This window comes from Algoriphagus marincola DSM 16067 (assembly GCF_000429405.1).
In the GTDB taxonomy this organism is placed as follows: domain Bacteria; phylum Bacteroidota; class Bacteroidia; order Cytophagales; family Cyclobacteriaceae; genus Algoriphagus; species Algoriphagus marincola.
In genome coordinates this window covers 368,334-426,004 of the sequence record NZ_AUBU01000001.1, presented here as the reverse complement: position 1 = coordinate 426,004, position 57,671 = coordinate 368,334, and the positions used below count along the sequence as shown (strand labels likewise).

The following is a 57,671-nucleotide window of genomic DNA, read 5'->3' as shown; positions in this document are numbered from 1 at the left end:
ATTACCCGAGAAGCCGCTGTGAAGAGGTTTGACAAAATGCTTTCTTTTTTAGAAAAAGCGGACCGATTTCATGGGATTTGGCCCCATTGGTTGGATGGAAAAACGGGTAAAACCAAACCTTTTAGCCCAAAGGATGACGGAGCGGATTTGGTCGAATCGGCCTTTCTGATGCAAGGGCTTCTTGCTGTCCGGGAATACTTCAAAGGTGGAAATGAAGCAGAGCAGAAGATAAGTAAGCGCATTCAGACCCTTTGGGAGGAGATGGACTGGAATTGGCATACCCAAAACGGGCAAAATGTACTCTATTGGCACTGGTCACCCAATTTTGGCTGGGACATGAATTTCGCCTTGGAAGGCTACAATGAAACTTTGGTAACCTACATTTTGGCAGCTGCTTCCCCTACCCATCCCATCAATCCTGAGGCTTACCATCAAGGCTGGGCTAGGTCAGGAGACATTCGTTCACCAAAAGAGACGCCTTATGGTTTTCCCCTGCAGCTAAAGCATAATGGCGCGGAGGAATTAGGAGGCCCGCTTTTTTGGGCCCACTATTCCTATCTCAGCATCAATCCCAAAGGACTCAAAGATCGGTATGCAGACTATTGGGAAGAAAACAGAAACCAAACCCTGATCAATCGGGCTTGGTGCATTGCCAATCCGGGAAAATTTAGAGGCTATGGGGAAGACTTGTGGGGCCTGACCGCCTCCTACTCGGTCAATTTTTACCATGCCCATCGCCCCGGAGATGATGTTGGCGTGATTTCCCCGACTGCAGCTCTTTCCTCCATTGTCTACACTCCGGAGAAATCCATGAAAGTGATAAGGAATCTGTATGAAAAATATGGAGAAAAGGTTTTTGGACCTTATGGATTCTACGACGCGATTAGTCCACATCATGACTTTTTCCCTAAGCGCTACTTGGCCATCGATCAGGGACCGATCGTCACGATGATAGAAAATTACCGGTCAGGCTTGGGTTGGAAATTGGTGATGAATGCTCCTGAAATACAGCAGGGATTGAAAAAACTAGGTTTTACTTATGAAATCCCAAATTAGGATAGCATCAATTTAATCGAAGCAAAAAGCAGGACGAAAGCCAAAAGGTATTTCAAAGACTTAACAGAAAAGCGTTTAGCTCCCAAATAAGCTCCTAAAATACCACCGGCCACGGTCAAAGGAACCAAAATCCAAAGTTCTTCTTTCATCGGGATTTCATAAATACTTGCCCCAAAAAAGCCAGCTACCGAATTCAAAAAGATAAACAAGGCGCTCAGCGCTGCCGTCTCCTTAACTCCTGCCCAACCCAACATCAAGACAATCGGAGTAAGAATGATTCCCCCACCGATTCCGATCATTCCGGAAAGAAAGCCGATCAAAATCCCCAAAAGCGGACCCATCCACCAAGCCCGTTCTATTTTCACTTCCTTGGCTATGGGGAAAACTCCGGCAAACTTCAAGGCCGGAAAAAGCAAAAGTGCTCCCAGAACTTTTTTGTAAATGGAGGCATCTAGCAGGATAGTTCCTCCCAAATAAGCCGCAGGTATTGAAAACAGAATAAGTGACCAAAACAGACTGGTCGGAAACTCTCCCGCCTTACGGTAATTAAGGAAGGAAGCCATGGACACCATCATATTCAGAATCAGGGCTGTGGGCCTTATCTCCTCAGGAGCAAATCCCAACAAAGCCAAAATCATCAGGTAAGAACTCGCTCCTCCATGCCCGACCGAAGCATACAAAAACGCAGCAAAAGGCATCAAAAAAAACAGGCCGTAATAAATCAGGTCTTCCATCACCAAGGATAAAATTTAACCAAAGTACCCGATTCGACAAGGGATGACTCCTCCGGTATCTCCACAAATCCATCCGCCAAACCAAAAGCAATCAAGTTGAAGGATTCCTGACCCTGAAGCACCTCTACTTTTCCATTTTGGATTCTTGCTTTCAGAAATTGGGTGAGCGGAATTTTCTTATCAAAATCCTGAGCCAATGGAAGATTTTGAAAATGATTCCATGCTTCCGGATCTCTTTTCCAGGATTGAATGACAGGCTTTACGTACTGCATAAAGCAGGAAAGTACCGAACCCGGGTTTCCAGGCAGGGCAAAAACGATCTTACCCTCTTTTTCTCCAGCATAAAGGGGTTTGCCGGGTCTCTGCTTGAGTTTGTAGAAAAGCTGTTTCATCCCGTTTTCCTCTACAGCGATTTTGACAAAGTCATAGTCTCCCACAGAGATCCCTCCGGTAAAGATCACCAAATCATACTCCTCCAGCGCTTGGGAAAGGGCCTCTACCACAGCTTCTTTTTGATCCGGAACCTTGATTTGATTTATTTCTGAGATTCCCAAGTTTCTTAACCAAGACTCCAAGGCAGGGCCATTGGCATTGTAGATTTGACCGGAATCGAGAGGCTTTCCCAAGTCCTGGATTTCATTGCCAGTAATGATGATGGCGACTTTTGGAGCTAGGGATACCTGCACCTCATTTACACCCACCGAGGCTAAGAGACTGACCAAGCCCGGAGTAATCTTTGCACCGACTTCGGCCACGACCTCACCCCGTCTACATTGCGTTCCCCGATAGCGAACATGATTTCCCTGAGTGACATCCTCAGGTTTAAATTGGATGAAATCACCCGCCCGCGCCACTTTTTCCTGCATGATCACCGAATCTGCCCCTGCAGGCAGTGGTGCTCCGGTAAAGATTCGGACTGCTTGTCCTTTTTCGATTTTGGGTAAGTCAGAAGAGCCCGCAGCAGCCTCTCCCATTACTTCCAAGCGATCAATTCCTTCCTCCCAAGCAAAGGCATAGCCATCCATGGCAGAGTTGTCAAAGGAAGGCACATCGATTTTAGATTGGACAGATTGGGCTAAAAAATGGCCTATGGCCGAAGAAATGGGTAAGCTGATAGTTCGATTCGGAAGATCAAGCTTTTGAAGGATGGATTTTGCTTCTGAAACGGATATCATTTAGCCTCCGATTTTGATCATACTTCTGTTTTCGATGGCATCGGGATTAGCCTTCAGGTAGTCTGGGTCAAATTGTCCCCCCAAGGCTTTATGCTTTCTGGAAATGGAAAGCCGGATGATTTCTTCCACATTTTCTTCCTTTCGAAAGGCTCCCAACAAATCCAATTCTTCCTTTCCAAAAAGACAGTTTTTGATTTTTCCATCTGCTGTCAGACGGATTCGGTTGCAGCCCGCACAGAAGTTCTCACTCATGGTAGTGATAAAGGCAAAAGTACCGGCAAAACCGGGTACTTTGTATTTCTTGGCTGTATCGTGCTTTTTGTCTTCCAGCTTGACGATTTCATACTTTTCCTTCACCAAATCCAGCATTTGAGCCGCTGTGACCACTTTCTTGCTTTGCCAATGATTCCCTGCGAAGGGCATAAACTCGATGAATCGCATGTGGATGGGAAGCTCCTCCGTCATCGCCACAAAATCGCAGATTTCGTCCTCAATCAAGCCATGAAGCGCCACCGCATTAACTTTGACACGAAAGCCTTCTCGCGAGAGCAAGAGAATGTTTTCCCAAACCAAATCAAATTGATCTCTGCGGGTTAGTTTGAGGAATTTTTCACGGTTGAGTGTATCCAAACTGACATTGACCGAGCGAACACCGGCTTTCTTCAATACGTCAATATGTTTGTGAATCAAAACACCATTTGTGGTCAGGGTCAATTCAACAGGATAGGTAGAAAGATACTCCAAAATCTCGGGAAACTCTTTCCTTACCAAAGGCTCTCCTCCGGTCAATCTAATCTTTTTGACCCCAAGATTAATGAAGGTTTTTGCCAGATTGATCACTTCATCCTTACTCATCAGCTTGGACTGAGGCATCCACTCCATCTCTTCCTGCGGCATACAATAAGTGCAGCGGAAATTACAGTGATCTGTAAGTGAGATCCTGAGGTAATCGTGAATACGTCCGAAACTATCGACAAGCATTAAGCTAGATTAAGAGTTTTTCTTTTTGTAATAAAGCCAAAATTGGCTGAATGGTTTCATTTGTCTATTTAGTCTTTTCTAAACTGAGTTGGAGATAAATTTACATGCTTTTTGAAGAAATTATTGAAGTGAGTCACTTCATTGAATCCCAAGCCATAAGCGATTTCGGATACATTCCAGTTGCTTTGTTTCAGTAGGATTTTGGATTCCTGCAATACTCGATCGGCGATCAACTGAGAGGTCGTCTTTCCGGTCATTTCTTTGACGGCCCGGTTGAGGTGATTGACATGGACATTAAGCTGATCTGCAAAGTCTGAGGGGCTTCTGATTCCAATGGTCTGATGGGTTTCATCGATGGGAAATTGCCTTTCCAGCAATTCCAAAAAAATGGAAGCAATCCGAAGGGAGGCGTTTCCGTGTTGGGTTTGTTGAATCTCAGCAGGCTGCAGCTTCATCCCAAAATGAATCAGCTCCAAAATCAAAGCCCGGATCGCATCATATTTGTATTTGTATTCGGAATTGAACTCTGCTTCCATTTTTTCAAAAATCAGTTCAACCGCCTCCACCTCTTTGTCTGTCAGCTCAAAAATGTGATTTCCACTGGGCTGAAATACCTCATATTGCTGGATCTGCCCGAAATTCATAAAGAAATGTGGGTTGAAAATACAGTAAATCCCTTGCGTATCGGGCGCCAAATTATCCCATTTGTAAGGTACAAGCGGATTGGAAAAGGAAAGCGCCTGTTTCTTAACTTCATTGATTCGGTCAGCATAGTGAACCGTACCCGGGCCTTTGACCAGCATGATTTTATAAAAATCTCTCCTTCGGTAGGGCACGGTCTTCATTTTGCCCTCCAGGTATGGTTCCAGTCGGAAAATATTGAAATGACCGATTTCCGCGGCTAAGTTTTCTGGAATCCAGTTGAATTTTCTCTCATAAAACTCTCGTAGGCTTTCGGCATTATCCATGATTTATTTTTTTTCAAATGAGGAATTAAACTTATACAGCAGACTCAAGTTCCAAACCAAATCATCTCCTGGGATAGTGGAATCGAGCTTTTTATTGGCAAAAGCCTGAAATTGAACTGGAAACTCTCCATTTTTCAAGGTAATTCCCGAATTGATATAAAACCCGGAATTTTCATCAACCTTTAGGAAAAAGAGCTGGGGATTGATCGCCATACGGTATTCACCAGCTAATTGAATATCCGAAAATTCAGGACTTAAAGCTAGAAAATCAGAATTTTTGGGCCCAAGCACCTGAATACCCATGCCTTTGAGGTAGTACAATCTCAGGGTAAACCTATCCGTCAATCGATAGCTGGAATTGATTTCACCTGCCACATAGCGATTGGCTACCATTCTCATTTCAGGTTGTCCCTCCACCATTACCTGTGCCTCTTGAAACAAAAAAGCAGGATGACCACCTACAGACAAAGAAAAGCGTCGGTCTTTGATCAATTTATATCTTCCCCAAAGTACGAATGACCAAGGCTTTCCATCCATTCCAAAACGAAGCATGGGATCAAAGGAAAAGCGTTCTCCTCCCATAGTCAAGTCAAAAAAGACCGCTGGGCGACCAAGCGAAAAGGAAGGGATAATGGATATCCCATTATTGGTAGCAGTGATGGTTCCTCCAATGTGCTTTTGCCCTGACTCTTGAGCAAAAGCTTTCTCATTGCTTAAGCATAAGCATGCTAGGATTATCAAAAGAAAGGATACTCCTTGAAAGATATAGGTTTTAGAAAATTGACGATGGAATTGATTACAAAATTTCATAAGGGTGATTGAAATGTCTTACAAAATTCGTGGTGAATTCCTATTTCTAGCGACACTTTTCAAACCAAAACTTACAAAAATCAAATAACCAGCCCCGAAACTTTCGACCGCTAAAGGTCTAGATTGATAAACTCTAAAAACCCTCGATTTGATTGAGTTTTTTAGCCTCAATATTCATTAATGAAAGGCCATCTTAAACTTTAATCGACTAGGGTGGTTAATAAACAGAAATCAAACCCCTTTAAGAAAAATGAAAATCAACAAAATCACGGCATTCGCCGCCACCTTCCTAGCACTTGGCTTATGGACAGCTTGCAGTGCTCCCAAACAAGAATCCTCTGAAGAGGAAACAATGGTAGAAGAAGTTGTAGAAGAAACCCCAGTTGAGTCGAATACTGTGGTCGATATCGCAATAGGTTCTCCTGACCATACCACATTAGTTGCAGCAGTACAGGCTGCTGGATTAGTAGAGACTTTAAGTGGAGATGGACCATTCACCGTTTTTGCACCTACCAATGCAGCTTTCGAAGCACTTCCTGCTGGAACTGTTGAGGGATTATTGGAGCCAGAGAGCAAAGAAGCCCTAACTGGCATCCTTACCTACCATGTAGTATCAGGTAATGTAATGTCTGGTGATCTAAGTGATGGACAAGAAGTAACAACACTTAACGGTCAAACGCTAACTGTCTCTATCCAAGATGGAAAAGTAATGATCGGAGGCGCCACCGTTGTAGCTGCTGATTTGGCAGGTTCCAATGGAGTAATTCACGTGATTGACACGGTACTTCTACCAGAATAAGGTATAAGAATCCAAAATGACATAAAAGCCGACTTTACCTAGTCGGCTTTTTTTTTGTTGCTGTTTGAATTTTGTAAGTATTGGTTTGATAGGAATAATTGAAACAGTATAAAAATCAGGAATATTGTTGTTAAAAATCTCAAAAAATGAAAAGACACTTATTTCTAATTGCCCTGTTGCTATTTAGCGCGAGTACAGTATTTTCACAATCCGCCACCGAAAAAGAGGTTTATGAACTTTCCATGAATAAATGGAAATGGATGGCTGATAAAGATATTGCCAAACTCACTCCCCTATTCCATCCTGAAGCCAAGTTTGTCCATATGAGCGGAACCTGGACGACTGAACGAGAACTGGAAATCATCGAAACAGGTAGCATTTGGTACAAAAATGCGGCTGTTCATGATACTGCTATCGAATTGTTTGGGAATACGGCAGTTGTTTGGAACCGAATCACCTTGACAGCCCATGTCAGAGGAAATGATGTGGAGAATGAATTTACAGTGACTGAAGTCTACCAAAAAGAAGGTTCCGAATGGAAAATGCTTGCCTTGACCTTCAGTAGTGTACGAGATACACACGAGATTGAGAAGTAGGCGAATAGCTTATTTGAATTCAGTAAGGGCTAGCCTACTATAAATCATTAACTTAGATATCAAATTTTAGAATTATGGCTCAATTCAACCTCAATATCAACGGCAAATCCCAACAGGTCGATGTCGATCCCAATACCCCACTACTTTGGGTTTTGAGAGATCACCTGGATTTGGTGGGTACTAAGTTCGGTTGCGGTATCGCTCAATGCGGTGCCTGTACCATTCACTTGGACGGGAATGCAGTGCGTTCCTGTCAGTTACCGATTTCGGCAGCAGAAGGTGCACAAGTAACTACCATTGAAGGGCTTTCCGAAAATGGAGATCATCCGGTTCAAAAAGCCTGGCTGGAGCATGATGTTCCTCAATGTGGCTATTGCCAAGCAGGTCAGATTATGAGTGCGGCAGCCCTTTTGGCACAAAACCCTAGCCCATCCGATACCGACATCGACAATGCAATGAATGGAAACATCTGTCGCTGTGGAACTTATCTCAGAATAAAGGCAGCCATTAAAACCGCTTCACAAAACCTCTAAGCTCTGAAAACCATGACAACTGTAAATACCAAAATGAACAGAAGATCCTTCCTGAAAGCCTCGGCTTTGGCAGGAGGTGGAATGATGCTCAGCTTTGCCTGGCTCGCTGGTTGTAAGCCCACCGAAGAGGAAATGATGGGCCTTCCCAAGGAATGGTTTGAATTAAATAGCTACATCAAAATAGGAGAAAATGGGGCCGTGACCCTTTACTCTCCCAATCCGGAATTCGGCTCCAATGTCAAGACTTCCATGCCTATGATTTTAGCGGAGGAGTTGGACACAGATTGGAAGCATGTATTTGTGGAGCAAGCAGATTTTTATCCGGAGCGTTTTGATCGCCAATTTACCGGTGGAAGCCAAGGAATCCGTCAAGGTTGGACTCCTTTGAGAACGGCCGGTGCCACAGCAAGAGCCATGCTCGTCAGTGCTGCCGCACAATCATGGAATGTCCCCGCTTCAGAAATCACCACAAATGCAGGGCAAATTGAACACAAAGCCTCCGGCAATAAAGCGCATTATGGAGAAATGGCTTCTTTGGCGGCCACACTAGAAGTACCAGAGGAAGTGACCTTAAAGGAAATCAAGAATTTCAATATCATTGGAACATCCAAGAAGAATGTGGATGGTCAAAAAATCATCACCGGAAAGCCCCTCTTCGCTATTGACCATAAGGTCGAAGGAATGAAGTATGCCGCGTTGGTCATGCCTCCTGCTTTTGGGATGCAACTTAAGTCATTTGACAAAAGCTCAGTAATGGGCATGTCCGGAATTATAGACGCTTTCCCGATCTCCCTATTCAAAGAAGACTACGCTAGAAATTTCTTTGATACCACCACTTTTCCTGAGGTAGTAGCGATAGTAGGCAATTCGACTTGGGAAGTCATGCAAGCCAAGAAGAACCTAACAGCCGAATGGGAAAAAGCGCCGGAAACAACCTTCCCAATGGCAGGACGAGGAGGCGGAACCAGCACAGCCGTTGTACCGGCAGGACTGGAAAATACAAATCGCCACAAAGCGCGAATGGCGGAATATATCCAAAAGCCAGGCAATGTAGTTCGAAGAGATGGAGATCCTGAGGGAATGTTTAATAAAGCAGCCAAGGTTTTGGAACGAACCTATACTGCGCCTTTCCTCGCTCATAATACCATGGAACCGATGAACTGCTTCGCGAATGTGAAGGGGGACAAAGCGATTATCTATGGTCCAACTCAGGCACCGGAGTTCATATCAGGAACCATTGCCCAGGCACTTGGTATTCCAAAAGAAAATATCCAAATCAACCTCGCTCGAATGGGTGGTGGATTTGGACGAAGAGCTTATAGTCACCATATGACCGAAGCGGCTTTGATTTCTCAAAAAATCCAAGCTCCTGTGAAGATGGTTTACACCCGCGAGGATGACATGTCTGCAGGAGTCTATCGACCCACCTATTCAGCAACTTACCGAGCAGCTTTGGATGAAAACAATAATTTGTTGGCATTTCATGTAAAAGCCGGAGGAATCCCAGAGACTCCCCTTCATGCCAATCGATTTCCAGCTGGAGCGATCGATCACTATCTGGCGGAAGCTTGGGATATCCCTTCCAATATCACGATTGGAGCTTTCCGTGCTCCGCGGTCAAACTTTATCGCAGGTGCCGAACAAAGCTTCTTGGATGAATTGGCAGAAGAAATGGGCAAGGATCCTATTGAGTTCCGATTGGAATTGCTAAAAAGAGCAGAGACCAATCCTGTAGGCGAAAGGAATGATTACGAACCCAAACGCTATGCCGGTGTCTTGGAACTGGTAAGAGACAAATCCAATTGGACTAGCCAGCAATCAAATGTCAGCCGTGGTGTATCTGCTTATTTCTGTCATAATTCTTATGTGGCTGAAGTCGTAGACACAGTCATCAAAGACAATCAACCTGTAGTGGAGTCAGTCTACGCAGCGGTAGATTGTGGCATAGTGGTGAATCCGGATGCCGCTAGAAACATGGGAGAAGGTGCGATTGTCGATGGTATCGGAAATGCCTTTTTCGGAGAACTGACTTTCGAAAATGGAGCTCCCACCAAACGAAATTTTGACAAGTACCGCATGATACGGCATAAAGAAGCGCCGAAGAAAATCGAAGTTCACTTTGTGGAAAATAACGAAGATCCAACCGGATTGGGCGAACCACTTTTCCCACCGGTATTTGCGGCCTTGGCCAATTCCTTATACAAAGCAACAGGTAAACGCTACTATGAGCAGCCATTTGCACCACAGTTGGAAATGGAGAATTTGAAAATGTAGCTTTTGATTAGAAAAAGCGATTTTGTTCAAACACCCAAAACTTGATACTTATCAAGTTTTGGGTGTTTTATTTTTCTGAATATCCGCAATCATACCAGTTACCTTATTTTCTTTGCTTGACTGGTTGGAAGACCGAAGACCCAGCCACGGCTGGCAGGCGAAGCTTCCGAATCCTGATCCTTTCAGCAGACAATAAGCCGACTTTTTGTCAATACCGGCAACAAAGCGGATATCCATATTCTTTATACCTGGATTCAGTAGAAGACCAAAACCTCCATTAGAAAAACCCGATTTTTGATTTTTTATTGTAGATTAAATCTTGCAAAAACATTCTAACCCGATGCGAAACGCCTTCTATTTAATTTTTCTTCTCAACTTCCTAGTCTCTTGCAGTCAAAAACAAAACGAGTCGATTAAGAAATCAGAGGATTCATTTGAATCATCTTTCACCACCCAACTGGGAAAAACTTATCAGCTATCCGAGCCCTCCGAAAAGCTACTAAGCCAATATGAAGAAGCAAAGGCCAATTTTGAGGCTAATCCAGACGATGTAGAGGCTCTTATCTGGTATGGAAGACGCACCGCCTATTTAGGTCAATATGGGAAGGCTATCGATATTTATTCCGAAGGAATAGAAAAATTCCCCCAAGAACCCAGACTTTACAGACATCGAGGGCATCGCTACATTTCCTTCCGAGAGTTTGATCAGGCAATTTCCGATCTTGAAAAGGCTGCCGAGTTGATCCAGGGAACTCCAAATGAAATCGAGCCAGATGGAATGCCTAATGCTTTGAACATTCCTGTGAGTTCACTTCACGGAAATATTTATTATCATTTAGGATTGGCTTATTACCTGGTTGGAGATTATGAAAAGGCCTATGATGCTTATGTGAAATGCAGGGAAAGTGGTTCCCATTATGACAATATTGTTTCCAGTACCCATTGGCTTTACATGATTCAGCAGCGATTGGGAGATCCTGCTAAAGCTGATTCACTTTTGGCACCGATCCACGCAGATTCTACTGTGATAGAAAATCAAAGCTATGCTGACCTTTGCAATCTATACAAAGGTTGGGTACCAGTAGATTCACTTATACAGCAAGGACCTGGCGGCAATCCATCCAATGATGCTGTTCGGTATGGAGTGGCAAATTGGTATCTCTACAATGGAGACACTTCACGGGCCAAAAACATGATGGAAGGTCTCTTGGAGACGAATTCCTTCGCTTCCTTTGGCTACATTGCAGCTGAACAGGATTGGATCCGTATGTTTAACCAAAACTAAAAACCAATGAATTCCGACGAAAGAATAGCTAAAATGACTTTTGGTTCGGTCTATCCTCACTATGTAAATAAGGTTGAAAAGAAGGGACGCACACAAGATGAATTGGATCAAGTAATATCCTGGTTAACTGGCTTTTCTTCTTCAAAAATTCAGGAATTAATTGAGCAAAAGGTCTCTTTTTCCGAGTTTTTCGAAGAAGCGCAGCTCCATCCTAATACCAATCAAATCAAAGGGGTAATTTGTGGATACAGAGTCGAAGAAATAGAAAACCCTTTGACCCAAAAAGTCAGATATCTGGACAAATTGGTAGATGAATTAGCCAAAGGGAAAAAAATGGAAAAGATTCTAAGAAGCAGTTGAAAAGTCCCACATCTACATCCTCAAAACCTTCCGAAATAAAATCAGCAACGGTTATAGGATCCGGAATTATCGGATTGACTTCGGCCATTGCATTGCAGGAGACTGGATTTCGAGTAAAGCTTTACGCCAAGGAGAAATTTGGACACACACTTTCCCATAAAGTGGGGGCTGTTTGGTTTCCATACACCATCGAACCAAAAAAGAAAACTGATCGATGGGCAGCTGTGAGCTATGCGCGCTATCAAGAAGAATCAGCCTACGCTGAAGGGGTTTCGATGATTCCATTTTTGAACTCTTATAAAGATCTGAGCGAGGAAGAATGGGTAAAGCATTTACCGCCCGGAACTGTACGGGAAGCCAGTTTCTCGGAGCTTCCAACTGGCATGGAAAAAGGTCTGATCGCTAATGTTCCTTTAGCCGAACCTCCCCGCTACCTTCCGTATTTATTCAGAAAGTTTTTAGAAAATGGAGGTGAATTTGAAATGAAAAAATTCAAAACCCTCAACGACCTAGCTTCACTGGATGAATGGGTGATCAATTGCACTGGCCTTGGAGCCAGGGAACTCTGTGGAGACCTAGATCTGCATCCTATGCGCGGACAAATTTTACGTGCCGAGAAAATGAATATTCCTTCCTTTGCTGACCCTATCCGAAAAGGAGCTTTAACATACATCATCAATAGAAGTCAGGACTCCATCATTGGAGGAACTGATTATGAAGACGACTGGAACGAAGAGGAAGATCCAAATGACACTCAATTAATTTTGGGACGATTGAAAAATTTTGGCATCCAATCAAGTCCCCAAGTAATCGAAACACTAGTCGGACTAAGACCGAAAAGAAAAGCAGTGCGTTTTGAGTTTGATGAAGAATTCCCTCGGATTTTTCACAATTATGGTCATGGAGGTGCTGGATTTACTGTAGCATGGGGTTGTGCTTTAGAATTAGGCGAAATCCTCCATCGCAAAATATCAGGGGAATAATGGATCCAAGGCTAGGTTTGAATGAACTGAATCTTGAAATATTTGCTTCTCTATTCGAACGAACATCAAAATTTTTATCTAGTAATTCGCATGAATTCTAATTCTTCCAGTTCACAAGAAAAAAGAATCCTCCCCATTATCCTAGCTACAGCTATTTTCATGCTAATGCTGGATTCTACCATTTTGAATACCTCATTGCCAGCCATCGCTGAGGATCTCCATGAGTCTCCACTGAATATGCAAAGTGCCATTATCAGCTACGTGTTGACTGTGGCTTTGCTGATGCCGATTAGTGGTTTTATGGCAGATCGATTTGGGACCAAAAAGGTATTTATCGGCGCATTGGCTGTTTTTGCTTTGGGATCACTTTTTTGCTCCCTTTCACAAAACCTCAACCAATTAGTCATTTCAAGAGTCATCCAAGGTGTGGGAGGCAGCATGATGACTCCCGTGGGGAGACTGACATTGATAAAAACCTTCCCACGAAATGAGGTAGTGAGAGCCATGAATTTTGCCATTGTACCTGCTTTAATTGGTCCCATTTTAGGTCCTTTGGTAGGTGGATATATGGTTGATTATTTTTCTTGGCAATGGATTTTTCTGATCAATCTCCCCATTGCCTTTATAGGATTAATTCTCAGTTTGATTTATTTACCGGATTATCATTCCGAAAATTCAGGTTTTGACTTGAAGGGATTCTTGATTTTTGCAGGAGCCACTTTTACCTTATCTGTGTCTCTCGAACTGATGGGAAATGCAGTACTGACCACTCCGCTTCTTTTGGGGTTAGTATTGGGATTCCTACTACTTTATTTCTACTACAGACATGCACGGAAACGGATAGAACCCATTTTTCCACTGGACTTATTTCAGGTAAGGACTTTTCGCGTTGGAATCGTAGGAAATCTAATTACTAGGTTAGGAATCAGCTCAATCCCACTTTTACTTCCTTTGATGATCCAAATTGGATATGGGAAATCTGCAGTCATATCAGGCTGGATGGTGGCTCCTATGGCTGTCACTGCCATGTTGGGAAAGTCTGTCGTGATGGGAATTCTCAATAGACTTGGCTATCGGCAAACCCTGATGATCAATACGCTGATTATTGGAGCATTGATATGCAGCTTAGCTATTCCTGATGGGAAGCATTCTCTGTATTGGCATATACCCATTATCGCAGTATTGGGGTTTTTCAATTCTATCCAATTTACTGCAATGAATTCAATTGCCATTGCGGATTTGCGCCCATATCATACGAGTAGTGGTAATTCTCTCCTTTCTGTCAACCAACAATTGGCGATTGGATTTGGAGTAGCTTTTGGCTTAGTGATTTTAAAGCTTTTCGAAGGAGATACAAGCCTGATTCAGAACGAAATCCACAATTCATTCCGATATACCTTTTTGGTAATTGGAGGAATGACAATGGTTTCGGCCTTTGTATTTGGAAGACTACATGTAAGGGATGGTGACAACCTAAAACCGGCTCAATAAAAAGCCCACTTATTCAATCAAAGTGAAAACCATCTGTCTAAACTTCCAATTCGTATCATCTCCATTACCTGCACCACTTGTTTGCTTGAAAATGAGACCGATTATTTGCTCCTCTGGGTCAGCAAAATATTGGGTGTTAAAGTAACCACCCCAATCAAAGGTTCCTTTACTCCCCAATCCCCCTCGAGCAACTCCAGCCTCAGTGACCACTCCAAAGGCTAGTCCATAGTATTTATCCCCCGACCACAAGTCCCCCACTTGATTTTTCATGATAGTTTCGATGGTCTTTGAACTCAGAATCCGATTACCATTCAATTCCCCCTGATTTAAATACATCTGAAGAAACTTTGCATAATCAGCCGTGGTGCTCGATAGACCCGCTCCGCCTGAGAAAAATCGTTTTGCTCCTTTCCTAGGGTAATCAGGATCGTAAAAGGTAATCGGATAAGGCTGCCATTTTCCATCTTGATAAGTATGAACGGTAACTAAACGCTCTCCCTGAGCATCATTCAGATAAAACCGGGTATCATCCATTCCCAAAGGATCAAAAATCCGCTCTTTAAGAAAAACATCAAAAGGCTGACCGCTGATAATCTCCACAAAATAGCCAAGCACATCCAAGCCTTCGCTATAGGTATATTTAGTCCCAGGATCATGATGTAGTGGAAGTTTGGCTAGGCGCTTGACACTCTCTTCGATACTAATATTTTCAGTAGTAAACAGGTCAGTTACCCCTGCTTTATGATAGATCATTTTCATCCTTTCATCTCCGTCAATCACTCCATAACCCAAACCTGAAGTGTGGGTGAGTAGATGTCTGATCGTGATCTCCTTGTCCGCAGGTCTTGTAGAGAAAGTAGTATCGCTATATCTAAAGCCAGTCAAAACCTGTGAACTCTTGAATTCAGGGATATAGTTGGAAACAGGATCATCTAGCCTAAACTTACCTTCTTCCCATAAAATCATCACTGCTGTGGCGGTAATCGCTTTGGTTTGAGAGGCTATACGGAAAATATGGTCCTTTTCCATCATAGTTTTGGAAGCCACGTCTGCGTATCCTTTTGCCTCATGATAGACAAGCTCCCCATCCTTTAAAACCATAGCTACCAACCCAGGAACTTTCTGATTAGCAATCGCATCATCCAGCATGGCATCCAGTTTTATCAGCCGTTCGCCACTGATTCCAGTATTTGACTGTGAAATGGCCGTTGAACTGAACCCAACAAACAAGAAAAGAATTAAGATTTTTTTCATACAATTTTGTTTTTCTACAATTTCTTTAAAAAACATCAATTTAAAAATCAAAGAAATACTGCTTGGTGCGGATAATTCCTTCTCTCTATATCGAATAAATTCAAAAAGTTCAGAAATCAGAAACATTCAGTAATTAACTCTACGTATTAATCCTAAGTAATTCTAGACCTAATTTATTTTCCTTATGAAAAAAATATCGCAAATTATACTCATTGCCATTCTATCAACCTCATGTGCTGTGATAAGGCAAGGTGAAGTAGGTGTAAAAAGTAAGTTTGGTAGACTAAACCCCGATATTCTGGAAGCGGGAATGACTGGATTTAATCCATTTACAACACGAATTATCAAAGTACCAATTCGTACGGTAAACCAAGAAATGGATTTAAGCCTTCCCAGCAAAGAGGGCTTGACTATAGAATCGGAGATATCTATTCTTTATAGCATTGAAAAAAACAAGGTTCCCTTTATTCTCGAAGACGTAGGCCAGAACTATGAGCGTGTTTTAATTATGAATGTGTTTCGCTCAGCAGCAGCAGATATCACTTCCCAGTATATGGCAAAGGATATGCATTCCGGAATGCGCACAGAGATAGAAAATCAGATACAAGAAAGAATGCATGAATCATTGAGAGATAGAGGGTTTATTGTAGAAAGAGTTTTGATGAAAAGCATTCAACTACCGGAGGAATTAAGTCGTGCCATAGAGCGTAAGTTACAGGCTGAGCAAGAGGCTCAGCAGATGGAGTTTATTCTAGAACGAGAACGAAAAGAAGCCGAGAGAAGAAGGATTGAAGCAGAGGGTACCCGGGCGGCTCAAATCATTCTTGCCGAGGGCTTGGTGCGTGAAATCATCGAACTCAGAAGTATTGAAGCTTTTCGAGAACTGGCCAATTCTCCAAACACAAAAATCATCATTACCGATGGAAAAGCTCCTTTCTTGATCAATACCCCTCAGGAAAAATAAGATTACCCAAAATTCCTATTCAAATATAAATTGCTAGTACCTTGGAGGATACTTAATCAAGATGCGGAAAATTCAAGATAGAAAGCGTTTCACCTCATATCTTTGATCTTAACCAAAAAAACAGAATAAAAATGTAGCTCGAGCTTCAGTTGAGAGAGTTCAAAATATGCCTTGCTACGGTCTCCGATGCTGATTGATCCCCAAGTCTCTCAAAAATCTCATCGTATCCCTGTAGCATCTGCCCTTTATAAACAGGGTTAGAAAGAATCCTCTGAAGCTCGGCTTGGATATTTTCAGCCGAAAATTCGCCCTGAATCAATTCTTTCGCTACCTCTCGTTCGGCAATCAAATTGACCAAAGAAATAAAGGGAACACGAATCAATTTCTTGCCGATCGCATAGGATAAAGGAGAAGTACGATAGACGACCACTTGAGGAACGCGGAATAGCGCTGTTTCCAGTGTAGCAGTACCAGAGGTTACTACTGCTGCGGTCGCATGGGATAGCAAATCATAGGTTTGGTTGAAAATCACCTTGATTCCGGCCTTTCTAGCAGGTTCGTATAACTTAGAGTCCAAGCTATCAACACCTGCCACCACCCATTGAGCATTTGGAAATTTGCTAACCAGATTTACCATTTCTTGAAGCATGGCATTTATTTCCTGTTTCCTACTTCCTGGAAGAAGCGCAATAATCGGTGCATAGCTCAATTCATTTTTTTGAAAAAAGAACTCATGCGGAGTAAACTTCTTTATTTCATCAAAAAGGGGATTCCCTACGTATTCCACATCCATTTCGAAACGCTTAAAAAAGCCAGGTTCAAAAGGCAGAATGCTGTAAATCTGATCGGTGATAGCTTTCAATTTCAAGGCCCGCTTTTGGTTCCAAGCCCATACTTTGGGAGGGATATAATAATGAACAGGAATACCTTTTTCCTTAGCAAAGGCTGCAATTCTCATATTAAAGCCTCCGTAGTCTATCAAGATTAAGGCATCAGGTTGAAAAGCATTCAAATCATCCTTCACTATCTTCAGGTATTTGAGCACTTTCCGAAAGCCTAATACTACTTCCAAAAAGCCCATTAAGGCTACTTCTGAATAGTTTACAGCTAAATCCACTCCAGCCTCTTGGGAATAAGTCCCTCCCATTCCTCTAAACTGAATAGTTGAATCGAGCTTGTGCATGGCTCGGACCAGATTCGAGGCATGTAAGTCGCCTGAGCGCTCACCAGAGATGATGTAGAGTTTTTTATTTTTCACCACAGAGGACACAAAGGACACAGAGGAAAGTTCAATTTTTTAAGCGAATTAAACCGTCTACCAGCCTCAAAACATTGAAATTGATCAATAATCCAATTCTATATTCACTTAATTTAAGATAAGTTATCATTTGCGCTTTATGAATATCCTTGAGTTTTTTGATGCTCTTTAGTTCCAAGACAACTGAGTCATCAACAACCAAATCAAGTCTATAACCACATTCCAAAAAAACCCCATCAAAAAAGACTGGCAGAGGCTTTTCCTTTTCAACTTTTAAACCAATTGATTTTAACCGGTGGTACAAACAATTTTGATAAGTGCTTTCTAGAAGCCCGGGGCCTAAATTCCGATGGACATAGATAGCTTCTCCAATTATTTTCTCTGTAATATCAAAATCACCCATAAATTAAGATACTTCCTATCAAAAAAAAATGAAAGCTAACCTCCAAAAAAATCTCTGCGCTCTCTGTGGTGAAAAATTAAACCTTATTCCCCTCGATACTCCACAAAGTTCCTCGGAGTCTCGTAAAGTGTCAATTTATGCAAACCTCCCTTGGGAGTGATTTCTTTGATTGCAGGTTCTAATATCTTCCAAAACTCCATGACAAGGATTTCGCATGAAGCCATTTTTCCTTGCATGAAATCCACGTCCATATTTAGGTTTTTATGATCAACTTTATCGATAACCAGCTTTTTGATCAAACTACTCAAGTCCTTCAAGTCCACCACAAAACCGGTTTCTGGATCAGGGATTCCTTTTACCGTCACAATCAACTCAAAGTTATGTCCATGCCAATTCACATTGGCACAGGGACCAAAAACCTCGAAATTTTTCTCTTCGGACCACTTTGGATTCCAAAGTTTATGTGCGGCGTTGAAATGCTCTTTTCTACAAACGTAAATCATCTGAAATAAAATTCGCTGCAAAGGTAGCCAAAAGATCAGAGATAGAAAATCCTCAAAAACACAAAAGCCCCGGTTTTACCCGGGGCTTCTAGGTTGATTTCAAATCGATTAGGCTTCGTTAAGCTTTTGGAAAAAGAGCACCAAGTGGTCTTCTCTGGAGAGATTCAACTTGTTATCTTTTACAATTTGCTTCGCTAAATCCTGATCCTTTTCATTCAAAGATTTGATGATGTTATTTGTCTTGTTTCGAACAGAGTTGACATTGTTATTTGCATCAATCAGATAGAAGTTCTCCTCAAAAACGAACATTCGACCAGCTGTGGGAGCATAGCTATTCTTAGGTGGAGTTACTAAATCGGAAACAAATTTACGAACCAAGGTATATTTTTCTCCCTCTGCAATCACATTGACAAGATCAGTAGCTTTCACTCCATTAATGATATCATAACCTTTCTTGAAAAGCAATCTTGTCAAAAGCCCTTCTTCAGTATTATTTGCTATCACGATAGAAGGTCTTTCCAGCATGGCGTACTCCACATAAGACTTATTCAAATAAATCTTATTTCCAGCTTCATTGATTACCTCAAGTTCATTTTCATAAATATTGAATCGATAAGCGACATTCTCTTTTAATCCTGCATTACTAAGCGATAAATCTGCTCTAGACCAATCAGCAAATAGGTAGGGAGACCCCTCAATACCGTCATATCCTGATATCCGTGCCGGTGCTCCATTCAAATCAAAGTTTGCAATCTGCGCAAAGCTTGAATTGGCTAAAAAAAGGAACAGAACTACTAATAGTTTTCTCATTGTTTAATTACTTTTTTGTGTAAGGTTAAATTGTTGGTATTGATTTTCAATATGTAAAGTCCCTGTCTAGCAGGAAGGTTCATTTCGATTTCAAGTTCATCTGTGTTTTTACCGACCTCAGTTCTACGGTATTCTCTTCCTGCCATATCAACTAGGGAAAGAGTCAGCGGACCACGATAGGTATTAGAAATATAAACTTTGACTTTATCATCTGATGGAATAGGTCCTACAAAAATTCCAAATCGAGCTAGATCCTGCTCTTGGTTTGGTATCGAAGAAATCACCACCGGATCAGAAACACGGTTGCAAATATCATTAAAGATTGCAACTTGATAAGACCCATCTGACTCAGCGTTGATAGACCTGGAAGTTGCGCCTGATATTGCGACTCCATTTAGATACCACTGGTATGCATTTCCTGGTTGCTGGGAGGTCAAAGTCGTTCCATTTGCTACAATTTCAGGCTTTGTCAAATCATTGCTTCCAATTTCAACTGCCTGCTCAAAAACAGTAGCTCCATCATCATTTGATATCGTTAAAGTAACTGTGTAGGATCCCGGAGTATCAAATACAAAGAATGGATTCTCCAACTCTGATTCGCCTAAACCACCGAAGTCCCAGCTATAGTTGGAAATAGCACCTTCACTCAGGTTGTCAAATGTAACTGCGGCACCTGCACAAGGATATTGTACCGTGAAGTTTGCGAAAAGCACATCCTCACAAATTTGAGTTAACCATCCATCCGAATTAGTAACCTCAGCATCCGTACCTAGATTGATAATTGCATCTCCTTCTAAATCAACATTTTCAAGGCTTAGATTTTCAAAGCAGTACTTTCGGTAGACATTATGTATGATTTGTCCTTTATTCCCTGCTTGAATCTTCGCCCCTAGGTCAGAAGTGGCATTAGCAGAAATATTCTCCAAAATTGTCAATTGTCCGGAAGGGCCTAAGTCAAAGATGGAAGCTTCTCCCAAGGCCAATTCAGATATTGTCAAAACTTCTCGATCTAAAAGAACAGTAGAGTTAGATGCAGTGATTTTGTCTACTCCTGCACTTAACAAGGTCAACTCGCCTGATTGAACGTCCAATTCGGTAATATTCTCAGATGCAAGTTGATTAAACAGCCCGTTCTCTCCTGTAAATATCACTTTGATATCTGATTTGATGCTTGCTTGTGGTTCAGCAATAAAATCTTCATCAAAGGTGATTGAGGTAAAGCTACCGTCAATGGAACCAGCACCTACCATCTCTAACAAATTCACCTCCAATGACTCAAGTGCTACCTCAAGATTTGCCTCATCGATCCGGACATCTTCTAGTTTTTCGGATGCAATTAATCTCCAATTTCCGGTATTGAAATTAAGTTGTACATTTTCAAAAGCTGTCTGACCAAATTCAATAATCTGCGCATTAGAAAGGTCATTTTCAAAGGTCAATGTGCCGTTTCGGATCTCTGTGATTTGATTGCTAACGCGGAATCCGTTGGTCACATTGATATTATTCCCTCCCAGATCAAAAGTCACAACCTGGTCTCCAAATAAATTCACACTGAAGGCATTTACTGAAGCAGAAAGATTGACAGCGGTGTTTCCTCCCTCAGTGCCTTCAAAGACCACACGAGTTCCATTAGAAGGAATCTTTCCAGCAGGACTTCCCTGAGCAGTCAAAGACCAGTTATTACCATCATTCCAGGAACCTTCTGTCCCGCCTATCCAATAAAGCGTTTCTTCAGCTCCATCAATAGTTCCGGCTGTAAATACCATGGAATACTGTTGCACTCCAAACTCAAGTGAATTTTTGTGACTTACCCGTACAGTGTAGCGTTTTGCCTCAGGAGCATCGATCAAGACTTGTTCAACATTATCCCTGAAATTATCTTTCGTTCTATCTCCTCGTGCTCCTGCACGCAATGAGGGATCCAAAGACCAAGGAAAAAATTCTTTTCCATCCTCATCAAAAATTCTTAAATCCAAGTCGTTAACGAGCATCAAATCGGTTGGATTATTGGACTGTCCAGGAGGTGAACCCGCAGGATCTGTCCAGGCTATAGTCACTCGAATGGGGGTGACACCATCGGAGATAAAATCAAATTCCTGCACCTCTCCATCACCAAGTAATTCTTCCCTGATAAATTGCGAAGAACCATCTTCGCCTAAAATAATTTTGGCAGCGGCATTTACATCCAAAAGCCCCCAGCCAAACATATAATCTGGTCCAGGAGCCGGACCTGCTTCTTTGGCAGTGTGAATAGCCAGCGCTTTCAATGCAGAAGAGAGCATAAATCTCCCAGAATTCCGCTCTGAATACAATTGCTGAAGCAGAAACATTGACCCAGTTGCATTAGGTGCAGCCATAGACGTTCCGCTTTGGCTTGCATAACTATCACCTCCCTGAGGACCGATGGAAGCACTAAATACATTGACGCCCATGGCCACCAAGTCCGGCTTAATCCGACCATCATCTACGGGACCCCAAGAAGAAAACCCACTCATTTGTACATCTTGAGGGGACTTGTAATCAAGAACTCGCTCTACCGCCCCAATTGCAAAATTATTCTTTGCGACACCTTCAGGACCGATAGTATCCTCTGGACCGTCTGGATCACGGCTACCGTCTCCTACGTCATCTCTATCATTTCCTGCAGCCCAAACTACCGAGTAATAAGGTTTAGTAAAAAGTAATTCATCTATAGCCCGACTCTTGGTTGAGTAAAACCCAAATCTCCAATCCTTGTCGGGATCAACATTCGCATTTCCAAACCATGTCCAAGACCCTCCATTACTTCTCCAGCCAAGAACAATACCATAGGAATGATTAGAAATCAACATTCCATTGGGCTTGGTGGCAGGGTCATAAGCATTTGCATTCATCTTGGAAATGTCCGCGTCCCAATTAAAAGACCATCCAGTGGCTTCATAGGCCATTCCCTTGGCTTGAGAGTTGGCTCCCCCGCCCATTACTGTACCACTTACGTGAGTGGCATGCGTACTAAGATCTTCTGATGAACCATCAATTTGAGTTAATCTACCTCCAAATTCAACATGATCTGGCTTGGGCCTTGTCTGATCAAAAATACCAACTGTCAGCCCTTTACCTGTTAGATTCAAGCCTAAATCTCCACCGGGTTGAAGGTGAACAGCACCGGTGGTGATGGCTGCATTTGTATTATGTGGGGCGTATAGAACTGGAGCCCCTGATTCATCCAAATATTGAATCTTAGAAGTAAACCCATTCTCAAGGACAAGAACTCCATCTGCATTCAGATAGCTGAACTTTTGGGAAATATTAGGTTGCGGTATATAGCGCAGTTTATCTAGTCTTTGTTGAAGACTGGATTTTACAGTTTCTCTTGCTTTTTGAAGTAGGGCTTCTTTACTCTGATTGTCTTGAGCGCTAATCTGCGAACCAAGTGCTATTACTAAGGCACAGGTTAATAGGGTAATTTTTCTCCTCATACTTATTCAAACTTCCACACTTACACTTGGGTTTAATTCTCAATTATTTTTTTGAAAATAATTAGCTAAAAATAAAACATAGTCATCAATAAGTCTTAAAACTTTTGATGAATTGCACTTCTAAAACAAAAAAAAGGAGGGGAAACCCTCCTTTTTTTTGTTAAAGGTTGTGAATTAATCTTTCACCAAGACCGTAGTACCATCGATGTTGTTGTTTGGATCACTCCAGTAAACAGTCATCGTGTTAGTAGCTGGATCAAATGATCCAACTAATGGTTCTACACGTGGAGCAGAAATATTAAACTGTCTTTGACCAGGCCTCAAAAAGGTCAAGGAATTACAGTTATCTCCATAGATAGCCTGCTGAATTGTCCCAAATCCAAAGGCCGCATACAATCCGGCAGAAATGTCTGATACAACATATTCACCGACCGCACCTTCTACAGGAACAACTGTAACCGTTGCAGTAAATTGCCCAAATCTAGATTGGCTAGTAGCAGTCCAAGTATCGGAAGCTGAAGAAATGTTAGATTCACAAATTACATTAATGTTTACGTCCAATGTTCCATAGTTATCTGAAACGTCTGCGCCTGTAGCTGACTCCATAACCAATCCCAATACTGGTGATTCAGAAGGATCTATATTTCCAGTAAGGATCGTCACTGGGAAAGTTGCTATAAACTCCCCCGCGGGAATAGTGACGGTAGTACCAGTAAAGTCTACATGTACACCTTGTACCGCAGTAGAAGCAGGATCAACACCAATGGTAATGTTGATTGCACTAGATGCATCGGTAGAAACTCGATTGACTTGAATATCAAATTGATCGGTTTGCTCTGCATTTCTTCTCACCTGAGTGGTGGTTAGACCATTTGGTAGATTACCAGCATTGAACTCCACCTCATTGCCTGAAAAGAACACATCTCTCCCCGGATCGTCGAAGCAGGAAGTCATTACCACTGCGGCAAGGACAACTGCTAGATAGTTATATATCTTTTTCATGATTGATTTCTATTTTTTAGTTATAACCAGGGTTCTGCTCCAACTGATCGTTCAACAATAATTCATCAGTAGGAAGCGGTGGCAACAATCTGTAGTCCTCGTAAGGAATATCCTCAAATCGACCGGCTTTAGTGATTGGCAAACCATTACGCTTAAGATCAAACCATCTGTGACCTTCTAGCGCAAATTCTAGCCTACGCTCTAGCATAATTGCTTCGAACAAAGCCTGTCCAGTTGCTGAAATCGGAAACTCTTCAAGTCCACGATTTGCACGAAGTGCATTTAGATCAGCTATTGCACCTGCTTCATCACCAGTTCTGTATCGAGCCTCTGCACGAATCAAATACATTTCTGCCGCACGAATTATAGGTAGGTTCTCTAGGAAATCTCCTTTGTGCCCCAACCACTTAGCAGAGCGATAAACAGTTTCGTTAGAACCTGTTCGAGTAGTCTCTACCCATGCGTCTCTTCTTACATCATTCTCATCATAAGATTCGATCAAATCATCAGTTGCAGTTGCAATGAACTGAGCTGAGGCGAATACATTCGCAGTCAAAGAAGATACTGAGTTGTTAACACCATCTACTGTAGACCAGTCATTAGCTCGGATTTCTACTTCGAATAAAGATTCAGGGTTTGGAGCTGTTGAGAAACCTGCAATGTAATTTTCAGGAGTCGCAAGACCTGTACCATCGTCCGCTAGACCAAAGGAAGCCATAGCTGCGGTAGCAGATGCAGCCGCCTCAGCAAACTTAGAGTCATACAAATAAACTCTTGCCAATAAGGCTTGAGCTGCACCACGGCTAGCGCGGTATACATTTGCAGATCCCATAGAGGCATTAGGCAATAAGTTGATAGCTGCCTGTAAATCCGCGATTACTTGATCATAAACCTGACGGTTTGTAGCACGAGCTCTGAAATCTGCATTTGAGAAACCTAGAGTTGGCTCTGTTCTCAAGATAACTGCCTTATCCCAGCCATTTACCTCTTTACCAGGTTCATATCCATAAATTCGAGCCATGTCGAAATACATCAATGCTCGAAGGAAGTGAGCTTCACCTTTTACACGCTGTCTTTGAGCAGCATCTCCAGGAATAGCTTCTTCATCATCAATCTGTGAAAGAACGATATTGGTCGTATTGATACCTGACCACATCCCGCCATTCCAGATTCCTATGTGAGCTCGATCTGTATTTTGTTCCTGACCGATATATCTACCTGTATTAGCGATGATTCTAAGGTTATCGGCCATGATCTCAGGAGCAATTATTAATTGCTGACCATATCGGTTAAAAGCTCTTAAGGTCCCATAAGCTGTCAAGCCTAAAGATTCCATTCCATCTACATCAGCAAAGGCAGTCTCTGGTGTCAAACTTTGCCTTGGCTGAGTTTCTAGATCTGTACAGGATGCTGCTAAAATAGCCCCACCCAATACCATTGTTTTTACTATATTTTTCATATCTGATTTCGAATTAGAAGGTTAGCGTTACACCTGCCGAAAATTGTCTAGCATTAGGGAAACGTCCGATTGATACGTTTTCAGCAATACCTACTACTTCAGGATCTTGTCCTGTATACTTGGTAAATGTCGCCAAGTTCAAACCTTGAACGAATGCACTCAAACCTTGCATACCGATTTTCTGGGCTGCAGAAGAAGGAAGTACATAGTTCAATGTTACTTGCTTCAATCTTACATAACTACCATCACTCAAGAATCGAGTAGAGAAGGTGTCGATATTAGACTCACCTGGAGCCTGACCACCCTCATAAGGACGACCAACTGTAGTGATATCACCTGGCTGTCTCCAGTAATCCAATTGATTAACTCTCAAGTTACCCTGAGAAGCTCCCCAGTCTTCAAGATTGAACATATCTTGGTTACCTGCCAAGTTTCCAAACTGTCCCTGGAAGAATACTTCCAATGAAAGCGGACCGTAAGAGAAGGTATTTGCCAAACCACCGTAGCTACCTGGGAATCCACTTCCTCTGTATCCTAAAGTAGACTCACCTACAATGTAAGTGTATCCACCATTTCCATCATCATACATGGCACGACCATTTGCAGGGTTTACACCTAGATATTGATGTGTATACCAGAACGAAATTGGACGACCTACAATCAAATTGTTACCTATTCGATCCAATCCATCATAAAGTTCAAGCAATTCGTTTTCCAAGAAAGTAATGTTGAATGCAGTACTCCACTGGAACTTACCTGCAACGACGTTTACAGTCTGCAAGTCAATATCGATACCTTGGTTTCTCAACTTACCAGTGTTTCTGGTAATTCCTCCAAATCCAGAGTCAATTGGAAGTGGCGTATTAAATAGAAGGGCTTCAGAATCTCTTCTCCAGAAGTCAACTGTACCAATGATTCGACCATTGAATAAGGTCCAATCCAAACCAATATTTGTAGTAACTGACTCTTCCCAAGTCAACAAGTCATTACCCAACTGAGAAAGTCCTAAGGTACCAAATCCTAGATACTGTCCAGTATTTCCTACAAGTGTTCTGGATGCAAAGTTGGCAATGTTAGAGTTACCGGTCACACCATAAGATGCACGTAGTCTCAAGTTATCCAACCAAGTCAAATCTTGCATGAAGCCTTCAGATGAAATTCTCCATCCGACAGAAGCCGCACCGAAAGTACCCCACTGATTTTGAGCACCGAATCGGGAATGTCCATCTCTACGAACAGTGAAGTCAGCGGTATATCTGTCATCGTAGTCATACTTAACCTGACCAAAGAAACCTACCCGCTTAAATTCAGTAAAGAAGCCACCTACTCCAAATGGAGTTGCAGCATTTTGTAGATATCTCAAGGTAGGATTAGCAAATCCACGACCAGTAGCCGTAGTCTCTTCAGTTTGGAATCCTTTGTACTCATAACCCAACAAACCTGAAACTGTGTGAACATCATTGAACTTTTTGTTGAAGTTCAGATTATGGTTTGTATTGAAATTGTTATTCCTTCTATCAGCATAGAATGACTGACCCCCAAAAGAGGAAAATACAGGAATAGTAGACGGACGGTTATTTTCGTCTCGGTTATCAGAGAAATCAACACCAAAGTATGAAGTCCAAGATAACCATGGAGTAAATTGATAATTCAACTGCAAATTAGAAACCGTTTGAACGGAAGTACCTCTTCTCAACTCTTCATAAACACCTTGAACGATGTTATATCCGAAATTGTGGTTTGAAGGGTAATCAGCTTTGAAAGACCCATCTTCATTGTAAATCGGAACATTTGGACGCATGGTGAAACCAGCAGAGAATGGGCCGTTTACGAAGTTACCATTGGCAATCGTACCGAATGTTCTCTGGTAGGCCAAAGACAAGTTTGCTGCGATTGTCAACTTCTTGTTAGGTCTGTGAGTCACATTCAAACGACCGGTTGCTCTTTGATAGTCAGACTGGATAATTTGTCCTTCTTGATCAGTGTATGAACCAGAAAGATAGAATTGAGTTTTTTCGTCCCCACCTGAAACAGCAAGATCATAAACAGACAGACGAGCATTTCTATACAATTCGTCTACCCAGTCATAAGATTCCAAGTTTGGATCCTCAGGATCACCGAAAGTAGCAGCTGCACTAGCAGGATTCAAACCAGCATTAATAAATGCTTGTCTCTTGATACCTGCAAGTTGTCTTGCATCCATTACTTCATAAAGGTTCAATGGCTGTACAATACCTTCCTGTACAGTTACTTTGGTTTGTGTAGTTCCTCTTTTACCTTTTTTGGTAGTAATCAAAACTACACCGTTTGCTGCTTGAGCTCCATAAATAGAAGCTGCTGCTGCATCCTTTAATACCTCAATAGACTCAATGTCATTTGGGTTGATAGATGCCAATGCATTTTGAGATCCTTGTCCTGAAAGTGAACCAGTTCCTAATTGCACACCATCAACGATGTAAAGCGGCTCATTACCAGCGTTAACTGATCCTACACCACGAATACGTACGTTAAGTGTACTACCTGGAGCTCCAGAAGTAGATGTTACCTGTACACCAGCGATACGACCTTGCATCGCACGGTCAAATGATTGTACCGGAAGGTTTTCGAACACTTCTCCTTTTACAGAGGCAATCGCACCGGTAATTTCTCTTTTAGATTGGTCACCATAAGAGGTGATCACAAACTCTGATAGGGCCTGAACATCTGGATCCATCACCACATTGATAGTGGTTTGGTTTCCGATGGTCACTTCCTGTTGCCTTAAGCCTACAAAGCTAAAGACCAATACATTGCTTCCGGCAGGGACGGAGATGGAGAAATTACCATCTAAATCGGTAGCTGTACCGATTGTCGTTCCCTTTACCAGAACAGTCGCACCTGGTACTCCTAAGTTATCCTCCGAAGAGGTAACCGTACCAGTGATCACGCGATTTTGAGCAAACACCACGGCGCTGCCCAAGAATAGCATGAGTCCTAGAAGTAAAACTTTCCTCATATTTGGTTTGATTATGGTTTAAAATAGACTCAATGATATTCGATATCTTTGAATATCCCAAGAGCATTACTTAGAAAAATCATAATTGTTTTATTAAAAAGACCAATGGTAAATATGGTCAAGACCCCTTAAAACAGAATAAAATTTTTAATTATCGTTTATATTAGCAGATGATCAAAATATTGTTTTTGTTATCCTTATGTTAACAAAAGTTAATTTCCCAAATCAGCCTGCTAAAAAAGTTTAAAAAATCTTTGAAAAACTAGCTTATCAATTCTTTATTCTTCAAAAGAATTATTTTACAGAATTTTATTATAAAATATTGGTAATTATATCTTTTTACTCATGTTTTTATACACTTTTATAAAACTTTTAAAAATGTATTTTAATACTCTAAAAATGTAAAATAGGTTTTTTTATTTATTACAAAATAAAATTCTAGGAACAGCTCGTAAGAAAACTATAGAATCCGTATGGTAATCCTACGGTTTAGTGCCTGATTTTTTGAATTGGTATTTGGAACCATCGGCTCACGGTCACCTTTTCCCTCTACCATCGCCCTTCCTGACAATACACCATGCTCTACAAGATAATCTCGAACACTCTCTGCCCTTTGCAAACTTAGCTTCTGATTATATGCGGAGCTTCCGACATTATCCGTGTGCCCCGTGATCATAATATTCACATTAGGGTTCTCATCTAAAAACTTTACCAATCGACGCAATGAACTCAAAGATTCGGGTTTGAGATCAAATTTATCGAAGTCAAAAAATATGTTTTCGAAAACAAACTCTTCTCCTGATTGGACCGGTGTGAGGGAAATTTCCATATCCTCTACATTCTGAAGACTATCTCGCTGCACATTATATATTTTGGGCAAATAGCCCTTTTTTTCAACATAAAGACCTGAAATAGACTTCTCAGGATATAGCATCATGAATTCCCCGGTTTTTCCATCAGCGCGAAACTCATAAAGCGTACTGTCATTAGTCAAGGAGACCAAAGACAAAGTCGCATCGATAGGCTCGCCGGTTTTGGAATTAAAGACTTTTCCGCCCGTTACGGTGAGATTATCACCCAGATAAATCTCTTTTGGGAAATTAAAGCGGTAAAGCAATGCCCTGTCATTATCACTTTCTTTTGAAGTCAACTCTGTAAAGTAGGCATAGTCTTTCTGAGCCGTAATAAACAAGGCAACTTGCTCCAATTGATCGTTGATGGGTAAACCAAGATTTTCTGGCTCTGAAAATTCTCCATCCTTTACTCTCGAAAGAAAAATATCCATCCCTCCAAATCCTTGATGGCCATTGGATGCAAAGAATAGGATCTCATTATTAAAAAACATAAAAGGCGATATCTCATCTTTAGGGGTATTAATCACATCCCCTAGATTTTTGGCCTCCGACCAAGAACCATCGCTCATTCTTACCGAGTACCAAATATCATTTCCTCCAAAGCCTCCTCTCCTATTCGAAGAAAAAAACAAGACCCGGCCATCAGCCGAAAGGGAAGGTTGAGAGTCCCAGGATCGGGAATTGACATTTTTACCCATGTTTTGAGGACGCTGCCATCGATCATTGACTTTGTAGGCCACATATAAATCACAGCTTCCCTGAGAGTCTGGCGCATCACAGGAAGTGTAAATCAATATATTTCCATCGGCAGTGACCGAGCAAGTCCCTTCATTGAAGCCTGAGTTGATATTATCTGAAATTCCTACTGGTAGGGACCACTCTCCACTTTCATCCAAAAAAGAGGTAAAAATATCTTCCTTGTCAAAATTGCCAGTTCCGTCTCGCTTGGTAAATAAAATTTGCATCCCATCGGCAGTGAGCACAGGGAAATATTGCAGCTTAAACCGATTCAACGGATCTGAAAGCATCTCTTTGCCAATGGACATTTCTTTCCCGAGTTGCCCTTTGAGAAATTCCATCTGGGCCTTTATTTCCTTGTAGTACATATGAGACCGGAATGCATCATCCAAAAGGGGATCAATCTCTGTGAATTGATCGTAGGCTTTTTGAAACTCACCTTTCTTCAAATAAATGTTTGAATAGACCCAACCGATATCGGCAGCATGCTTTGGTTTGGCGTTTTTCCCAGAAAGCCTACTCTTACCCCTAGCTGCTGTTTCTTCGGCAAGATCTATATCTCCTAGTGTAATATAGAGTTGAGAAAGCTTGACATAAGCCTCCAAAAAAGATCCTTCCCGATTGATGGCATCCTGAAAGCGAGCTACGGCTTCTGAGTACTTTCGCTCAGTGATCAATTGCTCTCCCTCTTTGTAAAACTTAATCGCTCTTCCGTCAATGATTGAAAACTCCTGACCAAAGGCAGTAGCATTAATCATAAACATTGCAAAAAGGATAAGAAGAGGGCGCATGGACTTAAGGAATGTCCATAAATTTATGGGTTTGCAGCGAAATATTCCAAGTTGGATGATTTTTCACATAGTTTATGATCTCAGGAGTGAATTTTTCGGCCTTACTCCACTCGGGTTGAAGACGCAGTTCACAATCCTTTCTGACCAATTCTGCGTGTTTCTCTGCGAAAGCAAAATCACTTGGATGAAAAACAACCACCTTCAGTTCATCCGCTTCAATGTAGATCGAGGGATGAGGTTTTTTGAATTTTTTTGGTGAAAAACAAACCCAGTCAAAATCTCCTGAATAGGGATGAGCTCCAGATGTTTCGATATTAGTAGTGAACCCTTTTTCCTTTAAAAGTTTGGTCAAAGGATTCAGATTGTACATCAAAGGTTCACCACCTGTGACGACCACCAGTCGTCCAGGGAATGCGCAAGCTCCATCTACGATTTTTTCTATGGACAAAACCGGCCATTTTCCAGCTTCCCAGGATTCTTTGACATCACACCAAACGCAACCCACGTCACAGCCTCCTAGTCGGATAAAATAAGCGGGGTGTCCAGTGAATTTACCTTCTCCTTGTATAGTATAAAACGCCTCCATGACTGGAAGCTGCAGCCCTTCGGCTATGAGTTCTTGGGTAGTCATTGTGAATTTTTGGTAAAGCGGGTGATTCCACCGCTGAATGAAGGTGCAAAGGTAGGATGAAAGTTGAAAGGTTGCAAAGTAGAAAAGTTGGAAGGTTGAGCTGCCTAACCTTGCGACTTTTAACCTTTCCACTTTACAACTTTTTCACATTACTTTTTAATCGTCGGATACGTCACACCTAGCTGCTCCAAATAGGAATCATACTTCGTCTCGTCGTAATAGAATTTTTCAAGCTGAGGACGGAACTGCTTCATAATCCCCTCATTCAAATAAATAGGAGGTGCATCATCAGCTGTAATCATAGGTTTATAAGTTTCCTCCTTAGTCTGTACATTATTAAAATAATCCCATGCCTGATCAACTAGTTCGGGCTGAAGCAAAAAGTCCAAAATGGTCATTGCCTCGGCTTTGGCACCGGCAGTTACCCCTTTATGGGCAATCGGGGTGGCCATAGCAATTGCATTCGCCCAGTGGTGGCCGGGAAGTCCTGGAATGTTGGATGGAAACCTCAAAGTTACCGTAGGCACCACCCAAGATACATCCCCAATATCATCCGAACCCCCACTTCTTATTTCTTTAGACGGTTTCCCTAATTCACTTAATTCGGTTGCAAGCCCACTTTCTTCCGAACCCATTTCCTTTTGAACTGCTTTGGCTAGAGTTTGATCCTTTTCATCCCATTCGGGGAGGCCTACTTTTTGAATATTTTCATACATCGCCTCAGCTATCACTTTATTAAAGTGTCGCGGCCAAGCGGTTCCTAGCACTTTATAGCTCATTTCAGTTTCGGTCATCAAGGCTGCACCCTTTGCGATATTAGTCGCCTGCTCATACATTTCCATGATACCGTCGTACTTCACATCTCGGAAATAGTACCAGATTGAGGCTTTGGAAGGAACCACATTGGGCTGATCACCTCCGTCGGTGATGACAGAGTGTGAGCGCTTAAGTGGATGGAGATGCTCTCTTTTATAATTCCATCCGATATTCATCAGTTCCACAGCATCAGCTGCTGATCTGCCTCTCCAGGGCGCTCCTGCTCCATGTGCTGCTTCGCCTTCGAAACTATATTCTACCGAAATCAAGCCAGTTCCATTCGCCTGACCCCAACTTACCCCGAGGTTATTGGCCACATGGGTAAAAATACAGAGATCTACTCCATCAAAGAGACCATCTCTCGTGTACCAAGCTTTCGCCGCTACCAACTCTTCGGCGATACCTGGCCAAAGGATTAGGGTTCCACCTATATTTTCCCGCTCCATGATTTGCTTGACAGCCAGAGCTGCTGTGATATTCAAGGGAATTCCGGCATTGTGACCTTCTCCATGACCGGGTGCACCCTCAACCATAGGCTTGTGATAGGCTACTCCGGGATATTGTGATGCTTTTGGGATATTATCCACATCGGAGCCCAAGGCAATCACCGGGCCTTCTCCATTGGACCAAGTTGCCCACCAAGCTGTGGGGATTCCCGATATTCCAGTTTCAATGGTAAAGCCATTTTGCTCCAAAATTCCCGTTAAGTATTTGGAGGATTCTACTTCCTGAAAGCCCAGTTCTGCAAAGGAAAAGATCTTGTCCACCATCACTTGACTTTGTTTGTGATTGGCTTCTACGATTTGTGCCGCTTCTTCTTTGAGTGCTTGGATTTTTTTGGGTGAGAATTTTTGCTGTGCTAGGCTTCCCAAACTACTCCCTAGTAGCATGAGGAACCCGATTCCGATTGATTTTCGCATGTGTGTTGGTGGTTGATTTTTTGGAATTTACAGAAAAGCATAAAAACTAAGACAAAAAATTGACCAATGGGAAAATATGAGTATTCAGAGGTTTTGGAAATTTGCCTACCAAAGCCGCCTTATTTTTCTATTTTTGCAGGCGTTTAGCTAAAATTTCAAGAAAACATAATCATGGCGGATTACAAGTTCAGGGATATCGAGCAAAAGTGGCAAGGATACTGGAAAAAAAAGGGAACCTTCAAAGCAGAGGTGGACCCTAATCGTCCTAAGTTTTATTCTCTGGACATGTTTCCTTATCCATCCGGTGCAGGTTTGCACGTTGGCCATCCACTCGGATATATTGCTTCTGACATTGTCTCCAGGTTTAAAATGCTCAAAGGATTCAATGTCCTTCACCCAATGGGTTACGATTCCTTTGGATTGCCCGCAGAGCAATATGCCATTCAGACTGGACAGCATCCCGCTATCACTACTGAGCAAAACATCGCCCGCTACACAGAGCAGCTAAAGAATATCGGCTTTGCCTTCGATTGGGATCGGGAAGTCCGTACTTCTGACCCATCTTATTATAAATGGACACAGTGGATTTTCATGCAGCTTTTTAATAGCTATTATGATTTGGATGCAGACAAAGCAGTTTCCATTGATTCCTTGGTTTCCCGATTTGAAAAAGAAGGTAATGCTTCAGTAAAAGCTGTCTGCGATGAGGAAACACCATCTTTTAGCAGCTCGGACTGGAATGGCTTTTCGGAAAAAGAAAAGCAGGAAATGCTCCTCAGGTATCGATTGACTTTCCTAGCTGAAACGACCGTCAATTGGTGTCCTGCCTTGGGAACTGTCCTTTCTAATGACGAGGTGAAGGATGGCTTTTCGGAAAGAGGTGGACATCCTGTAGAGCGAAAGAAAATGATGCAGTGGTCCATGCGAATCACTGCTTATGCTGATAGATTGTTGAAAGGCTTGGACAAAGTAGACTGGTCCGAACCGATCAAAGAAATGCAAAGAAACTGGATCGGGAAGTCCATTGGTGCAGAAATGGTCTTTCAGGTCAAAGATTCGGATAAAAAAATAAAGGTTTTCACCACCCGTGTGGATACGATTTATGGGGTCACCTATTTGGCTTTGGCACCGGAATCTGATCTGGCTGCTGAACTTATCACGGAGGATCAGCGGGAAACTGCAGAAGCTTATATCGAGGTCGCCAAAAACCGCTCAGAGCGTGAGCGCATGAGTGATGTCAAAACCATTTCCGGAGCTTTTACAGGTTCCTATGCCATCAATCCATTCAACAGTGAAGAAATCCAAATTTGGGTAGCAGATTATGTTTTGGCGGGTTATGGAACTGGTGCCGTAATGGCCGTACCTGCACATGATGAGCGGGACTACAACTTTGCGAAGCATTTCGGATTGGAAATCCGCCAGGTCATCGAAGGCTCGATGGAAAACGGTTCTTTCCCCGGCAAAGGAGGATTGATCATTAATTCAGGCTTTCTTTCAGGACTCTATATGAAAGAAGCCATGGAAAAAGCCATTGAGTTTTTGGAAGAAAAAGGAATTGGAAAAGGTAAGATTCAGTACCGAATGCGGGATGCAATTTTCACTCGTCAGCGATACTGGGGCGAACCATTACCGGTTTATTTCAAGGATGGCTTGCCTTATTTGATTGAGGAGAAAGACTTGCCTTTGGTACTTCCTGAGGTAGATAAATATTTGCCTACCGAGGATGGTGAGCCACCACTTGGTAGAGCTAAAGACTGGACCTACAAAACGGCTGACGGAGAATATCCTTTGGAACTATCCACCATGCCAGGTTGGGCAGGTTCCAGCTGGTATTTCTTCCGCTACATGGATCCGAAAAATGAGGAAGTTTTCGCAGATAAAGCCAAAACTGACTACTGGGGAGCCGTGGATCTATATATCGGAGGTTCCGAACATGCTACAGGACACTTGCTCTATTCCCGATTCTGGACCAAGTTTTTGTATGATATCGGAGTAGTGAGCATCGATGAGCCTTTCCAAAAGATGATCAACCAAGGGATGATTCAGGGAAGGTCCAATTTTGTGTATCGAGTTTTCCCTAAAATAATTGTCCACACAGATGATGAAAATATTGAGATTAAATGGCCTCAAGTTTTTATTTCAAAGGGTAAAAGGGATAAAGTAATTCACCAAACTATATCAGAAGAAGAAAAAGCGGAAATTCTAGATTTGGTGAATTCAACTTTTAAAAAGTTTAATTCTGAAATAGAATTCGAACCATTAAAAATTATCCAGGTTTCAGAAATTCATGTAGATGTAAACATCGTTTACAATGATCAGCTTGACTTAGATAAATTCAAAGCTTGGAGACCGGATTTGGCTGATGCAAAATTTATCCTAGAGGACGGTAAATACATCTGCGGAGCCGAAGTAGAAAAAATGTCTAAATCCAAGTACAACGTCGTCAATCCGGACGACATCATCGAGCGCTATGGGGCTGACACCCTAAGACTTTATGAGATGTTCTTGGGTCCTTTGGAGCAATTCAAACCCTGGAATACAAATGGAATTGATGGGGTATTTAAGTTTTTGAGAAAACTTTGGAACCTCCACCATGATGGCAATGGAGAATTTGCTGTTTCCGATGAAAAAGCGACTAAAGAGGAGCTAAAAGCCCTTCACAAAGCCATCAAAAAGATGGAAGAAGACATGGAGAATTACTCCTTCAACACCTCTGTGTCCAGCTTTATGATTTGCGTCAATGAGTTGACCTCTTTGAAATGCAACAAACGGGAAGTTCTAGAGCCATTGGCGATTTTGATTTCTCCATATGCACCTCATATCGCCGAGGAACTTTGGTCTTTGCTGGGGCATTCAGGCTCGATCACCACTACGAGATTCCCTGAGTTCAAGGAAGAGTATCTTGTTGAAAGCAATTTTGAATATCCGGTCATGATCAATGGTAAGATGCGTTCGAAAATTTCACTTCCTCTAGATCTAGGAAAGGATGAGATCGAAAATGCAGCATTGGCTGACTCCAACGTTCAAAAATGGCTAGAAGGCAAAGCGCCTAAGAAGGTGATAGTGGTTCCAGGAAAGATTGTAAACTTGGTGGTTTAAAACTAGATCAAGTAAATCAAGGGCTCAATTTTAAGAAGTTGAGCCTTTTTTAGTTTAATGGGAATAAGACTATCTTTGATTTATGAACATACTTGAGGTAAATCGTGAAGCAATAAACTCCCTTTGTGAAAAGCACAAAGTAGCAAAGCTTTATGCCTTCGGTTCGGTGCTTTCCAGTGCATTTAATGAAGAAAGTGATGTGGATTTTTTGGTGGAATTCCATATTCAAAATATTGATAGGTATGTAACCAATTTTTTCACCCTTAAAGAGGGACTGGAAACACTTTTTAATAGAGAAGTTGACCTTATAGAATACAGGTCAGTTAGCAACCCTTACTTTAAAGAAGAAATCGACGAAACCAAATCTCTTTTGTATGAGTCGAAAAATTAAAAAATACCTTTTTGATATTTTGATCTGTATTGATGAAATCGAATCCTTTTTTGATGGAAAAGAAATCACAATCGAACACCTAAATGGAGATCGGAAAACGCTCAGGGCAGTTGAGCGAAATCTTGAAATAATTGGGGAAGCGACTAAAAGATTGATCAAACTCGATCCAAAGATCCCAATCTCTGAAGCAAATGAGATAATTGGGGCTAGAAACTATATTGCTCATGAATATGAGTCCGTTTCGTATATAATAATTACCAGAACTATTAGGGATCATTTTCCTCTTTTGAAAGAAGAAGTCAAAAAACTATTGGAGGAAAAATGATCCTCTATACCTTCCCCGTCCGCACAGCATTTATCGACCGTGACCTGGAAATGATCCAACCGGTGGCTGAGATCAAGCCTTTGGAGTTTACCCAAAGCCCAATCAAACTTCCTTTCTACTTTATTCTCCAGTTTTTCCAACTACTTTGGTTTTTGCCCCACACCAGTCAATACCTCTGTTTCTTTGGAGGATATCATAGTGTATTGCCAGTTTGGTTTGGGAAAGTATTTGGAAAAAAATGCACCATCCAAGCCGGAGGCACAGACTGCATCAATATGCCCGAAATCGGCTATGGAAACTTCCGGAAGAAATGGCTACGGAATGCTACCGTTTACTCTTTTAAGAATTGCTCCCTGATATTACCTGTCGCTGAGGCTTTAGTGAAGCAGGACTATTTCTACGATTCGAGAATCTCCTCCAAACAGGGGCTTTTAAATTTAATCCCTGATTTGACCACTCCAATTGAAGTCATTCCCAATGGCTTTGATACCGATTTTTGGAAAGATTTGGGCAAAGCCCGGAAGTCTTTCAGCTTTATTTCTGTCGCCACTGGAACATCAAATCCCTCAAGAGCAATTGTCAAAGGCTATGATTTAATTGAGAAATTAGCCAGCATTCATCCCAATTGGACCTTCACTTTGGTAGGTGACTCCGAATACTTCTCACTTAATCCAAACGTACAGGTTTTGGAAAAAATGCATCCAAAAGAACTTCTGGAACTCTACAACTCCCACCAGTTCTACCTCCAGCTCTCGACTTCCGAAGGCTTCCCAAATGCCCTTGGAGAAGCTATGGCTTGCGGCTGCATTCCGATTGGTTCGGCAGTTGGTGCGATTCCGGAGATTATAGGGGATGCGGGAGTGGTATTGATAAAAAAAGATTTGACCTTGCTTGAAAGTCAAATTCTTAAACTTTCGGCTCAGGATTTGACTCTAATTTCCGGTAAAGCTATTCAACGAATTGCTAAGCATTTCAACTTTGAAAAAAGAAAAAAGGCCCTTTTAAAGGCCTTGGATTTGGTCAGCTGATCAGTTGTATCTGATTTCGATTCACCTTCACTACTCCCCGCTGCTCCAGTTTTTTGAGCAAACGAGTAATGACCTCTCTGCTGGAGTTCAGCTCCTGTGCAATTTGCTGATGGGTTTTGTGAATGGAGTTGCTTTGGCTGGCTTCGGCATTTTTCTCCAAGTACTCGATTAATCGCTCATCCATGCGATGAAAAGCAATCCCGTCCACCACTTTCAGTAACTCTTCAAATCGATCCTGATAGGTATCCATCACAAAATAGTACCACGACTTGTACTTTGGCATCCACTCGTCGAGCTTAGAGATAGGTACAGAAATAACGGTAGTCTCTTCTTCTGGAATAGCCTTTATTTTTGAATAGCCTTCACGAGCGGAACAGATCATGGTAATGGCACAAGCCTCTCCCGGGCCGAGGTAGTACATAAATAATTCATGATCATCCTCATCTTCGCGAAATACCTTGACCTGACCTGAAACGATCAAAGGAATAACCTCCACTTTTTGGCCAATATCCATCATCAAATCATCGGCAGGAAGTACCAGCAAGTCCGCACAGTCGAGAATTTCCTCTTTCAATTCCGGCTCAAAATCCTTAAAACAGAAGTTCAAATAATTACCGATCTCCTTCTTCATAAACGAAATTTTTTGTTAATTGAAAAGGTGACATCAATCACCTTTTTGTATTTTACGAAAGGTACTTTTGAGAAAGTTTTCTTCAAAACGAATTGGAAAATGATTAAATCCAAAGCTCAGCAACTTTTTATCCTCGGTCTAGGACTTATGTTACTTTTCCGAATCATTTCAAAAATACCTCCATTCGAAGGTGAAATTGCAGGCTTTGATGGAGGTAAACTTTTAAAAATCATTGTCGGACTCGTATTTATCGTGACGACTTTTCTCATTTACAAGAAATCTAAAAAACAAGTATCATGACCTGGGATGTAGAGACGCTTTCGCGGATACAGTTTGCTTTCACCATCATGTTCCATTATATCTTCCCACCTTTCAGTATTGGTCTGGGACTGCTATTGGTGATATATGAATCGCTTTACTTAATCACCAAAAAGAAGATCTATGAAAAAATCACGCGATTTTGGATCAAGATTTTTGCAGCTAATTTTTCGGTAGGGGTAGCATCCGGAATCGTGATGGAATTTGAGTTTGGCACCAATTGGTCTACCTATTCTAGATTTGTCGGGGATATTTTCGGTTCGCCATTGGCTGCTGAGGGGATTTTTGCCTTTTTCTTAGAGTCAGGCTTCTTGGCTATTCTACTTTTTGGTTGGAACCGGGTAAAGCCGGGAATGCACCTCTTTGCTACCATCATGGTGGCTCTAGGTAGTATGTTATCCGGCTTCTGGATCGTAGTTGCCAATAGCTGGCAACAAACACCTGTAGCTTATGAAATCGTCGTGGATTATGGAATTCGGCGAGCAGTGATTACGGATTTCTGGGAAATGGTCTTCAATCCTTCTGCCATGGTACGTTTTACGCATGTGATCTTGGGAGCTTGGATTCAGGGAGCCTTTTTGGTTTTGAGTGTCTCCGCTTACTACCTGATCAAAAATAAATACGTTGAATTTGCCAAAAAGTCCTTCGCTATTGCACTGGGGCTTGCAGCCATTGCCTCTTTGGCACAGCCATTTGTTGGCCACGAACACGCCAAAATCGTCAATGAATGGCAACCTGCGAAGCTCGCCGCCTTTGAAGGACTTTACGAAACCCAATCAAATGCTCCGCTTTATCTGATAGGCTGGACTGATCCCGAAACTCGTGAGACCTCAGGAATTGCTATTCCTGGAATGCTAAGTTTCTTGATTCATGGAGATTTTGAGGGGGAAGTCAAAGGCTTGGAAGAATTTCCCGAAGAAGACTGGCCTGCAGTAAACGGAGTTTTCCAGAGTTACCACTTAATGGTAGCATTAGGGATGCTATTTATCGCTGCGACCTTACTGAGTTTGTTCCTGCTTTGGAAGAAAAAGCTCTTTACGCCTAGTTGGTCCTGGCTGATCAAACTTTACATTCCTGCCGTAGCACTCCCGGTATTGGCCAATCAGTTGGGTTGGGTCTCAGCTGAACGTGGTCGCCAACCGTGGATTGTGCAAGGGCTGCTGAGGACAAGTGAAGGAGTCTCCAAATCTATTTCCGCACCGGAAGTCATGATATCATTAATTCTTTTCGTCCTAGTTTACATTCTCTTATTCTTTGTTTGGCTCTACGTCTTAGACAGGGAGATCAAGCATGGCCCAGACCACGTGGCAACAGTAGAAGCTGGCTACAAAAAGAAATCAGAACGAATGGACGCTCTAAAACCTCATTGATCATGGATTACAATATTGTTTGGTACATACTTGTTGGCGTACTGTTAATCGGTTATGCGATTTTGGATGGATTCGATCTGGGCGTTGGTATTCTTCACTTGCGAAGCAAAGGAGACTACAACCGTCGAATTATGATGAATGCCATCGGCCCAGTTTGGGATGGAAATGAAGTTTGGCTGATCACTGCAGGAGGGGCTTTGTTTGCTGCCTTCCCAAATGTATATGCGACTGCATTTTCGGGTTTTTATCTGCCCTTTATGTTATTGCTCATTGCCTTGATTTTTCGGGCCGTTTCCATCGAGTTTCGCTCTAAAGAAGAAAATCCCCGCTGGCGAAATTTCTGGGATTGGGGATTCAGCCTTGGATCTATTGTAGCAGCATTACTTTTCGGAATAGCCATCGGCAATGTGGTGATTGGCTTTCCGATAGGAAGTGATATGGAGTATCAGGGTAATTTCTTTGACCTACTCAATCCCTACTCCCTGATGGCAGGTTTTTTCTCCCTGTCTATGTTTGCACTGCACGGAGGCATCTACCTAAATATGAAAACCGAAGGAGATTTGCAGAAGCAAATCCAAGGCTGGATCAAAGTCAACTATTGGATTTTTGTGGTGTTTTACCTGGTTTTTTCAGGATTTACACTTTACCTCAAGCCGGAGATGATCGCCAATTTTTCTTTTGGACAAATAGAGCTTCCGGGCAACAAACATGAGTTGGTAGAAAATCATCAGACCTTAATCTCTGTTTTTGCTTGGACCATTGTACTTTTGAATATTCTTGCCATCATGAATATCCCACGGATGATGGCCAAAGGTCGTGAGGGATGGGCCTTTATTTCTTCTGGTAGCATGATTGCAGCGATCGTGATGCTTTTTGCTCTTGGAATTTTCCCTAATCTAATGGTGTCCAATCTAGACCCTGCATTTAATCTGGACATTTACAATGCTGCATCCTCGGGGTACACACTCAAGACCATGGCTATTTTGGCAGCTTTTGGGCTTCCTTTTGTCGCCTCCTACACTATTATTATTTATTGGACTTATCGGGGGAAAGTGAAGCTGGATGAGAGCAGCTATTGAATCAGTCTAGGTGAGAAATATCACTGATTTTAGCTGAGGATATAGCGAATTTTCATTCACCTTAAAAAAAAGAGGAAATGAAAAAGCTACTCTACGCCCTTGGTTTTTTGATCCTGCCAATTGTAGGATGCCAAGAAGAAATAAATCCTGCCGTTAAAACAAGTCTTTCTGAAGCCGAATTATCTGATCTTCTCTTTACTCGGGAGGAAGAAAAACTGGCCCACGATGTATATACTTATGCATTTGAAAAGTATGGAGTTTCGATTTTCCAAAATATATCCAGAAGCGAGACCCAGCATATCAATTCCGTCCTCCAAGTAATGGGAGCTTATCAGCTGTCAGACCCTTTGGATGGAAGCATCTCACTTGGAGAGTTCACCAACACCTCACTTCAAAATCTTTATTCTGAGCTTACATCCAAAGTTGATATTTCACTGGAGGAGGCTACTAAAGTCGGACTTTTGATAGAGGATATGGATATTTTGGACCTGCAACTTGCTATTGCATCTACTCAAAAGCCAGAGTTGATTCAACTTTACGAAAAGCTCAAATGCGGTTCAGAAAATCACATGCGAGCCTTCTATAATCAAGCCACTACTCTAGGAGTAACCTACAACCCCAGCTATATCACCATAGAAGAATTTGATCGCATTGTAAACTCTAGCAACACCACTTGTCAACCCAACTAATTTATGATCTCTATACTATTTCTTCTACAATTACTGGTCAATACCCCAGAAGTACCGGCCAATTATTTAGAGTTCCGCAGCTCTCCTATTGACATTCGAGAAGAGTTAATATCGGATGAAGGCTTGGTTTTACTTCAAAAACACTGTTATGCCTGCCATAATCCCAAGTCAAAGTCTCATGATGAAATAATAGCTCCTCCACTTTGGGGAATGAAAAAACATTACTTAGAAGCATATCCAGAAAAAGCTGCTTTTGAAAAAGCAATGATAGAATTCATCCAAAATCCAACTGAGGAGAAGGCATTGATGAAAGGACCAATCAAGCGTTTTGGATTGATGCCAAAACCCGCAGTGTCCAATGAAGACCTACAAAAAATAGTGAGCTATATCTACGCTAACGAAATCGAAAATCCTGCATGGCACATAGAAAAAGACAATCAGAAAAAAAATAAATCAGGCGGCTTGAGGTGACCAAGGTCACGTCCTGAGAGGAAGGAGTGAGTTAGATTTGTTCTATCAAATAACAAAAACGATTTAATAATGGATACAGAAAATCAAATTCCAACTATGCCGAGAATAGGAGATTTAGCTCCTGATTTTGAAGCGATGACCACTACCGGAAAAATGAAGTTTTCCGAATATATCAAAGACAGCTGGACCATTCTATTCTCTCACCCAGCGGATTTTACGCCGGTTTGTACTACTGAAATGAGTGGATTTGCATTGGACCAAAAATTCTTTGATGAGCATCAGACCAAATTGGTGGGATTGAGTATTGATTCCATCCACGCCCACATTGCGTGGGTGAATAATGTAAAAAAGAATACCGGCGTCCTTTTCGAGTTTCCGATCATCGCAGATATCGACATGAGTGTTTCGAAGCTATACGGTATGCTTCAGCCTGGTGAGAGCGAGACTGCTGCAGTTCGTGCAGTCTTCTTTATCGATCCTGCCGGAAAGATCAGGTTGATCATGTACTATCCACTCAATGTGGGAAGAAATATGGATGAGATCAAAAGAGCATTGATTGCTTTGCAAACGGCCGACAAGCATAAAGTTGCGCTTCCATTGAACTGGACCCCTGGAGAAAAAGCAATCGTCCCTCCACCAAAGACTGTAGCTGAAATGCAAGAGCGAGAAGCGAGTGACTATGAAATGGTAGATTTTTATTTAGCTAAGAAAAATCTGCCAAAAGACTAAGATTTTTTGGATTAAAGGGTTAATTGATGATAAAACCTCTCTGAGCTTTCGGAGAGGTTTTTTTGGTTTTGGGAATTAATAGCTTCAGAAATTAAAATAATATTCATGATGTATTTATACACCTATATTTATTATTTCTGCAAAATATTTTAAAAAATGAGTAGAATTTTAAACCAGTATTTATAAATCAAACAAAATAAAATACAATATTCAGTAAAAAAGAAAGCCTGTTTCTAAAAACAGGCTTCTTTCATGGGTCTATTGTTGATTAAGTAAAACCAAATAAACTTCGGCGATTGGGCAATAAGACTAAATTTTGAATCACCAAAATTTCTTAAACATACAAAAATTGCTGACAAATAACCAAATACAGGAGAAAATATAATCACTGTTTTTGAAAAGATTTCGGAGTGGTACCGTATTCTTGCTTAAACGCTCGAATGAAATACCCGATAGAATTGAATCCAGACATGACTGCTACTTCTTTCACCTGAAATCCCCCAATCTGCAAATAGTATCGTGCTAGCTTGAGCCTTTCAGAAAGGATGAATTCCACGGGGGTCTGTCCAAGTTCTTGCTTAAAGGTCCGTACAAAATGTGCTTTACTCATACAGGCTTGGGAAGCCAATTGCTCCAGCGTGAGATTCTCTCTAATATTTTTTTTGATAAAATCCACGACATGTGCTAGCCTGTTTCCAGATGAAAGCTCCTTGTAAGTCTTTTGAAGCATTTCACGGGCTTGCGTTTGATTTAATCGAATCAAAAGCTCTTTGAGTGCAAGGGAGGCGATTAAATCCTTTTCTTTCGATCGCTCTTTTACTCCAATTTTGATGAAACGATTGATTATTTCAGAGAGATCTTGTGTATTAATCAAATGGAAATAACTCAGGTCCAAGCCCCATTCTTGAGACAACACCTTATCCGGCAAGCGCTCATTCAGCATATTGAAGGTGTTTTCTATCATCTCCTTGGAAATTGATAAAGCAATACACTGAGTGGGATTATCCCATTGTGCTTCAGGAAAATCAATCTTCATCACTTCATTGGGAGGAACTATCACAGACTCCCCTGGCAAATAATCAAATCGAGGCCGGTCAAATAAATGCATAACCTTCTTGCCTTTCAGCATGGTAGTCAAGACCAAATCCCCAAAAACAAGATTGACATCGGAAGCTTCCTGATGCGTTTCAAAAATATTTAGCTCGCAACTGTCGAGTGTATAGGTAGTTCGATTTTCAACCAGAGTCTTAAGATCTCTTGGATTTCTCCAAGGGACACCGGCAATGAAGTTATTTTGGGACATTCGGTAATTTTCTAATAATCAATAAATTAAAAAAAAATATTAACATATAATGACAAATGAAATTTCTTTTTTATTTCAAAATATCAATATAAGTGCATGATGTGATCATTCTGTGCAATTTTTTATTTTGAATAAATAAGAATTTTGAGAATAAACCAAAAATAACCTTTTAACAAATGGAAAATCTGACATTATCACAGGCTCAGCCTGTAGAAAGACCTCAACTGAAAGAAAAATACGACCACTTCATAGGAGGCAAGTGGGTAGCCCCGAGCTCAGGAGAATATTTCGACAATATTTCTCCTATAGATGGAAAGCCAATTGCAAAAGCAGCCCGAGGAAATAAGCAGGATATAGACATGGCTCTCGATGCAGCGCACGCAGCATTTCCCTCTTGGTCCAAAACCTCTCCTACTGAGCGATCAAGAATCCTGAACAAGATCGCTGACGTCATCGAGGAAAATCTCGAAATGCTAGCAAGAATCGAAACCATGGACAATGGTAAGGCACTACGAGAAACAAGAGCTGCCGATCTTCCACTTTGTGTGGATCACTTCAGATATTTTGCCGGTGTCATCCGTGCTGATGAAAGCACTATCTCAGAACATGATGAACATACTGTAAGCATCGCCCTCCATGAGCCACTTGGCGTAGTAGGACAAATCATTCCATGGAACTTCCCGCTTCTGATGGCTACCTGGAAAATCGCACCGGCACTAGCTGCAGGCTGTTGCACTGTGGTAAAGCCAGCTGAGCAAACCCCAACAAGCATCATGGTATTGATGGAATTGATAGGAGACATTTTACCTGCAGGTGTACTAAACGTAGTTTCTGGGTTTGGACCGGAAGCTGGAAAGCCTTTAGCGACCTCTCCAAGAGTAGCTAAAGTAGCCTTCACCGGAGAGACCACCACGGGTAGACTGATCATGCAATATGCTTCTGAAAACTTGATTCCAGTCACCATGGAACTGGGAGGAAAATCTCCAAATATCTTCATGAAGTCAATCGCCGATGCCGATGATGATTTCTTTGACAAGTGTGTGGAAGGTGCTGTGATGTTTGCGCTCAACCAAGGTGAAGTTTGTACCTGCCCTTCTCGAATTTTGGTTCATGAAGACATCTATGACGTATTCATGGAGCGAGTCATTGCTCGTACCAAGGCTATCAAAATGGGACATCCTTTGGCCGAAGACACCATGATGGGTGCTCAGGCCTCCAACGATCAGTATGAAAAGATTCTTTCTTATATCGAAATCGGGAAACAAGAAGGAGCATCAGTCCTCACTGGAGGGGCCAAAGCAGGATTGAATTCCGGTTTGGAAACTGGCTATTACATTCAACCAACTATCCTTAAGGGACACAACAAGATGCGTGTCTTCCAAGAGGAAATATTTGGACCGGTCACTTGTGTGACTACGTTCAAAACTACCGAAGAGGCAATTGAAATCGCCAATGACACCATGTACGGACTAGGTGCCGGCCTTTGGTCTAGAGATGCTCATGAGCTTTATCAAGTACCTCGTGCCATCAAGGCCGGACGAGTTTGGGTCAATTGCTACCACGCCTATCCAGCGCATGCGCCGTTTGGAGGGTATAAAAAATCAGGATTTGGACGTGAAAACCATGCGATGATGCTCAATCATTATCGCCAGACCAAAAACATGTTAATCTCCTACAGCAAGCAGAAATTAGGATTCTTCTAGAATTAACGATTTCTATGATTCAAAGGCGGGGAGAACTTTTCCCCGCCTTTATTTGCTTTTAACCTAAACCCAAAAAACCATGCCTCAAACCAAAAGAATCTTGATCACTGATTCGGCGAAAGAAACCATCGATACCTTACGAAAGCGATTTGGCAATGAATTGATGTTCCACCAAAGCGGAGGTTGCTGTGATGGCTCTTCTCCCATGTGCTTCGAAAAGGGAGACTTTAAGGTAGGTTCTCAAGATGTTTGGATGGGGAAAGTCTATGGATGTGACTTTTTTATGTCAGCCGATCAGTTTGAGTACTGGAAACACACCCAATTAACTTTAGACATTACTCCAGGTCGAGGCAGTAGTTTCTCGATCGAAATTCCCATGGGAATCCGATTCATCATTCGGTCCAGGATATTCACCATGGAAGAGCTTGAAAACCTGGAACCTATCCTAACTGGAGAAGAGTATTTGGAACAGGAGGCTTGATAAGCCTGCATGGTTTCAGACCTTTAAGGCTCTCCATGAAATACGATTCTCGCAGATACTCGAACAAAGCTCTTTTTTCTAAATTTCCTGATTCCATCCATTTGGAAAGAACACTTTGCTTAGCAGCCTCATTTCTAAATACTCATTCTTTTACTATCTTAATCAGAATTTACCCGGCTTATGAAGAGAATTCTGATTTTCCTTTTATCCCTATTTTTGATCTATCTCATAGGGATCAACACCGTGCCTTCCTATATCGAGGCTCAAAGAAATCCAGTAAAAATACCTGGTCCTTATGTCGTCTCATCAGAAGCTCAAGAGCTTTATGATCGACTGGATTTTATTGCTGATCTTCATTGTGATGCATTGCTTTGGGGAAGAGACTTGACCAAGCGAGGAGATCGAGGTCATGTAGACTTCCCTCGAATGCGAGAAGGAAATGTGGCTTTTGAGATGTTTACAATCGTATCTAAATCTCCGGCCGGGCAAAATATGCAGGAAAATAGTGCCGACGCTTTTGACAATATCACCCCGCTTACCATTGCAAAAGGTGAAAGCCCGTCGAACTGGTTTAGTCTGATCAATCGCTCCCTTTCCCAGGCGCAGGCCTTGGATGGGTTTATTTCCAAAGAAGGTGAAAATGCTATCCTGATTAAGACAAAAGCTGACTTTGAGAAACTTCTACAAATGCGTGAATCCAATCCAAAAGCTATTGGTGGCATGCTCGGAATCGAAGGCGGACATGCCTTGGAGGGAGAGCTTGAAAATATTGATGCCGTGTTTGAAGCAGGAATCCGGATGATTGGACCTACTCACTTTTTTGACAATGAATTGGGGGGCTCGGCCCATGGAGAAAGCGGAGAAGGGCTTTCAGAATTTGGAAAAGCTGCAGTAAGTCGAATGAACGAATTGGGTATTTTCATTGATCTTGCTCATGCTTCTCCGGCCATTGTCGAAGATGTGCTCAACCTAAGTAATCAACCAGTGATTGTTTCCCACACGGGGGTCAGGGGCGTATTGGACTCCCAGCGAAACCTTAGCGATGAGCAAATTCAAAAAATCGCTAAAAATGGAGGAATCATTGGGATTGCTTTTTTTGATATGGCAGTCGGCACTCCGGAGATCCCCAACATTATCGCTTCTATCAAACACGTGCGTGATTTGGTAGGAATTGAGTATGTGGCCTTAGGTTCTGATTACGATGGCTCGGTTGCTGTTCCATTTGATATTACAGGATTGCCGCTGATCGTGGAAGGACTTCTGGAAGCAGGATTTTCCGAATCTGAAATACGTGCTGTAATGGGTGAGAATGTGAAGCAGTTTTTCTTAAAAAATCTCCGCTAATCATGAACGAGAAAGTATTACATCAGGAATCCGAACGCTTTGGCAAACTTCAGGAATACATGCGAGAGTTTGTCTACGGAGGTATAGACGGAGCAGTTACCACTTTTGCAGTAGTAGCAGGAGGCTTTGGAGCCAATCTAGATACAGGAATCATCATTATTCTTGGCTTTGCAAATCTTCTTGCTGATGGTTTCTCTATGTCTGTAGGGGCTTATCTTTCTGCCAAAACCGACCGGGAAAATTTCAAAAAGCATGAGAAAATCGAATACTGGGAGGTAGAAAATATACCTGAAAAGGAACGGGAAGAAATCCGCGAAATCTACGAGGCAAAAGGTTTCAAAGGTGAGCTATTAGAAAAAGTAGTGGATCAAATCTGCTCGGACAAGGTTCTTTGGGTAGCCGAGATGATGAAGGATGAGCTCGAAATGATGGAAGAGAACAAAAGTCCTTTTAAGATCGGACTAGCCACCTTGATTTCGTTTATCCTTGTCGGCTTTATCCCCCTATTGGTATATTTGATTGATTTCTTTAGCCCCATCGAAAAACATCTATTTTTATACACCAGCATTCTTACCGGTGTTGCTTTTATGATCATAGGCTGGATGAAAAGCTGGGTTAATCAGACGGCAGTTGGAAGAAGTATTTTCGAAACACTAGCACTAGGTTTGTTGGCCGCAATGGTTGCCTTTTATGTGGGTGATTTATTAGAAGGATTTTTTATCAAATAGGTAAATGACAAAAATCGAAGAGGTTCTTGAAAAATTGGATCAAATCATTTCTGAATGCCGTTCCAAGCAAAGCCGGATAGGATATTTTGCGATTCTTTACAGGCAAGTCACACGAAGGGTCAGAGATGGAATTCTAGCAGGAGAATTCGAAGATAATCCTCGAATGGAGATCCTAGATGTGCTTTTTGCCAAGCGATTTATTGATGCGTATGAAGGCTGGGTGCAAAGTCAAGCAATCACTGAAAGCTGGAGATTGGCTTTTGAGGCTAGCAAAAACACCAAGCATCTCGTATTGCAACATTTACTCTTGGGGATCAATGCCCACATCAATTTGGACCTTGGGATTGCTGCCTCTGAAACTATGAAAGGGAAAGAGCTTCAAGCGATCAAAAGTGATTTTGACCAAATTAATTTCATCCTTTCAGAGCTAGTCGACGATGTGAAAGCTAATATCAGTAAGATTTCTCCAATTTTTGGTTGGTTAATCCCCTTGGCAAAAGGCAGGGATGAGATGCTTCTTAATTTTTCGATTCAAATTGCCAGAGACGGTGCTTGGAAGTATGCTGGAGAATATCACATTGATCCAAATAAAGACTTTCAGATTCAGGACCGAGATAAAAACATTTCTACTCTCGCAAGAAAGCTGATCAATCCGGGAAAATTCCTAGGATTTCTCATCAAAATCGTGGGATTCGCTGAGTGGAAGTCGGTAAGTAAAACGATGGATCAGTTAGATCAGGTGGCAGCTGAAACGCTAAAAAAAATTTAAACCAGAAGTAGGTTTAAAATACCACTTCATCCAAGAATTTCTTACAGTCATAAACGGGGATCTCAGAAAAATAAAAGCCTTCCGAGTCCTCGGTGATGATGGCTTGACATTCATGTTGCAAAGCCGAATAATACTCCAAGCCATCCTCGAAATCCACCACACTAGGATCAGAAACTGCTCGAGAAACCACTATCGAATCGACTGAAGCTATATGAAGCTTAGAAGAAAGGACTTCCATTTTTCGTTTAGCAAGGCCAGCACCACTTTTTTTCTCGGCAAAATAGAAAGAAATAGCCAAGCAAATAGGTGTGGTGTAAAGTTGATAGCGCAACTGATCAGCCAAACTTAATATTCGCGCCGAATGCGGAAAAAGCGGATATTCCTTATTTAATACAGATACTAAAACATTCGCATCTAGAAAAACCTTCATTTTTTGCTTCCGAAAAACTCATCTTTCATTGCCTTTCGACTCGATGACGTGCGCTTGTATTCTACCTTACCCTCAGACACCATATTCACCCAATCAGCAATCGGAAGCTCCTCCAAAGATTGGTAATTTTTGGAAGTCATCTGCGCATACAAAAACTCCGTCAGTCTGGAAAGGCTGATATTATTTTGGTCGGCAAAATCCTTGGCTCGGTCTATGATCTCTTTATTAAAAGACAAAGTTATTTTAGTATCCATGGCTCAGATATCATTTTATGCCGTAAAGAAAAAAATATTTACACGTATTTCAAAGCAACTATCTGATTTTCTTTGCTTTTTCAATCCCAATTTGCCAATTCACGATCAGTTTCAGCTCTGTTTTTTCGGTTGGTTTTTTCTTTTTTCAAATCTGTCACATAGAAGTGCGTATCCTGAAAATAGCCTACCCGAGCATCCGATTCACCTTTAGCAATGACCCATTTTTCTCCTTTAAACAGTTTAACCTTTTCCTCATGAAGTTCTAGAAGTTCGTCATAAGGCCCACGGGGTGAGATTAATTTGACAAAAATAGGCGCCGTCTCGATTGCGATGAAAAGCAGCATTATGAAAATGTTGGCTAAAGCCATAGCCGAACTTTCGCTTGTCAAAGCTGAGAGCCCGTCCATCCGTGCGGCTAGTCCATCAAAGCCGTCGATACCCGGTTGCTGCTTTTCAAATTCTGCCTGACGCAAAGCCATAAACTCCCGAATCTGGGCCTCTAGTGTGTCAATTCGAACTTGGTTTCTGCTTCGCAACGTATTCAAAGCAATTTGCGCTGCATCCAGCTGCTGTTCCTTTTTCTTGGCATTTGTACCAAGCCCTACAATCCCACTTGTGCCTGAGGTCTTTTCGCCGAATCGCTCTGCATCATATTCCTTCTGTAGTTGATCGCGAAAAGACTCCGCCTCAGAAATCTCTGCTTTTAGCGTCTCTATCCTAGATTCCAATTCCTGAATTTCAGGAAAACCTTTAGCCAAATTAGCTTTGGATTGAGCGATGAATTCAGTTTTCTTTTCATCCAATTTCCGATTGATTTCCCGCTCAAACATTTTCAACTCCAAAGGCTTAGAAATGACCAAGGCCAATAAAACGGCCAAAACCAATCTTGGAATTGCCAGCTTCCATTCTGCCCAAGCACGCTCTTTTTTACGCATACTTGACACGATAAATCGATCTAGATTGAAAATCATCAAACCCCATAGCATCCCGAATAAGACCGCAGGCAAAAGACTTTGAAATACCGTGTGTAGTGCATAGCCCGCGGCCAAAGCAGCCAGAACTCCGGTAAAAAACACAGTCGCACCAATACCAAAATACTTATTGGACTCGGTGGGAGTTCGCTTTAAAGTGGAAAAATTGGCTCCGCTGCAAAACCAAAAAAATCTAGTCAATTGATTCATAAGAAAGGGATTTGGTGATCTGTCTTTTACCTAACGCCAAAATGCATGCAAAATAGATACACTTCATTGTCTTTGGGCCGAAATACCTAGAATGGGGGCAGAAAGCCTGATTTTGGTGTCAAAAGCATAGAAATGAACAATCTTGAAAAGTGAACGAATTGTTCGATTACGTTCAGGGGATGATCGGTTTTGGATCAGGACTTTTTTGAATTATGTTTGGAAAATGAAAACGACCCTAGTCTCCCTTTTCCTATTGATCGGCTTTTTCATTGGAGAAGTCCAATCTCAGACTGTTCCTTTTGAGAAGGAAGTCAAACTAATTGCCGACAGACTAAAACGCGATGGTTATCAGGTGGGAAGCACACTTTTCACTGGAAGCTCTTCGATACGGATGTGGGTCAGCCTCCAGGAAGATTTCCCTCAAAAACCAATCATCAATACGGGGTTTGGCGGATCTACTGCAGCGGATCTGAAGAGGCATTTATACCCTTTGGTTTTACAATTGCGACCCGCACGAGTATTTATATACGAGGGAGACAATGACATCAACAATGGCACATCGATCGATGAAATCATGTCTGACCTCGAGCAGATCGTAATGCGGATTCAAGTTGTGGATCCAAATTGCCAGATATATCTAATCAGTGCAAAACCAAGCCCTTCGAGATGGGACAAAAAAGAACAATACTTGGCGCTGAATGAAGCTATGAAGTCCTACACCGAAAAAAAAGAAAATGTAGGTTTTGTAGATGTTTGGACCCCTATGCTTGATGAAAATGGGAATCCGAAGTCTAACATATTTCTACAGGATCAACTCCATATGAATAAGACTGGATATGATATTTGGAGAGAAATTTTTGCAAAATTTTTCCCTGAAGAAACTCCCCAATAATTACGGTCCAAAAACACGTAGGGAAAGTGCCAAAACAATCTGCTCTGAACGAAAGCTTTTGTCTGCACCCAAAATCCTATCCAGATTGATTCGCTGGTCATTGAATTCCCGCTCATAGCGAAGATCCAGACCAACGGGACCTATCGCTACACCGAAGCCAAACTGATACCCAAGTCGAAGTCGCTTATTGAATTCCGCCGATTGGGAGGGTAAAAAATTGTCGTCTAAGGTATAGTGTACTGATGGTCCTCCAAAAGCAGTCAGAATCTTAAATAAGCGAATCCCCACCAAAACAGGCACATCTATCCGTTGGGTAAATGCCTCTCCATTGACCGTTTGAAATCGAGTCTCAGTAAATACCGCCTCAGGTCGCAAATAGATATCATAGGAGTTCATGGTGTAAAAAAGCCCCGCATGATAGCCTACATTTCCAAAAGGCTCTTTCCAAACCTGTCCAGCATCTTTAAAATATTTGCCGGAGGTATTGTAATTAGTACCAAACTTCAAGCCTAGACCTGAACCTTGCTGAGCATGCAATTGGAGTGGAGCTATGAAAACAAATACGAGGATAAATAGATAATTCAGCTTTGCCATGGCTAGAAGGTTTTATAAGAAGTCGGTACAGAATCTCTTTTTGTAATTTGTCGGACAATCCTTTTTAGGATTTTTTTACGTATCTGAGGTCAATGAATCAAAACAGAAACCAAATTGTTTGGTTTTAGAGTTGGTTCAAGACTCAGAATTACAAAAACCGAACCGAACAGAATAAATCCATCAGAATGTATCACTTAAAATCCAAATACAGCATTATGCTTACTTTCATTTTAGGACTCTTTATGGCTTGCAGCAGCCCACAAGAGTCTACCGAAATTCAAGAGCTTACAGAAGAAGACAGCCAAAAACTTGCCCAATTTTCAGGAAAAACAGAGTTAGCCACCTTTGCAGGTGGTTGCTTTTGGTGTGTGGAAGCGCCATTTGAAGATCTGGACGGAGTCATCACCGTGATCTCTGGGTATGCAGGAGGTAAGGAAAAGAACCCTACCTACGGAGAAGTAAGTAGCGGCAAAACTTCCCACCGCGAATCAGTCCAAATTACCTATGACCCCGAAGTCATCAGCTATTCCGAATTAGTAGATATCTTTTGGCAAACTTTCGATCCTACAGATGTAGGGGGCTCTTTTTATGATCGGGGATCTCAGTATGAATCCGCTATTTTCTTTCACTCTGCCGAGCAAAAAAGAGTAGCTGAAGACTCTAAAAAACTACTGGATGAATCAGGAAGATTCGAAAAGCCAATTGCTACCCCAATAATCAAATACACCAATTTCTACCCAGCAGAGGAGTACCATCAGGATTACTACAAAAAGAATCCGGCGGATTACTACGCCTATCGAAAAGGAAGTGGAAGAGATGCCTTTATCAAAAAGCACTGGCCTGAATTAAGTGCAGAGAAGTATCCTGCCACTCCAAAAGATGAGTTGAAAGAAAAACTCACTCCACTGCAGTATGAGGTAACTATGGAAGACGCTACCGAATATGCTTTCCAAAATGAATACAATGGGAATAAGGAGGAAGGAATTTACGTTTGTATAGTTTCCGGTGCTCCACTTTTCAGTTCCAGGGATAAATATGAATCTGGCTCGGGTTGGCCAAGTTTTACAAAGCCAATCGATGCTCGCCTTATTGATAAACCAATTGACAAAAGCCTTGGAATGACTCGAGTAGAAGTCAGAAGTAAACTTGGAAACAGTCATGTTGGTCATGTGTTTTACGACGGTCCTGCCCCAACAGGTTTGCGTTACTGCATGAATTCAGCAGCGATGAAATTCATCCCCAAATCAGAAATGGAATCAGCTGGATATGGGGAATATCTTTGGTTGGTGGACTAAATCCCCATAATCAAATGAAAAAGATATTTTAAAAGCTTTAGATTAAATCAAGCCATTTTACCCTGAATGAAAACCTTCTCTGCTATTCAATAGAATTGAACAATCCAGAGAAGGTTTTTTCATTAATAATCAAAATCTAAGGATATCTTTCAACCCTTTTTTCCATTTTTCAGGCATCATCCTTCCCTTTTAATTTATTATCTCCTTGAGTCTATTTGGTATTAGAAGGCTATTTTTTTAAAAAAAAGAATATTTACTTTAATTATTCCAATACCATTATTCGTTTTTCATTATATAATAATATAAAATATAATCTAATCTTTTGTATTTACTTCAAAATAATATTGGGTGATATGGTTTTAATTTATAAATAAATTATTGAAATTTCGATAGTCTAAGAAGATCAGAGGCGAAATCACCCCTTTTAAAATGTTCCAAGTTGCAAGTTTGGTTGATGAGATTTTAAATCACATTGACTGTAAATTCCTGATTGTCGACAATCATGGAAAAGTCCTACATCTCAGCAAATCTCTCATAGATCATAAACTAGATTCCCCAATTGATCTTGATAAAAATTATTTCGATCTCTTTCCTGGCCTAGAGCAATCTAAAGGAAAAATACAAGATGGCTCCATTCTAAGGGAATTGATAGCTACCGGTGAAATCTTTACTCACGAAATCTCACTTCTCAAAAAGGATTATTTCCTAGTCAAGATTAAGGAATGGACACATCCCAAAGAGGAATTCTTTCTCAAAGATGTCGACCTATTGAACCGACTTCGCCAAGGAGTTATCATTTGGAATCCAGGAATTCAGAAAATTGAATTTCTGAATGAAATTATGATACAATGGTTGGAATTGGATGAATCAGATCCCAATGAATTCCATGAATACAAATCGGTCCTTGACCCCATTCTAAGCTCTTCTTTGGAATTTTTAGATCAACTAAAAATACAAACAGGCAGTGGTAAGGATCTTATCTTGAATGTCACTAGAATCCCCATTTATAATCGAAATGCCCAACTTTTTGGATTTATCATAGAAAACACAAGCCCCTATCAAAATACCATTAAACAATTGCTAAAGTCTACAAGAAGATTCAAGCGTTTGTTTCACACCATGGCACAAGGGGTGGTTTATCATAGGGCTGATGGAGAAATAATAGATGCTAATCAGGCTGCCTTGAAACTCCTGGGTCTTAGCCTGGAACAAATAAAAGGAACCAAACCGGTCGACCCGCTTTGGAAAGTCATCCATCCCGATGGAAGCGATTTTCCGGGTGAGGAGCACCCTGCCATGATCTCCTTAACTCAAGGGCTGAAAGTAGAGGATGTCATCATGGGAGTATATCATCCAGAAAAGCAAACTTTTGTTTGGTTATTGGTTAATTCCCAACCGGTCTTCACCAAGCATTCAAAAAAAATAAGTCATGTGATAGCTACTTTTACCGATATCACTAAGCAAACTCTGGCAGAGCAAAAACTTCGCAAGCAAGTGAAATTGCAGGAATTGCTAGCAGGTACGGCCATGGATTATATTCATATTGACCCTATTGAAGTAGCTCCTACCGTACAACGCACGCTTCAGGAGTTGGGAAAATTTATGGATGCAGATCGCTCTTACATTTTTGAATATGACTTTACTAACCGCATTACCAACAATACCTACGAGTGGTGCGCGGAGGGTATCGAGCCCCAAATAGAGGAATTACAGGAAGTTCCTTTTGATTTATTTGAAGATTGGCTCGACACCCACCTCCGAGGAGAGATCATGCAAATTGATAATGTGGCAGAGCTATCTGATGAGTTGGGAATTAAAGAGATTTTAGCTTCTCAGGATATCCAAAGCCTTGTCGCAGTCCCAATCATGCATGAGGGGAAGCCATGGGGATTTATAGGAATTGATTCAGTAAGAGTGCAGCATACTTTTACAGAGAATGAGATCAATCTGGTAAAAGTATTTGCTGCCATGCTGGAAAATATTCATCAAAAATTCCAGAATCTCAATAGTTTGAATGAGCGGATCAAAGAACTGTCCTGTATCTTCAGAATCTCGGATCTAACCCAAAAGAAAGATCAAACATTAGAGGAATTTTTTTCGGAGATAGTGGAAATTCTCCCGTCTGGCTTTTTGTTTCCGAAAGAGACTAGTGCAAAATTAATTTACGATGAGCAGGAGTTTGAAAATTCAGGATTCAAGCCTTCAAAAAACATCTTATCAAGAAGCACTTCTCTGGAGGAATCCAAGTGTTTGAGTCTTGAAATCCACATACCCGAAAAAAAGTTTTTTTTAGATGAAGAAAAGCAATTGGTCAAAGGAACCCTTTTGATTATTCAGAAACATCTGGAAAATCAGCTGCACCTTGCTATCATCAAAAAAAATGGGGAAGAACTTCAGAATATTTTAAGCTCCCAGACCAACTACCTTGTACGATTTGATCAAAACTTTGAAATAACCTTTGCTAACAACAAGTTTATTCAAAGCTATGAGAGAGAAATAGGCCCTAGACCTGAAAACACATCAATTTCATTTTTTGAGGTCATCGCTGAATCTAATAAAAACTTACTACAGGAATGTATTTCAAAAGCATCCCAAAAACCAGGAGAGATCATCACGAGCGAGTTAGCATGCTCCAAAGAGGGCGATAGCCAAAAAATCTTTCTTTGGGAGTTTGTTTGTATTAATAAAGAAACAACTCAACAATTTGAAATACAGGGTATTGCGGTAGACATCACTCTCCAAAAACAAGCTGAAAATGCTCTAGCAGCAAGTGAAGAACGCTTTAGAAGCATTGCCGATAATTCGGGTTCCGTTATTTGGGAAGTGGATGCTACCGGGCGGTATACTTATTTAAGCGCTGCCTGCCACCGTGTTTATGGTTACCTCGAAAAAGAATTGTTAGGCAAATATTTCTTTGATATTTTTCCTGAAAATAAACGAGAAGAATTTAAAAAGATAGGTATTCAACTATTGGAAAAAGGAGGAGATATTCAAGCCTTCGAAAACCCCATCCAGAAGAAAAACGGGAAAACTATTTGGGTAAATACCTATGCTTCTCCTATCCTGGATGACCAAGGAAACCTAGTTGGATACAGAGGAGCGGACAGTGACATCACAGCGGAGAAAAACGCCAAAGAAGAACTCCTCAAATTCGAAATCATTTCAGATCAGGCTCATCAAGGAAACGTCATTATCGATGTGGATGGAAAAATAACCTACTGCAATGAGGCTTTTGCCTTAATGCATGGATATCAACAGAGTGATTTGATAGGTCAAAAAATTCAGTTGCTTCATACACCAGATCAATTAGAATTTCTAGAAAGAGAGTTATATCCCAATGATTTAAAAAACAGAGAATTTAAATTCAAGGAGTTAAAAAGAAAACGAAAAGATGGAAGTATTTTCCCTTCTATTTCATCATCTAAGCCAATCTTTGACGAATCTGGCAAGCGAATTTTCAACGCGGGTTGGGTCATTGATATTTCAGAGAAAAAAGAACAAGAAGAGCGGCTTTTTGCAATTTTGGATGCTATTCCTGATATGATATTTGTCAATGATCGTGAAGGGAACTATTTAGAGCATTATGACTCCAAAAGCGGAAGTGAGATTGGTGATTTCAGCCACTTAGTGGGACAAACAATTGGTGATGTTTTTGACCCAAAATGG

General features: G+C 41.6%; 52 protein-coding genes (2 of these 52 cut by a window edge). 28 read left to right on the top strand and 24 right to left on the bottom strand.

Features of this window, described 5'->3' with window-relative positions; all coding sequences use genetic code 11:
- Nucleotides 1–1,056: the 3' portion of a glucoamylase family protein gene (locus G457_RS0101985; RefSeq protein ID WP_248602811.1), read on the top strand. It extends 300 nt beyond the left edge of the window; 1,056 of the gene's 1,356 nt are visible here — the last part of the coding sequence; the start codon falls outside the window, past its left edge; the stop codon is at nt 1,054–1,056.
- On the opposite strand, the gene G457_RS0101980 is transcribed toward G457_RS0101985, so the two are convergent.
- The 5 genes from G457_RS0101980 to G457_RS20870 all read right to left on the bottom strand — a co-directional run bounded on the left by G457_RS0101980 (nt 1,053) and on the right by G457_RS20870 (nt 5,724).
- Nucleotides 1,053–1,790 (bottom strand): sulfite exporter TauE/SafE family protein, encoded by a 738-nt coding sequence (locus G457_RS0101980; protein ID WP_026944983.1) that lies wholly within the window; start codon nt 1,788–1,790, stop codon nt 1,053–1,055. The genes G457_RS0101985 and G457_RS0101980 overlap by 4 nt on opposite strands.
- Complete coding sequence (locus G457_RS0101975; protein ID WP_026944982.1) at nt 1,790–2,965, bottom strand: molybdopterin molybdotransferase MoeA; 1,176 nt, start codon at nt 2,963–2,965, stop codon at nt 1,790–1,792. Before G457_RS0101975 ends, G457_RS0101980 begins: the two co-directional genes overlap by 1 nt.
- The gene (gene moaA, locus G457_RS0101970; protein WP_026944981.1) at nt 2,966–3,946 is read right to left on the bottom strand and encodes a GTP 3',8-cyclase MoaA; all 981 of its coding nucleotides are present in this window, start codon (nt 3,944–3,946) and stop codon (nt 2,966–2,968) included.
- A gap of 68 nt (nt 3,947–4,014) precedes the next feature.
- On the bottom strand, nt 4,015–4,914 hold the full coding sequence (locus tag G457_RS0101965) for a helix-turn-helix domain-containing protein (RefSeq protein WP_026944980.1): 900 nt from the start codon (nt 4,912–4,914) through the stop codon (nt 4,015–4,017).
- Between the two features lie 3 nt (nt 4,915–4,917).
- Entirely contained in the window at nt 4,918–5,724 is an 807-nt protein-coding gene (locus G457_RS20870; RefSeq protein ID WP_081701364.1) for a hypothetical protein, read from the bottom strand.
- Between the two features lie 250 nt (nt 5,725–5,974).
- On the opposite strand from G457_RS20870, the gene G457_RS0101955 reads away from it, so the two are divergent.
- The 4 genes from G457_RS0101955 (at nt 5,975) to G457_RS0101940 (ending at nt 9,926) form a co-directional block, all read left to right on the top strand.
- Nucleotides 5,975–6,523, top strand: a complete 549-nt coding sequence (locus G457_RS0101955; protein ID WP_035482947.1) for a fasciclin domain-containing protein — start codon at nt 5,975–5,977, stop codon at nt 6,521–6,523.
- A gap of 146 nt (nt 6,524–6,669) precedes the next feature.
- Nucleotides 6,670–7,119, top strand: coding sequence for a nuclear transport factor 2 family protein (locus tag G457_RS0101950; RefSeq protein WP_026944978.1), 450 nt, complete (start codon nt 6,670–6,672; stop codon nt 7,117–7,119).
- 74 nt (nt 7,120–7,193) lie between these two features.
- Nucleotides 7,194–7,652: a (2Fe-2S)-binding protein gene (locus tag G457_RS0101945; protein ID WP_026944977.1), complete on the top strand. Its 459-nt coding sequence runs from the start codon at nt 7,194–7,196 to the stop codon at nt 7,650–7,652.
- A gap of 12 nt (nt 7,653–7,664) precedes the next feature.
- Nucleotides 7,665–9,926 carry a molybdopterin cofactor-binding domain-containing protein gene (locus tag G457_RS0101940; RefSeq protein ID WP_026944976.1) on the top strand — a complete coding sequence of 754 codons (2,262 nt, stop codon included), beginning with the start codon at nt 7,665–7,667 and terminating at the stop codon, nt 9,924–9,926.
- A 51-nt stretch (nt 9,927–9,977) separates the two neighbouring features.
- On the opposite strand, the gene G457_RS0101935 is transcribed toward G457_RS0101940, so the two are convergent.
- Nucleotides 9,978–10,163, bottom strand: a complete 186-nt coding sequence (locus tag G457_RS0101935) for a hypothetical protein (protein WP_026944975.1) — start codon at nt 10,161–10,163, stop codon at nt 9,978–9,980.
- An 82-nt stretch (nt 10,164–10,245) separates the two neighbouring features.
- On the opposite strand from G457_RS0101935, the gene G457_RS0101930 reads away from it, so the two are divergent.
- The 4 genes from G457_RS0101930 to G457_RS0101915 all read left to right on the top strand — a co-directional run bounded on the left by G457_RS0101930 (nt 10,246) and on the right by G457_RS0101915 (nt 14,045).
- The gene (locus G457_RS0101930; protein ID WP_155847066.1) at nt 10,246–11,211 is read left to right on the top strand and encodes a tetratricopeptide repeat protein; all 966 of its coding nucleotides are present in this window, start codon (nt 10,246–10,248) and stop codon (nt 11,209–11,211) included.
- 6 nt (nt 11,212–11,217) lie between these two features.
- Complete coding sequence (locus tag G457_RS0101925; protein ID WP_026944973.1) at nt 11,218–11,571, top strand: DUF2200 domain-containing protein; 354 nt, start codon at nt 11,218–11,220, stop codon at nt 11,569–11,571.
- Nucleotides 11,568–12,554, top strand: coding sequence for an FAD-dependent oxidoreductase (locus G457_RS0101920; protein ID WP_248602810.1), 987 nt, complete (start codon nt 11,568–11,570; stop codon nt 12,552–12,554). The genes G457_RS0101925 and G457_RS0101920 overlap by 4 nt, the downstream gene beginning before the upstream one ends.
- 90 nt (nt 12,555–12,644) lie before the next feature.
- Nucleotides 12,645–14,045, top strand: a complete 1,401-nt coding sequence (locus G457_RS0101915) for an MFS transporter (RefSeq protein ID WP_026944971.1) — start codon at nt 12,645–12,647, stop codon at nt 14,043–14,045.
- 9 nt (nt 14,046–14,054) lie between these two features.
- Here G457_RS0101915 and G457_RS0101910 read toward each other — a convergent pair whose 3' ends face one another.
- Nucleotides 14,055–15,299, bottom strand: coding sequence for a serine hydrolase domain-containing protein (locus G457_RS0101910; protein ID WP_026944970.1), 1,245 nt, complete (start codon nt 15,297–15,299; stop codon nt 14,055–14,057).
- Nucleotides 15,300–15,483: 184 nt separating this feature from the next.
- On the opposite strand from G457_RS0101910, the gene G457_RS0101905 reads away from it, so the two are divergent.
- Nucleotides 15,484–16,263, top strand: a complete 780-nt coding sequence (locus G457_RS0101905; protein WP_026944969.1) for a prohibitin family protein — start codon at nt 15,484–15,486, stop codon at nt 16,261–16,263.
- Nucleotides 16,264–16,408: 145 nt separating this feature from the next.
- Here the strand turns inward: G457_RS0101905 and lpxB are convergent, their stop codons facing one another.
- From lpxB to G457_RS0101850, 11 genes are all read right to left on the bottom strand, one after another.
- Nucleotides 16,409–17,542 carry a lipid-A-disaccharide synthase gene (gene lpxB, locus G457_RS0101900; RefSeq protein WP_248602809.1) on the bottom strand — a complete coding sequence of 378 codons (1,134 nt, stop codon included), beginning with the start codon at nt 17,540–17,542 and terminating at the stop codon, nt 16,409–16,411.
- Nucleotides 17,543–17,552: 10 nt separating this feature from the next.
- Complete coding sequence (locus G457_RS0101895; protein WP_026944967.1) at nt 17,553–17,924, bottom strand: GxxExxY protein; 372 nt, start codon at nt 17,922–17,924, stop codon at nt 17,553–17,555.
- Nucleotides 17,925–18,007: 83 nt separating this feature from the next.
- The gene (locus G457_RS0101890; RefSeq protein ID WP_026944966.1) at nt 18,008–18,427 is read right to left on the bottom strand and encodes a 6-pyruvoyl trahydropterin synthase family protein; all 420 of its coding nucleotides are present in this window, start codon (nt 18,425–18,427) and stop codon (nt 18,008–18,010) included.
- 108 nt (nt 18,428–18,535) lie between these two features.
- Nucleotides 18,536–19,237 carry a hypothetical protein gene (locus tag G457_RS0101885; protein ID WP_026944965.1) on the bottom strand — a complete coding sequence of 234 codons (702 nt, stop codon included), beginning with the start codon at nt 19,235–19,237 and terminating at the stop codon, nt 18,536–18,538.
- Nucleotides 19,234–22,695, bottom strand: a complete 3,462-nt coding sequence (locus G457_RS0101880) for a S8 family serine peptidase (protein ID WP_035482937.1) — start codon at nt 22,693–22,695, stop codon at nt 19,234–19,236. The genes G457_RS0101885 and G457_RS0101880 overlap by 4 nt, the downstream gene beginning before the upstream one ends.
- Before the next feature lie 174 nt (nt 22,696–22,869).
- Nucleotides 22,870–23,697, bottom strand: a complete 828-nt coding sequence (locus tag G457_RS0101875; RefSeq protein ID WP_026944963.1) for a hypothetical protein — start codon at nt 23,695–23,697, stop codon at nt 22,870–22,872.
- A gap of 16 nt (nt 23,698–23,713) precedes the next feature.
- Nucleotides 23,714–25,156, bottom strand: coding sequence for a RagB/SusD family nutrient uptake outer membrane protein (locus G457_RS0101870; RefSeq protein ID WP_026944962.1), 1,443 nt, complete (start codon nt 25,154–25,156; stop codon nt 23,714–23,716).
- Between the two features lie 13 nt (nt 25,157–25,169).
- Nucleotides 25,170–28,151, bottom strand: coding sequence for a SusC/RagA family TonB-linked outer membrane protein (locus G457_RS0101865; RefSeq protein ID WP_026944961.1), 2,982 nt, complete (start codon nt 28,149–28,151; stop codon nt 25,170–25,172).
- A gap of 460 nt (nt 28,152–28,611) precedes the next feature.
- Nucleotides 28,612–30,534 carry an OmpA family protein gene (locus G457_RS0101860; protein ID WP_026944960.1) on the bottom strand — a complete coding sequence of 641 codons (1,923 nt, stop codon included), beginning with the start codon at nt 30,532–30,534 and terminating at the stop codon, nt 28,612–28,614.
- A 4-nt stretch (nt 30,535–30,538) separates the two neighbouring features.
- Entirely contained in the window at nt 30,539–31,165 is a 627-nt protein-coding gene (locus G457_RS0101855; RefSeq protein WP_026944959.1) for a 7-carboxy-7-deazaguanine synthase QueE, read from the bottom strand.
- Between the two features lie 149 nt (nt 31,166–31,314).
- The gene (locus tag G457_RS0101850) at nt 31,315–32,901 is read right to left on the bottom strand and encodes an amidohydrolase (protein WP_026944958.1); all 1,587 of its coding nucleotides are present in this window, start codon (nt 32,899–32,901) and stop codon (nt 31,315–31,317) included.
- 171 nt (nt 32,902–33,072) lie between these two features.
- Between G457_RS0101850 and G457_RS0101845 the strand changes: the two genes are divergently transcribed.
- From G457_RS0101845 to G457_RS0101830, 4 genes are all read left to right on the top strand, one after another.
- Entirely contained in the window at nt 33,073–36,000 is a 2,928-nt protein-coding gene (locus G457_RS0101845) for a leucine--tRNA ligase (RefSeq protein ID WP_026944957.1), read from the top strand.
- Nucleotides 36,001–36,082: 82 nt separating this feature from the next.
- The gene (locus G457_RS0101840) at nt 36,083–36,391 is read left to right on the top strand and encodes a nucleotidyltransferase family protein (protein ID WP_026944956.1); all 309 of its coding nucleotides are present in this window, start codon (nt 36,083–36,085) and stop codon (nt 36,389–36,391) included.
- Nucleotides 36,375–36,716 (top strand): HepT-like ribonuclease domain-containing protein, encoded by a 342-nt coding sequence (locus G457_RS0101835; RefSeq protein WP_026944955.1) that lies wholly within the window; start codon nt 36,375–36,377, stop codon nt 36,714–36,716. Before G457_RS0101840 ends, G457_RS0101835 begins: the two co-directional genes overlap by 17 nt.
- Nucleotides 36,713–37,744 carry a glycosyltransferase family 4 protein gene (locus G457_RS0101830; RefSeq protein ID WP_026944954.1) on the top strand — a complete coding sequence of 344 codons (1,032 nt, stop codon included), beginning with the start codon at nt 36,713–36,715 and terminating at the stop codon, nt 37,742–37,744. Before G457_RS0101835 ends, G457_RS0101830 begins: the two co-directional genes overlap by 4 nt.
- On the opposite strand, the gene G457_RS0101825 is transcribed toward G457_RS0101830, so the two are convergent.
- Complete coding sequence (locus G457_RS0101825; RefSeq protein ID WP_035482935.1) at nt 37,737–38,375, bottom strand: Crp/Fnr family transcriptional regulator; 639 nt, start codon at nt 38,373–38,375, stop codon at nt 37,737–37,739. The two genes, G457_RS0101830 and G457_RS0101825, sit on opposite strands and share 8 nt — an antisense overlap.
- A 99-nt stretch (nt 38,376–38,474) precedes the next feature.
- Here G457_RS0101825 and G457_RS0101820 point away from each other — a divergent pair, with 99 nt between their 5' ends.
- The 6 genes from G457_RS0101820 (at nt 38,475) to G457_RS0101795 (ending at nt 43,031) form a co-directional block, all read left to right on the top strand.
- A complete protein-coding gene (locus G457_RS0101820) occupies nt 38,475–38,675 on the top strand; it encodes a hypothetical protein (RefSeq protein ID WP_134200772.1) in 201 nt (66 codons plus the stop codon).
- Nucleotides 38,672–40,063: a cytochrome ubiquinol oxidase subunit I gene (locus G457_RS0101815; RefSeq protein ID WP_026944951.1), complete on the top strand. Its 1,392-nt coding sequence runs from the start codon at nt 38,672–38,674 to the stop codon at nt 40,061–40,063. Before G457_RS0101820 ends, G457_RS0101815 begins: the two co-directional genes overlap by 4 nt.
- Nucleotides 40,064–40,065: 2 nt before the next feature.
- Nucleotides 40,066–41,142: a cytochrome d ubiquinol oxidase subunit II gene (cydB, locus tag G457_RS0101810; RefSeq protein WP_026944950.1), complete on the top strand. Its 1,077-nt coding sequence runs from the start codon at nt 40,066–40,068 to the stop codon at nt 41,140–41,142.
- Between the two features lie 77 nt (nt 41,143–41,219).
- The gene (locus tag G457_RS20865; RefSeq protein WP_035482931.1) at nt 41,220–41,831 is read left to right on the top strand and encodes a DUF2202 domain-containing protein; all 612 of its coding nucleotides are present in this window, start codon (nt 41,220–41,222) and stop codon (nt 41,829–41,831) included.
- 3 nt (nt 41,832–41,834) lie between these two features.
- A complete protein-coding gene (locus G457_RS0101800; RefSeq protein ID WP_026944949.1) occupies nt 41,835–42,302 on the top strand; it encodes a c-type cytochrome in 468 nt (155 codons plus the stop codon).
- A 69-nt stretch (nt 42,303–42,371) separates the two neighbouring features.
- Nucleotides 42,372–43,031 carry a peroxiredoxin gene (locus tag G457_RS0101795; RefSeq protein ID WP_026944948.1) on the top strand — a complete coding sequence of 220 codons (660 nt, stop codon included), beginning with the start codon at nt 42,372–42,374 and terminating at the stop codon, nt 43,029–43,031.
- A gap of 385 nt (nt 43,032–43,416) precedes the next feature.
- Here the strand turns inward: G457_RS0101795 and G457_RS0101790 are convergent, their stop codons facing one another.
- Nucleotides 43,417–44,334, bottom strand: a complete 918-nt coding sequence (locus G457_RS0101790) for an AraC family transcriptional regulator (RefSeq protein ID WP_026944947.1) — start codon at nt 44,332–44,334, stop codon at nt 43,417–43,419.
- 176 nt (nt 44,335–44,510) lie between these two features.
- Here G457_RS0101790 and G457_RS0101785 point away from each other — a divergent pair, with 176 nt between their 5' ends.
- The 5 genes from G457_RS0101785 (at nt 44,511) to G457_RS0101765 (ending at nt 49,359) form a co-directional block, all read left to right on the top strand.
- Nucleotides 44,511–46,037 (top strand): aldehyde dehydrogenase family protein, encoded by a 1,527-nt coding sequence (locus G457_RS0101785; RefSeq protein ID WP_026944946.1) that lies wholly within the window; start codon nt 44,511–44,513, stop codon nt 46,035–46,037.
- A gap of 79 nt (nt 46,038–46,116) precedes the next feature.
- Entirely contained in the window at nt 46,117–46,518 is a 402-nt protein-coding gene (locus G457_RS0101780; RefSeq protein WP_026944945.1) for a DUF779 domain-containing protein, read from the top strand.
- Nucleotides 46,519–46,698: 180 nt separating this feature from the next.
- Nucleotides 46,699–47,862 (top strand): dipeptidase, encoded by a 1,164-nt coding sequence (locus tag G457_RS0101775; protein ID WP_026944944.1) that lies wholly within the window; start codon nt 46,699–46,701, stop codon nt 47,860–47,862.
- A gap of 2 nt (nt 47,863–47,864) precedes the next feature.
- Nucleotides 47,865–48,590, top strand: coding sequence for a VIT1/CCC1 transporter family protein (locus G457_RS0101770; protein WP_026944943.1), 726 nt, complete (start codon nt 47,865–47,867; stop codon nt 48,588–48,590).
- A 4-nt stretch (nt 48,591–48,594) separates the two neighbouring features.
- Nucleotides 48,595–49,359: a DUF5995 family protein gene (locus tag G457_RS0101765; protein ID WP_026944942.1), complete on the top strand. Its 765-nt coding sequence runs from the start codon at nt 48,595–48,597 to the stop codon at nt 49,357–49,359.
- A 13-nt stretch (nt 49,360–49,372) separates the two neighbouring features.
- Here G457_RS0101765 and G457_RS0101760 read toward each other — a convergent pair whose 3' ends face one another.
- From G457_RS0101760 to G457_RS20860, 3 genes are all read right to left on the bottom strand, one after another.
- The gene (locus tag G457_RS0101760) at nt 49,373–49,789 is read right to left on the bottom strand and encodes a type II toxin-antitoxin system VapC family toxin (RefSeq protein WP_026944941.1); all 417 of its coding nucleotides are present in this window, start codon (nt 49,787–49,789) and stop codon (nt 49,373–49,375) included.
- On the bottom strand, nt 49,786–50,043 hold the full coding sequence (locus G457_RS0101755) for a DUF6364 family protein (protein WP_026944940.1): 258 nt from the start codon (nt 50,041–50,043) through the stop codon (nt 49,786–49,788). Before G457_RS0101755 ends, G457_RS0101760 begins: the two co-directional genes overlap by 4 nt.
- 80 nt (nt 50,044–50,123) lie before the next feature.
- The gene (locus G457_RS20860; protein WP_035482930.1) at nt 50,124–51,224 is read right to left on the bottom strand and encodes a DUF4407 domain-containing protein; all 1,101 of its coding nucleotides are present in this window, start codon (nt 51,222–51,224) and stop codon (nt 50,124–50,126) included.
- Nucleotides 51,225–51,447: 223 nt separating this feature from the next.
- Here G457_RS20860 and G457_RS20855 point away from each other — a divergent pair, with 223 nt between their 5' ends.
- The gene (locus G457_RS20855; RefSeq protein WP_155847065.1) at nt 51,448–52,116 is read left to right on the top strand and encodes a GDSL-type esterase/lipase family protein; all 669 of its coding nucleotides are present in this window, start codon (nt 51,448–51,450) and stop codon (nt 52,114–52,116) included.
- Here G457_RS20855 and G457_RS0101740 read toward each other — a convergent pair whose 3' ends face one another.
- The gene (locus G457_RS0101740; RefSeq protein WP_026944939.1) at nt 52,117–52,710 is read right to left on the bottom strand and encodes a hypothetical protein; all 594 of its coding nucleotides are present in this window, start codon (nt 52,708–52,710) and stop codon (nt 52,117–52,119) included. It abuts the gene before it with no gap.
- Nucleotides 52,711–52,895: 185 nt separating this feature from the next.
- Between G457_RS0101740 and msrA the strand changes: the two genes are divergently transcribed.
- Together msrA and G457_RS22135 are read left to right on the top strand one after the other, a co-directional pair.
- Nucleotides 52,896–54,005 carry a peptide-methionine (S)-S-oxide reductase MsrA gene (gene msrA / locus G457_RS0101735; RefSeq protein ID WP_035482929.1) on the top strand — a complete coding sequence of 370 codons (1,110 nt, stop codon included), beginning with the start codon at nt 52,896–52,898 and terminating at the stop codon, nt 54,003–54,005.
- Nucleotides 54,006–54,434: 429 nt separating this feature from the next.
- Nucleotides 54,435–57,671, top strand: partial view of a PAS domain S-box protein gene (locus G457_RS22135; protein ID WP_051260660.1) — the 5' portion only. The gene runs 1,431 nt beyond the window's last position; 3,237 of the gene's 4,668 nt are visible here — the first part of the coding sequence; it begins with the start codon at nt 54,435–54,437; the stop codon falls past the right edge of the window.

What these genes read in the sequence shown, in the direction of transcription:
- G457_RS0101980 (WP_026944983.1), bottom strand. Translation starts at nt 1,790, where the DNA reads ATGGAAGACCTGATTTATTACGGCCTGTTTTTTTTGATGCCTTTTGCT.
- G457_RS0101975 (WP_026944982.1), bottom strand. Translation starts at nt 2,965, where the DNA reads ATGATATCCGTTTCAGAAGCAAAATCCATCCTTCAAAAGCTTGATCTT.
- moaA (WP_026944981.1), bottom strand. Translation starts at nt 3,946, where the DNA reads ATGCTTGTCGATAGTTTCGGACGTATTCACGATTACCTCAGGATCTCA.
- G457_RS0101965 (WP_026944980.1), bottom strand. Translation starts at nt 4,914, where the DNA reads ATGGATAATGCCGAAAGCCTACGAGAGTTTTATGAGAGAAAATTCAAC.
- G457_RS20870 (WP_081701364.1), bottom strand. Translation starts at nt 5,724, where the DNA reads ATGAAATTTTGTAATCAATTCCATCGTCAATTTTCTAAAACCTATATC.
- G457_RS0101955 (WP_035482947.1), top strand. Translation starts at nt 5,975, where the DNA reads ATGAAAATCAACAAAATCACGGCATTCGCCGCCACCTTCCTAGCACTT.
- G457_RS0101950 (WP_026944978.1), top strand. Translation starts at nt 6,670, where the DNA reads ATGAAAAGACACTTATTTCTAATTGCCCTGTTGCTATTTAGCGCGAGT.
- G457_RS0101945 (WP_026944977.1), top strand. Translation starts at nt 7,194, where the DNA reads ATGGCTCAATTCAACCTCAATATCAACGGCAAATCCCAACAGGTCGAT.
- G457_RS0101940 (WP_026944976.1), top strand. Translation starts at nt 7,665, where the DNA reads ATGACAACTGTAAATACCAAAATGAACAGAAGATCCTTCCTGAAAGCC.
- G457_RS0101935 (WP_026944975.1), bottom strand. Translation starts at nt 10,163, where the DNA reads ATGGATATCCGCTTTGTTGCCGGTATTGACAAAAAGTCGGCTTATTGT.
- G457_RS0101925 (WP_026944973.1), top strand. Translation starts at nt 11,218, where the DNA reads ATGAATTCCGACGAAAGAATAGCTAAAATGACTTTTGGTTCGGTCTAT.
- G457_RS0101915 (WP_026944971.1), top strand. Translation starts at nt 12,645, where the DNA reads ATGAATTCTAATTCTTCCAGTTCACAAGAAAAAAGAATCCTCCCCATT.
- G457_RS0101910 (WP_026944970.1), bottom strand. Translation starts at nt 15,299, where the DNA reads ATGAAAAAAATCTTAATTCTTTTCTTGTTTGTTGGGTTCAGTTCAACG.
- G457_RS0101905 (WP_026944969.1), top strand. Translation starts at nt 15,484, where the DNA reads ATGAAAAAAATATCGCAAATTATACTCATTGCCATTCTATCAACCTCA.
- G457_RS0101895 (WP_026944967.1), bottom strand. Translation starts at nt 17,924, where the DNA reads ATGGGTGATTTTGATATTACAGAGAAAATAATTGGAGAAGCTATCTAT.
- G457_RS0101890 (WP_026944966.1), bottom strand. Translation starts at nt 18,427, where the DNA reads ATGATTTACGTTTGTAGAAAAGAGCATTTCAACGCCGCACATAAACTT.
- G457_RS0101885 (WP_026944965.1), bottom strand. Translation starts at nt 19,237, where the DNA reads ATGAGAAAACTATTAGTAGTTCTGTTCCTTTTTTTAGCCAATTCAAGC.
- G457_RS0101880 (WP_035482937.1), bottom strand. Translation starts at nt 22,695, where the DNA reads ATGAGGAGAAAAATTACCCTATTAACCTGTGCCTTAGTAATAGCACTT.
- G457_RS0101875 (WP_026944963.1), bottom strand. Translation starts at nt 23,697, where the DNA reads ATGAAAAAGATATATAACTATCTAGCAGTTGTCCTTGCCGCAGTGGTA.
- G457_RS0101870 (WP_026944962.1), bottom strand. Translation starts at nt 25,156, where the DNA reads ATGAAAAATATAGTAAAAACAATGGTATTGGGTGGGGCTATTTTAGCA.
- G457_RS0101865 (WP_026944961.1), bottom strand. Translation starts at nt 28,151, where the DNA reads ATGAGGAAAGTTTTACTTCTAGGACTCATGCTATTCTTGGGCAGCGCC.
- G457_RS0101860 (WP_026944960.1), bottom strand. Translation starts at nt 30,534, where the DNA reads ATGCGCCCTCTTCTTATCCTTTTTGCAATGTTTATGATTAATGCTACT.
- G457_RS0101855 (WP_026944959.1), bottom strand. Translation starts at nt 31,165, where the DNA reads ATGACTACCCAAGAACTCATAGCCGAAGGGCTGCAGCTTCCAGTCATG.
- G457_RS0101850 (WP_026944958.1), bottom strand. Translation starts at nt 32,901, where the DNA reads ATGCGAAAATCAATCGGAATCGGGTTCCTCATGCTACTAGGGAGTAGT.
- G457_RS0101845 (WP_026944957.1), top strand. Translation starts at nt 33,073, where the DNA reads ATGGCGGATTACAAGTTCAGGGATATCGAGCAAAAGTGGCAAGGATAC.
- G457_RS0101840 (WP_026944956.1), top strand. Translation starts at nt 36,083, where the DNA reads ATGAACATACTTGAGGTAAATCGTGAAGCAATAAACTCCCTTTGTGAA.
- G457_RS0101835 (WP_026944955.1), top strand. Translation starts at nt 36,375, where the DNA reads ATGAGTCGAAAAATTAAAAAATACCTTTTTGATATTTTGATCTGTATT.
- G457_RS0101830 (WP_026944954.1), top strand. Translation starts at nt 36,713, where the DNA reads ATGATCCTCTATACCTTCCCCGTCCGCACAGCATTTATCGACCGTGAC.
- G457_RS0101825 (WP_035482935.1), bottom strand. Translation starts at nt 38,375, where the DNA reads ATGAAGAAGGAGATCGGTAATTATTTGAACTTCTGTTTTAAGGATTTT.
- G457_RS0101820 (WP_134200772.1), top strand. Translation starts at nt 38,475, where the DNA reads ATGATTAAATCCAAAGCTCAGCAACTTTTTATCCTCGGTCTAGGACTT.
- G457_RS0101815 (WP_026944951.1), top strand. Translation starts at nt 38,672, where the DNA reads ATGACCTGGGATGTAGAGACGCTTTCGCGGATACAGTTTGCTTTCACC.
- cydB (WP_026944950.1), top strand. Translation starts at nt 40,066, where the DNA reads ATGGATTACAATATTGTTTGGTACATACTTGTTGGCGTACTGTTAATC.
- G457_RS20865 (WP_035482931.1), top strand. Translation starts at nt 41,220, where the DNA reads ATGAAAAAGCTACTCTACGCCCTTGGTTTTTTGATCCTGCCAATTGTA.
- G457_RS0101800 (WP_026944949.1), top strand. Translation starts at nt 41,835, where the DNA reads ATGATCTCTATACTATTTCTTCTACAATTACTGGTCAATACCCCAGAA.
- G457_RS0101795 (WP_026944948.1), top strand. Translation starts at nt 42,372, where the DNA reads ATGGATACAGAAAATCAAATTCCAACTATGCCGAGAATAGGAGATTTA.
- G457_RS0101790 (WP_026944947.1), bottom strand. Translation starts at nt 44,334, where the DNA reads ATGTCCCAAAATAACTTCATTGCCGGTGTCCCTTGGAGAAATCCAAGA.
- G457_RS0101785 (WP_026944946.1), top strand. Translation starts at nt 44,511, where the DNA reads ATGGAAAATCTGACATTATCACAGGCTCAGCCTGTAGAAAGACCTCAA.
- G457_RS0101780 (WP_026944945.1), top strand. Translation starts at nt 46,117, where the DNA reads ATGCCTCAAACCAAAAGAATCTTGATCACTGATTCGGCGAAAGAAACC.
- G457_RS0101775 (WP_026944944.1), top strand. Translation starts at nt 46,699, where the DNA reads ATGAAGAGAATTCTGATTTTCCTTTTATCCCTATTTTTGATCTATCTC.
- G457_RS0101770 (WP_026944943.1), top strand. Translation starts at nt 47,865, where the DNA reads ATGAACGAGAAAGTATTACATCAGGAATCCGAACGCTTTGGCAAACTT.
- G457_RS0101765 (WP_026944942.1), top strand. Translation starts at nt 48,595, where the DNA reads ATGACAAAAATCGAAGAGGTTCTTGAAAAATTGGATCAAATCATTTCT.
- G457_RS0101760 (WP_026944941.1), bottom strand. Translation starts at nt 49,789, where the DNA reads ATGAAGGTTTTTCTAGATGCGAATGTTTTAGTATCTGTATTAAATAAG.
- G457_RS0101755 (WP_026944940.1), bottom strand. Translation starts at nt 50,043, where the DNA reads ATGGATACTAAAATAACTTTGTCTTTTAATAAAGAGATCATAGACCGA.
- G457_RS20860 (WP_035482930.1), bottom strand. Translation starts at nt 51,224, where the DNA reads ATGAATCAATTGACTAGATTTTTTTGGTTTTGCAGCGGAGCCAATTTT.
- G457_RS20855 (WP_155847065.1), top strand. Translation starts at nt 51,448, where the DNA reads ATGAAAACGACCCTAGTCTCCCTTTTCCTATTGATCGGCTTTTTCATT.
- G457_RS0101740 (WP_026944939.1), bottom strand. Translation starts at nt 52,710, where the DNA reads ATGGCAAAGCTGAATTATCTATTTATCCTCGTATTTGTTTTCATAGCT.
- msrA (WP_035482929.1), top strand. Translation starts at nt 52,896, where the DNA reads ATGTATCACTTAAAATCCAAATACAGCATTATGCTTACTTTCATTTTA.